This is a genomic window from Treponema socranskii subsp. buccale, from assembly GCF_024181585.1.
GTDB classification, from domain to species: domain Bacteria; phylum Spirochaetota; class Spirochaetia; order Treponematales; family Treponemataceae; genus Treponema_D; species Treponema_D buccale.
The window spans coordinates 1,095,213-1,152,883 of record NZ_CP054258.1 but is presented as its reverse complement, the minus strand read 5'-3'; the positions used below and the strand labels follow the sequence as shown (position 1 = coordinate 1,152,883).

Sequence of the window (57,671 nt, the reverse complement as noted above, 5' to 3'; positions counted from 1 at the left end):
CATTCTGACGCAGCTTGCATCGTTGATTTTAAAGAATAAAATCCAAAGCGGAACGGAGATCACCCAAAACGAACTCGCGCAAAGTCTCGGCGTTTCCAGAATTCCTGTACGGGAAGCTCTTTTGATATTGGAATATACCGGGCTCATAGAAAAACTCCCAAATCAGCATGTACGCATTGCGGCAATCGACGCATCGTATTTTGAAGAAATCTTTGAACTCGCTTTGGAAATCGAACTGAATATCTTATATAAAAACTGCAGGGATTTTATCTTTTCCGATGAATTATCTTTTCATAAAAACGTCATTCGGCTTTCCGCAAATGCGTTTATAAGAAAAACGTTAAACTCCGTCCTGGAAATTTTTATTTCCTTTGCACTTACCGATCCTCTCCGTTCGTGCGCAATCGACGATTTGAAAAAAATAATTGCGGAAATCAAATCGGGGGAAAAAGATAACGCAAAAGCCATGTTCGCGTTCTATTTTAACGGACTTGCAGCGTCTGCATGGCATATCAGGAACAACCGACATGATAGAAGGTCTTAAACCTATAAAACTCCTTCCGGCCAGAGAAAGGGTTGCAGCCGCTTTGCGAAAAGCGATAATTTCACGACAGTTAAAAGCAGGGCAATCACTTGTTTTAGATGAAATCGCAAGCGAACTGGAAGTTTCCGTTACCCCCGTACGAGAAGCTCTTCAAATCCTCGCGAGAGACGGCTTGGTAACACTGAAGGCAAATAAAGGTGCGACGGTTTTGGGAATCACTGAAAAATTCCTTCGGGAGCACTATGAAATTCGCGCGGTCTTGGAAAGCGAAGCATGCATGCTTTGCTGTCGAAATAAAGCGGATTTAACCGATATCGAAAATGTCTTAAAACAATCCGATTTGAGCATAGCGAAGAACGATATCGACGAATACAGCAATCTCAATCAGTCGTTCCATTACGAAATTTGGCTGGCGAGCGGCAATGAAAAACTTAAAAATATCCTCTCCGAACTGTGGAACGGCCTCTCTCTCGGAATAAAATCCACTATTGAGGAATACGCAGCGATTTCTCTCGATGAGCATAAAAAAATTTTTCAAGCGCTCAAAGCGAGGAATGAAGATTTGTCCGCAAAATGTATGAAAGCACATATCGTTCGAAGCATGGAAAGCATACTGACAAGGTATACCGATTGATCCGAATACGGGCGCTCATTTTGCCTCATCTCTACAATTTCAATTCGTCGATATCTGAAAATATCCGGTTTTTAAGGTATATACTCTATACATGCGTATAGATAAAAGCGCCTTATCTGCGTAAAATTCGTGAAAATTTTATTTGACAAATACGAAAAATTGATTTATCCTATACATAATTTGGATACATTATCAAATATTTTATATTAAAAATAATTTATAAGAGCATAAATATAATTGGGAAAAATAGAAATTGGAGGTAACTATGAATATCCCTGCGCTCATTACAATCGGATTTTTGCTTGCGGCGATTGTCTTATTTATCACGGAGTTAGTCCCTTTAGGTGTCACTTCGATGCTTATATGCATAGGACTTATTTTAACCGGCGTCCTCGATGTAAAAACGGCATTCTCGGGATTTATAAACAATAACGTCATTCTCTTTGTCGCCATGTTCATCGTCGGCGGAGCACTGTTTGAAACAGGCATGGCAAACGCTATCGGAGGAATCGTTACGCGGTTTGCAAAATCGGAGCGAATGCTCATCGTCGCAATTATGGTTATTGTCGGCCTTATGAGCGGTGTTCTCTCCAATACGGGAACCGCGGCCGTTCTGATCCCCGTCGTCATCGGCATCGCTTCCAAATCAGGGTATTCCAGATCAAAATTTTTATTGCCGCTGGTATTTGCCGCCGCCATGGGCGGAAATCTTTCTTTAATCGGTGCGCCCGGCAATATGATCGCACAGTCTACCATTCAAAAAGCGATCGAAGACGGATCTCTTGCAGCGGGTTCGGAATTCGGATTTTTCGAATACGGGATCACGGGTCTTCCTATTCTTGTCGCCGGCATCGTCTTCTATGCGACCATCGGCTTTAAACTGCTGCCCGACAACGGCGCGACGGAAGACAGTGACAGCATTTTTGACGAACAACCCGATTACAGCGCAGTTCCGTTATGGAAAAAAGCTATGTCTCTTATAATTTTGGTTCTCACGCTTATTGCGATGATCTTTGAAAAAATGATAGGGATAAAACTTGCCGTTTCCGGTTGTATCGGAGCGCTTCTTTTGATTATTACTCGTACGATCACGGAAAAACAGGCGTTAAAATCGATCGACCTTAGGACGATATTTTTGTTCGGCGGCACTCTTTCTCTTGCATCCGCGTTACAAAAGACCGGCGCGGGCGGGCTTATCGCAGAAAAAGTCGTCGGACTTATGGGCTCTCACCCTTCTCCGCTTTTGCTGACTTTCGTCGTATTCCTCTTATGTTGTATTTTGACCAACTTTATGTCGAATACGGCGACAACCGCGCTTATGGCTCCGATCTGCTATTCGATTGCCGTAAATATGGGAGCCGATCCGAGGGCAGTCCTCATGGCGTGCGTAATCGGCGGTTCGTGCGCGTATGCGACGCCGATCGGTATGCCCGCAAACACAATGGTACTGGGCGCCGGCGGATACAAATTTACGGATTACGTAAAGGCGGGAGCGCCTCTTATCGTCATTGCAACGGTTGTAAGCATGATTGTCCTTCCTCTTGCCTTTCCGTTTTTTCCGAATTGACTGATTATAGAGGTTTAGAATATGAGTAATGAAGAACAAGTACGAAGATTAACGCGTTATATGGCAAATTTCGTATCGCATATTGCCAAAAAACTTCCGGATGATGTGATCGCAAAACTTGACGATCTGAGAAAAAAAGAAGATTCGCCGTTGGCAAAAGTTATCTACGAAACAATGGCACGCAATCAAAAGCTGGCTGCCGAACTTGATAGACCAAGCTGTCAGGATACCGGTGTTCTGCAATTTTGGGTAAAGTGCGGCACCCGTTTCCCGCTTATCGACGACTTGGAAGCGCTTTTGAAAGAAGCCGTGATCATCGCTACCGAAGAAGCGCCGCTGCGCCACAATTCCGTAGAAACCTTTGACGAATACAATACCGGCAAAAATGTCGGTAAAGGAACGCCGACCGTATGGTGGGACATCATTCCGCATTCGGATACCTGCGAAATTTATGCGTATATGGCAGGCGGCGGCTGTACGCTTCCGGGGCACGCGATGGTTTTAATGCCCGGCGAAGGATACGAGGGCGTGACGAAATTTGTTCTCGACCGCATGACGTCTTACGGGCTTAACGCCTGTCCGCCGCTTTTGGTGGGAGTAGGAATTGCGACATCCGTAGAAACCGCCGCCCTGCTGTCGAAAAAAGCCCTTATGCGTCCGATAGGGAGCCATAACGAAAACGAAAGAGCCGCAAAGATGGAACGGCTTTTGGAAGACGGAATAAATGCGATCGGACTCGGTCCGCAGGGGATGGGCGGAAACTATTCCGTTATGGGCGTGCACATTGAAAATACGGCGCGTCACCCTTCTACGATCGGCGTCGCCGTAAATGTGGGCTGCTGGTCGCATCGCCGCGGTCATATCGTTTTTGACAAAGCGCTCAACTACACTATCGATACGCACTCGGGCGTAACACTCTAGGACATTGCTGAAGAGAGAAGTTTTCAGCGGTCACCCTGATAATGCGAATTGTAGTACAACTTGCCAAAGGAGTCGATTTTTATGGTAGAAATAAAAAACGGAAAAAAGATCCTCACAACGCCGATCAGCGACGCCGACCTTACCGATATTCATATCGGCGATATACTTTATTTAAACGGAAGTTTAACGACATGCCGTGATGTCGCGCACAGACGCCTGGTAGAAGAGCACAGACCTCTTCCGGTAGACGTAAAAAACAACGCGATTATCCACGCCGGGCCGATTATCCGTCCCCTTGAAAACGATACCTTTGAAATGGTCTCCATAGGTCCGACGACTTCCATGCGTATGGAAAAATTTGAAAAGGAATTTGTCGAACAAACCGGCGTAAAGCTCATCGTCGGAAAAGGCGGCATGGGATCCAATACGGAATATGCATGCAAAACATTTAAATGCCTGCACTGCGTCATTCCCGCAGGAAACGCCGTCGTCGCAGCCGTAGCGGTTGAAAAAATCGTGTGTGCGCAATGGCGAGATTTGGGTATGCCCGAAACTTTGTGGAACTGTCGTGTAAAAGAATTCGGTCCTCTCATCGTTTCAATCGATACCTACGGAAAAAACTATTTCGAAGAACAGAAAATTATCTATAATCGGCGAAAAGAAAAAGCCATTGAGGAAATAAGCAAAAATGTTAAATTCATCAAATAAACCGGCTTAGCGTTTTGAAAGTGCTGCATCACGTAAAAATCTGACCGAATGCGGCACATTGCTCAAAGCGTATAAAATCGCTACAATCGTACGCATGAAACCGACGCTCATAAAAGATCTGCTTGCATCAAAGCCCGACGGAAAAGCCGTCATCGTGTGCGGCTGGGTGAGAACCGTACGCGATTCGAAAAATCTCGTATTCATTCAAGTAAACGACGGCAGCTCGTTCGCATCGATCCAGCTGACTTTCGACCGTACCTCTCCTTCTTCTGCAGCCGACGTGAAATCAATAGAAGAAAACCTCGCAAAAGCGAATACCGGCGCTTCGGTGCGCGCCGAAGGGCTCCTCGTTCCCTCCCCTGCGTCGGGACAGGCGGTCGAAGTGACGCTCGAAAAGCTCACCGTCTTAGGCGAATGTCCGAGCGAGTCCTATCCGCTCCAAAAAAATAAAATGTCTATGGAATATCTCCGCGAAAACGCTCACCTCAGAGCGCGCACGAATACGTTCGGTGCGGTGTTCCGTATGCGCAATCAAATGGCGTTCGCCGTTCACTCGTTTTTTCAGGAAAACGGCTTTCAATATATCAACGCGCCGATCATCACGTGCAGCGACGCCGAAGGCGCGGGCGAAATGTTTCAAGTGACGACGCTGTCGCTCGAAAAGATCGCGGAGCTGGGCGTCAAAGCGGGAAATGCCGGCAAAAAGGCCGAAAGCGCTTCATCCCTCGTCGACTATTCGAAAGACTTTTTCGGTAAAAAAGCGAGCCTCACGGTGAGCGGTCAGCTCGAAGCGGAAACGCTTGCAACCGCCCTTTCCCGCGTGTACACATTCGGACCGACGTTCCGCGCAGAAAATTCGAACACGCCGCGGCATTTGTCCGAATTCTGGATGATAGAACCCGAAATGGCCTTTTTCGATTTGGACGACGATATGGATTTGGCCGAAAGCTTTATCCAATACCTTTTGCGCTGGGCGCTCTCGAAATGCAGGGACGATTTGGAATTTTTCGACAAACGCATTCAAAACGGTCTCATCGCGATGCTCGAACACGTCGCCGAAACGCCGTTTAAGCGGATTTCATACACCGAAGCGATCGAAGCGCTCGAAAAACACGCCGATAAATTCGAATACAAACCGTTTTGGGGCTGCGACATTCAAACCGAACACGAGCGCTACCTCACCGAGCAGATCTACAAATGCCCCGTCATGGTGTACAATTATCCGAAAGCGATCAAAGCGTTTTATATGAAACAAAACGACGACGGCAAAACGGTCAAAGCCATCGACGTCCTCGTCCCGGGTATCGGCGAAATAATCGGCGGAAGCGAGCGTGAAGAAAATTACGACAAATTGCTTGCCGCATGCAACGAACGCAATATGGACATGTCGAATTATACGTGGTACCTCGACTTGCGCAGGTTCGGCACGGTACCGCATTCGGGTTTCGGCCTCGGATTCGAGCGCCTCCTCCGCTACGTTACCGGTATGTCGAACCTCCGCGACGTTATCCCCTACCCGCGTGCGCCGAAACTGGCGGATTTTTAAAAAGCGCGCTATAATAAACCGTTCATGAAAAGACGGCATAAAAAACGCTCGGCAAAAAATACGGTCGGTCAGCTCATCTATTTGACGGCGTCGTTTTATGCGCGGAACAATCTCTATATGTGCGCGGCCTCTTGCGCGTTCGGTTTTCTCTTTTCGTTTATCCCGATCGTGATGACGGTGCTCACAATCCTCGTGCGTATCATCCACGCATCGCCGGACATCATCGATTCGGTTTTGTCACGCGTTTCGGAATACAAAACGATGTTCGACGCCGAATCGTTTATACGGGCGCTTTTGAAAATGAAAACGTTCGGCCGGCTCGAATTCGTGCTCGCCCTTTTTATCGTACTCATGGCAAGAAAATCATTTGCCGCGGTTATGCAGGGCATGCAGCGCATCTTTCACAAAAAAATAAAATCCCGCGCGCTTTTCAATCATGCGCTCATCGTCACGGGAGAGCTCGCTCTCATCTTCATCGCTGCGGTAATCATACTCGCGGTTTTTACGTTGAGAAATTTTTTTACGCTTTCGCCGCTGTCATCGCTGCCTATAGATCTTCCTGCAAAACTCGGCATTTCACCCGGTACTTTTATCACTTTATCCGAGTTCGCCCTCATATTTATCATCGTGCTGCTCGCTTACCGCTATGCGTCGGAAACGAAACCGAAACTGAAACTCTGTGCAGCCTGTTCCGCATTGTGCACGCTTTCGTTTTTTGCGGCGGCAAAATTGACAAACGAATTTCTCAATATCGCAAATTACAATATCATCTACGGCGTGCTCGGCGGTCTTATGGTTTTTCTGTTGCAAACGTATATCTTCTTTACGCTGTTTTTTATCTTTGCACAAGTGATTTATATCGTTCAGTTTTTCGATCCGCTCGTTTTGAGCGAATTATATCTCTTGCCCGACCGCGACGACACGAAATTCAATTCGATCGTAAAGCGTATACTTTTCATAAGACCCTCATCCGTCATGAATGAAGGCAACGTCGAAGATTATAAAGCGGGCGCAATTATCTACTCGAAAAACGAGCGCTCCGACGATTCGTATTACGTCGTCAGCGGTGCGGTGCGCATCAACAGAAACGGAAACCTTTCCTACTGCGATACGGGGTCTTTTTTCGGTGAAGAGACGTGCATACTCGATCAAGTGCGCACGTCGGAAGCAAAAGCGGAAACCGACTGTAAACTGATGAAGATTTCGGCCGAAGAGTTTCGAAGTCTCCTCGAAATAAATCACAAAACGGCCGAAAAAGCGCTGTCGCATATCTCCGAATATGTTTCGCACGTTTATGGACGAACGGAAACTTTCCTGCTATAATAACAAAAATGGCTAAGTATATATTCATCACCGGCGGAGTCGTTTCGGGACTCGGCAAAGGCATCGCTGCGGCATCTATCGGGCTCATCTTAAAAAGCCGAGGATACAAAGTCGTCAATCAAAAATTCGACCCGTACTTGAACATCGATCCGGGAACGATGAATCCCTACCAGCACGGTGAAGTTTTCGTCACCGACGACGGAGCCGAAACCGACCTCGACTTGGGGCACTACGAGCGCTTTACCGACGCTTCTCTTTCCCAATCGTCGAATACGACTGCAGGCCGCGTCTACCTCGCCGTTTTAAACAAAGAGCGCGAAGGCGGATTTCACGGCGGCACGGTGCAGGTCATTCCGAACATCACCGAAGAGATTCTCCGCCGTATGATGCTTTCGACGGAAGAAACGAAAGCCGACGTCATCATTACGGAAATCGGCGGTACCGTCGGCGACATAGAATCGCTGCCGTTTATGGAAGCGATCCGTCAGATGAAATACAAAGTCGGCGAAGAAAACTGCTGCTACATTCACTTGACGCTCGTGCCTTACATGAAAAAATCGCAGGAACTCAAAACGAAGCCGACGCAGCACTCGGTAAAAGAGCTGCAGGAACTCGGCATCCAGCCGGACATCATCATGCTTCGAACCGAAGAACCGATCGATACGGCAACCCGCGAACGGCTCGCCTCTTTTTGCAACGTCGACACGAGCCATGTTATCCAAAACCTCACCGCGAGGTCCATCTACGAAGTGCCGCTCCAAATGGAAAACGAAGGACTCGGAAACGCGGTATGCGAAACGCTCTCCCTTAAAAACACGACGCCCGATCTCGCCGAATGGCAAAAGATGGTCGACAAATTCAATAACCCGAAACGCAAAGTGACGATAGCGCTCGTCGGAAAATACGTCGAACTGCACGACGCCTACCTCTCGGTCGCGGAATCGCTCGTACACGGCGGCATCCACAACGAAGCGGACGTAACGATCGATTGGATCGGATCCGAAACGCTCCCCGACGATAAAGCCGCCCTCGCTCGTTTAAAAGCCGCAGACGGTATCATCCTTCCGGGCGGCTTCGGCGGACGCGGTATCGAAGGCATGGTTTACGCCGCGAAGTACGCGAGAACTCACAAAGTGCCCTACTTCGGCATCTGTCTCGGCATGCAGATCCAAGTCATCGAATACGCGAGGAACGTGCTCGGTTTAAAAGACGCGAACTCTTCGGAGATGGATAAATCGACGAGCGATCCCGTCATCGATTTGATGCCCGACCAAAGCGGAAAGATTCTCGGGGGCACGCTCCGTCTCGGAAAATACGAATGCAAAATAAAGCCGGGTACGCTTGCAGAAAAAGCGTACGGCGCCGAAACGATTTGGGAACGGCACCGTCACCGCTACGAATTCAATAACGCCTACCGCGACAGATTGATACAAGCGGGTCTCATCGTTTCGGGCGTAAACCCCGAGCGCGATTTGGTTGAAATATGCGAAGCGCCCGATCACCCGTGGATGCTCGGCGTACAGTTTCACCCGGAGTTCAAAAGCCGCCCGAACAGAGCGGGGCCTCTCTTCCGCGAATTTATTAAAGCGGCGTGCGATTACGCCGAAAAAACAAAAAAATAACGGCGGAAACGGACACGGGGAAAACGCTTCGGATAAAACCGTTTTGCCGCCGTACAAAAACGCGGCGAAAGCGGTTTACATATTATTAATTAATAATATTTTATCAAAAAAACTACCATAACAATAAAAAAGAACAAAAAACAATTTTAAAATTAATACGATAAACGGCGTATAACCTTCGCGGTTGAACGTTGTTATAAAAGCGTACGGCGTTTTGTACCGCATGCTGCGAAATACCGTTTTCGCAAATATTGACTTACTTTCAGCCGTATGCTATTCTTTATCGAATTCGTCCGTAAAGCGTATCGCTTTTCAAACGATGAACATCGATAACGGAAAAACGGAATTTGACATATTTATTGTTGAATTTATTTTTATTGCTAAATTTATTATGATTGACGGATAATAAATTTTAGGAGATCAAGTATGAGTACATCAATGAAACGGGATCGCCTCGCGATTCTTTTGGTTTCCGTTTTTTTTGTTTTAACAAACTGGTCGGCTTTTGCAAAAAAAGCGGAACCTGCTTTGGTACAACAAGAAGAAGGTTATTACTACGGCTACGGTAAAGGAGCTACCGCAGCTGAAGCCGAGCGTGCCGGAAAGCGCGATCTCGTCGAAAGCGCGCTGACCGCCGCTGTCCGCTCCGTAAATCCGAAAGCGTCGAGAATACAGGTAAGCGACGCATCGGTTAAAGCCCGCATCAACGATATCAAGCCCTACGTTCAATCGAAAAAGAATGAGCCTCCGGCAGTTACGTATCGGATGAAAATCGTCGATTGGGACAAAAAAGAAAAAGTATACGCCGACGCGCTCCGCGCCGATTTAAGCGCCCGCCTTGCTGCGGGTAAAAACAAAAAGAACCCCGCGGACAAAGTTTCGGCAGCCCTCGCGGTCCTCGCGAGATTGGTCGAAGAAGGAGAAACGGATCTGCTTTCCGCCGTACCCGACGGTACGGAACTGCTTTCGCGCAGAGCCGAAGCGTTGTGCACCGATGTCGAAAAAAGCCTCGTCTTTACGTTTTCGACGCAAGACGGCATCGTCAATGCAAAGACGAAATTTTCGGTAAAGGTTGCGGACGATTCGGGCAATGCGGCAGGCGGATTCCCGATTGAGTTTATATGGGAAGCTGCCGATCTTCCTTCGGTTATGACGGAAGAAGTCGCCGACGTGCGCACGCTTGTTAAAACCGACGTGCTCGGCAACGCATCCGTCGATTTCCCCGCCGATGCAAACTTCCGCAGCAGAGCGGTAACGCTTACGGTGAAGACGGCATTGGCAAAGTCCGTTCCGTCATCCGCGGTTTTGAAAAAACTCGACGTACAAACGTCCGCCGATGCGCACTATGTCCGTTTCGACGACATCAACGCGGCGTTCCCGTCGGTCGTCGTTCCCGCAGGCGAGTTCAATGCCGGAGCGGTTCCTCAGGATACCCGCGCACAGAAAAAAGAAGCGGCTCACACGGCTTCAACTTCTTCCTACGCCATAGGCTTGACGCCCGTGACGAACGCGCAGTATGCGGCTTTCCTGCACACGACGAGAGCCGAAAACGCTCCCGATTATTTCGACAATCCCGATTACAATCAGGGAAAGCAGCCGGTCGTCGCCGTCAGCTATGCTGAAGCCGAAGCATACGCCGCGTGGCTTTCCGAACAAACGGGTTCGACCTATCGCCTTCCGACCGAAGAAGAATGGGAAAAAGCCGCTCGCGCCGGTGCCGACATCATCTATCCGTGGGGAGATGAAAATCCGACCGACGGAAAACGCGCAAATTACAAAGGCAACGGCAGATTTACAAAGACTTCCCCCGTCGGCTCGTTTGAAAACGGCAACAACGCATGGGGTCTTGTCGATATGTCCGGCAACGTCGCCGAATGGACATCGTCGAATCACGGTATCGAAGGAGAGACGAATCTTCGCACCGTCAAAGGCGGATCATGGATGGACGGTCCGACGGAATTACGCATTTCCAATTTCCGCAATATCAACAGTCAAAACGGATATGCCGATGTCGGCTTCCGTTTAGTTAAGGAGGTTTCAGAATGAAAAAATACGCTGTTATCGTTTCGGCAATTTTAGCCGTTATGCTTATTTCCTGCGCCACGACGAGCAAAGAAAGCCCCGATCAAAGGGCGATCGCCGCAGGTGTAAAAGCGTGGAACGACCGCGAGCCCGAAGCGGCCGCCCCGTATTGGAACGAAATTAAAGACGAAAAAGTAAAAAAGCAGTATGAAAATCACATCGCGTCATACAAAGCCGGAGCCGAAGCTCTTGAAAGCACCGACTCGACGAAAAATGAAGCGAAACTGCTTGCAGCCTGCAATACGGCGATCGCCAAATTCAGCTCGATCGATCCCGCTTTAAAGGTTCCGTCGGAAGTTGCGGAAAAAGGCGCTTCTCTTTCGGCCGGCCGCATAGACGGTTTGGTTGCGGCGGGAAAAACGACTCAGGCGAAAAACCTCTATGAGTCCGCAGTAAAGCTCTACGGAAACACCGACGAACTCACGCAGGCGAACAAAGAAACCGATGTCGTAAGCTCTCTTTTAGCAAAAAAGGCTTCCCTCAACAGCCAAATCGAAGCGGCGCGTTCAACTCCGAATTTCGAACAGAAAATCGCGGCTTACGATTCCGTACTCGCCGCGTATACGAGCGCCGAAAAGGAAATCGATGCGGCGGCGAACAATGCCGGTGTTGCGAAAACCGCAGGCGTTTCGTCAAATATCCGCGCGTTCAAAAAGACGCGCCAGGATTTGTCGATCGAACGCGCTTCGGCTATCCGCGCTCGCGCATACGAATATAAAACGCACATCGACGAAGAATTCGCGCGCAGTCCCGAAAACGCAGGCGAAAACGGCAAGATGCCGCTCGAAGCGATTCTCGCACACTATCAGTCGGTTCAATCGAATATCGAAGCGACGTATCAGGATCTGCTCGGCTTTGCGGCAAAATATCCGAACGATATCGGACAGGATATCATCGACGATATAAACGCACAGAAAAAAGATCTCGAATCGAAGATCGCGCAGGTCAACGCCGAAATCCGCACCGCACAGGAAATCGCGAGCCGCGGCAAAGTCGTCTTCCCGCTCATGATCGGTCTGTTCAACCCCGATCCGCGCTCGACGGCGGAAAGCAAAAAGAGCCGCCCTGCGAAATTCAGCGCGAAAAATGCAAAAGGCAACGAATACTGGTGGGGTATGGTTTCCATTCCGCGAGGACAGATGAATGACCTCGTCGTCACGCTGAAGGATAATCGTACCGTCCGCGTTTTCGCCGAAAACACGAAGAGCGGAAGACTTATCGAAAAGAACAATATGAAAGATCTCGTCAACCGCAACTATAAGGTCGGAAATTCGTGGCCCGTTCTCAACGCGGGCAGCACGTTGACGAGCAACAAATATTTCTTTGAAGTACAAAAGGGCAAAACGCCCGACTATGAAGGCGAAGTCGTCGTCTACAGTTCATTCATTGTGAGGATGCGTTAATGAAGTTTAACAAAAAAGGCCTTATTGCCATTATTATCGTCGCACTTATCGTACTCATATCGGCAGGTGCATTTATCATCTGGAAAGCACAGCCTAAGGGAGTCGTTGTCGCAGTTTCCACGCTTCCCGATTCATTGAATCCCGTGCTTGAGCAAAATACGTCGGGCTTAAACGCGGATGAGCTTTTGTTCGACGGTCTTGTCAATTTCGAAGTCGATAAAGAAAGCGGCTCTCTCTATTCCAATCTCGCCCTTGCGGAAAGCATCGTGCAGAATCCCGCAGATAAAAAAACCTACACGGCAACGCTGCGGGATGTGTCATGGCACGACGGGAATCCCGTCACTGCCGACGACGTCGTCTATTCGTTTGCCGCATATACCGACGAAGCAAACGATTCTCCCAAACGCAGCTACCTCATGTCGTTTATCAAAAGCGTTTCCGCCGAAGACGACAGAACGGTAAAGATCGAATTCATCAATCCTATACCCGAATTCCGCGCTTACCCCGTATTGACGTTCAAAATCGTTCCGTCGAAATACAACGGACAGAAAATGCGCGTCAATATGCGTGCGGGCGAAAACGAACGCAAGTTCGCAACCGAACCTGTCGGAACGGGTCCCTTTAAACTCGCAACGTGGGAAATCGGTAAATGGGTTACTTTCGATGCGAACGGCACCTATTTCGGAAATACGCCGCAGATGAGCAACCTCGTCATGACGCGTATCATCGACCCGATCATTCGTATGAATGAAATGCGCAAAGGCCGCGTCAACGTCATCCTCGAAACGAAGCCGACCGATCGCGCGGACGTCGCAAAGATCCCGAACGTCGATATCAACTCGTATATCCCGTACGCGTTCTATGAAGTGGCAATCAACACGAAGCTGTTCCCGAACGCCGACGGACGCCAGGCTATGGCTATGGCGCTCGACCGTGAGATGCTCATTCCTTCGATCACCGATCAAAAATCGGGCGTTATCTTAAACTACGGACCTTTCCCGTCGAATCTCTTCGCGGCGAATATTCCCGAATACGTCGACAAACCCATGCCGACGTTCCTCTCCTATGATTTGGCAAAGGCGAAGAGTCTTGCCTCTTCGGGCGGTGTTTCGGGTCAAAACGCTATCCTCCTCTACCCCGACTCTATGGGTGAATTCGGCGATAAAATGGCGAGCGGCATCGTCAAACAGCTTGCCGAAATCGGTTTGAACGTCGAAGCGAAGCGTACCGGCGATAAAGTTTTCGACCGCATGGTAAACACCGAAAAATCGTTCGAACTCGCGCTCATGTACTGCGAAGGTTTCGACAACCTCTATTCGAGCTTGGGCGACTGGTACCGCTCGAACGGTTCGAAAAACGTCACCGGTATCGCGGACAGTAAACTGAACAGCCTTTTCGACGCATGGGAAAAAGAGATCGTTACTGCAAATTGGATCGACCTCACGCTCCAAATCGACAAGCGCATCTGCGAACTTTCACCCGCGCTGTATCTGTGTTCGCTTGAAAAAGACGTATACTCGCGCGGTTTGGAAAATGTCGCGATCGCTACGGATAATCCTTTCCTTTCAGCTGAACACTGGAAGGTCAAATAGGAAGCGGTATGCGTTTTTTACGCTTTTTAATCCGCGAATTCATTGTCCACGGCATCGTATTTGCCGTGGCAGGGACACTCGTGCTTTCGGCATTTTACCTGCTTTCAATCGGTGCGCCGGCTGAAAGCTATGCCGAAGCGGCACGATCGTTTTTGTTGCTTATTTCGGGGTCGGAAGATTTTTCCATCGCGCATCCGGGTTTCAGCTCGGGTCAAATCATCGCATCGGGAGCAGCCGTCACCTTACCGCTGACGCTGCTCGCGCTCTTTATTTTGACCGTCATCGCACTCGCCGCCTCAGCCTACGCCGTAACGGGACAGTACATGGCCGAACACCACGAATACGCAGGAGCCGAGCGCTTCAGCGGTTTTTTGGGTTTGATCACGTCGGTCCTCGCCGCCGTACCGCTGTTCGTCGGCTTTTGGGTTTTGGCCAACGCCTTCGGAAGCGATGCTCCGTTTATCATCATTGCGTTTATCACCGTAGTACTCGGAGGGCTTTCGTGGGATGCGACGAACTTCCTCAAAGCCGATATGCTCAGACAGGTCAACTCGACGCATGCGATCGTATTTTCGACGCTCGGCCGCAATTTGGGGCGGGTTTTTCCGCTTCCTGAAACATATTCGGGCTATCTTTTTTCTTCGAGTCTCCCGCGCTTTATCCCTTACCTTGCGGGTAAAGTGCCGGCGATCATCGGAGGGGTGACGATTGCGGAAATCGTGTTTTCATTTCCGGGACTCGGCAGTACGCTGCTCGACGCCCTCCTTGCGACGAATACCGATTTGCTTGTAGCGTCGGTGTTTATCCTCTTGTGCGTCAACGCGGTCGTCGCGTTTTTAGTGAAAACCATTCTATTCCTGATTTATCCGAGGTGGTATGAAAAAGCTATTTAAAATCCTCAAAATACTGTGCATCATCGTTTTGATATCGCCTCTCGTGCTTTCATGGCTTCCGTCATCTTATTTTGCAGGCCTCGTGCCCCAAAGAATCGTCGACTCCGGTTATTTCGCTTCGCTCGTTTCGTCGTTTAAAGAACTTTCGATTACGCTCGCGGCGACTTTACTTTTCGCGATGCTCTTAAGTTTTATACTCGGCTACATAAGCGTTTTGTGGATGAAAGTCGGCAGAGGCTTTGCAAATATCCTCAATGCGGTGGAATCGATTCCGGCGATCCTCGTAGCGCTCTTTTGCTATGCACCGGTATCCGGCTACCTCGCACGCCACACGAGCGCGGCGTCCACGGTTATGTCGCTCGTCGTATTCGTGCTCGCGGCGACGGTGACGACGCTGCCGGAAGCGGTTCGGAGTATCGCGATCCCGCTCATCGATCTGTACAACCGAAAATACAGTTTATCGTTCCGTTCATACGGTTTTCCGAAAATGCGCATCCTCGCCATTTTGATGACGACCGATTTGATGCGCAGTACGTTTCGCCGTGTTGCGGCGGGCATTTTACTGAAAACGCTCGTCCTCGACTGTTCGTTCGGTTTTATCATTCAGCTCGGCTTCGGCAGTTACGGTACCCCCGCTCACTTGAGTCCGGGCGCTTTAATCGCCGCTCACCGCGACGCGCTATTTGAAGGCGGAGATCCCATCCTCTTTTGGATTCCGTCCGCCCTGCTTATCGCGATCAGCGTCGCCTTTTTAATCGTGCTGAACGAAAAAGAGGGAGGAAACGCAGCATGACACCCATTTCGCTTAATAATTTTTCGATCCGTCTCGGTGAGCGCGTGCTCCTCAAAAACTGCAGTTTTTCGCTCGAACAGCACGCTTCGGCCGTCATCATGGGACCGACGGGCACCGGTAAATCGGTGTTTTTGAAATCCGTCGCCGGTATTCTCTCTACGAAGATCTTTACGTTTGAAGGGGGCATGAAAGTAAACGGCATCCCCGCATATTTCAATCACAAACTCGGCTTCGGCGAATGGTCGCAGATCGCGCAGTCGGGACTCATGTTCATACCGGCGGAAACCGCACAGGTTATGAACCCCGCGCTGACACTCGATCAAAATCTCGCCCTGCTCGCTCCGGGACAGCGGGCGGTTATCGTAGAGCGGCTCACAAAATATTTTTCACTCGATTTTGAAGCGTTTGCGCGTCTCTATCCCGACGAAATTTCGGGCGGTGAGATGCAGCGCATCACGCTCATGATCCTCTTATCGCGAAAAGGAAATCTCATCCTGTTGGACGAGCCGACCGTAAACCTCGACCGCAATCTCCGTAAGCATTTCGTCACGTTTTTGAACAACGAAATACTCGGTCCGAAAGATAAAACCTTCCTCATGGTCAGTCACGATCTCGACTTTATCAAACGGCTGACGCTCGATAAAGCGTTTATGCTCAAAGACGGCATTATCGAACAGATGAAAGAGCTTCCCGAAATGGAAGGCTACGAAAAGCCCGAAGCGAAAAAAGGTGCGTCGGGAACCGCGATCGAATTGAAAAACGTATCGCAAACGTATTTTAAACGCGGTATCTTCGGAGAACGCACGTTTACCGCATTTAAGGGCTTGAATCTCAAATTCGAACGCTCGACCGTGTACGGACTCACCGGCCCTTCCGGCTGCGGAAAGTCTACGACGATCAAAGCGATCCTCCGTCTGCTCGACAGCACCAAGGGACAGATCCTCATGGAAGGTTCCGATTTGATCGCCTTAAAGCCGAAAGAAACGGGAAGAGATCCGAAAGCGTTTAAACCGTTCCGCCGCCGCATGACGGTCGTACAGCAGGATTCGCGCTTTTCGTTTTTCCCCGATTTGAGCATTCGAAATTCGTTTAAACAGATTTCCGCGGCGAGCGAAGGCGGTACGATCGAAGAGCTCGAAAAGAACCTCGAAAAAGTCGGCCTTACGAGCGCAAACCTCGACGAGCGACCGCAGCAGCTGTCGTCAGGAGAGATGAAGCGCATGGATATCGCGCGCGCGCTTACCGCTAAACCCGATATCCTCCTCCTCGACGAACCCTTCGCGCACATCGATTTCGAAACGCGCTTGAAAGTCATGCAGGCGATTTCCGAATACCTCGCCGTCCACGCGACGATTTTGGTAATCGTTACGCACGAGGATTTCGACCTCCGCTACTTTGTAGAAAAGAGTTTCGATTTTCCCGAACTGGTCGGCAAGTTTACCGGAAATTAAAAGGCTCGTATGCGTCCCGCATAAAATTGCAGGCGCGTCTACTTGTTTCGAAACGTCCCGCTTCCCGCGGGGCGTTTTTTTATTGTCGGACGGAAGATATGATGAAAACCGCGTGTGCGCGAGCGCGCACAAAAAAGCGATACTGTGATATAATAAGCGAACGGTCGACGCATTTTTGAAAAATCGATATTTTTGCAATGCCGTATTTTAACGAATATTTTTTATAGACAGGAAAAACACTATGCCGCTCTCAAAAATCATCGTTCTCGATTTCGGAAGTCAATACGCACACTTGATCGCAAAGCGGTTCCGCGCGCTCGGTTATTATTCCGAAATCGCCCTCCCCTCCGCTTCTCTTTCGGAAATCGAAGGCGCAAAGGGGATCGTTTTAAGCGGAGGCCCCGCTTCGGTGTACGACGAAAATATCCCCGCTTTCAACAAATCGATTTTGGATTCGGACGTCCCGATTTTGGGACTCTGCTACGGACACCAGCTTATAGCGCAGCATTACGGCGGTACGGTAGAAAAAGGAGAGGCGGGAGAATTCGGTATAGCGCATCTTACGATCGATCCACACACCGCGTCCCCGCTTTTTTCCGGTATCGCTTCTCCTATGCAAGTGTGGATGAGCCATCAGGATGAAGTGACGAAGATCGCCGACGGATTTGAGAGAACGGGCAGCACGGAAAACTGTAAATACGCAGCGCTGCAAAACCTTGCAAAAAAGCGCTTCAGTCTGCAGTTTCACTGCGAAGTTTCCGACACGCCGTGCGGAAACGAGGTGTTCGAAAACTTTGCGCAGGTTTGCGGCATGGAAAAAAATTGGGATGAAAAAGCGGTTTTGGAAATGATCATCGGCGACATACGGCGCGAAGCGAAAGATAAAAACGTGCTGCTTTTTTTAAGCGGAGGCGTCGACAGCAGCGTCACCTTTGCGCTTTTAAATAAAGCGCTCGGACAGGATCGCGTGCTTGGACTGCATATCGATAACGGCTTTATGCGTAAAGGCGAAAGCAAAGCCGTCGCAGAACACTACCGTGCGGCGGGCTTTACCAATTTTATCGTCGAAGACGCGAGTGAACGTTTTTTGAAAGCCGTGAGCGGCCTTACGGATCCGCAAAAAAAACGCGTTGCGGTCGGAGAAACCTTTATCGCCGTTCGAAACGCCATTGTCGCCGAAAGGCACTTGGACGGGGAATCGTGGATGCTCGCTCAAGGGACGCTTTACCCCGACATCATCGAATCGGGCGGGACGAAAAATTCAAACGTCATCAAAACGCACCATAACCGCGTCGAAGGAATTCAATCGCTCATCGAAAAGGGTTTGATAATCGAACCGCTGAAAAATCTTTACAAAGACGAAGTGCGGAACATCGGAAAAAAGCTCGGTCTCGCCTCTTCCCTCATCCGCCGCCATCCCTTCCCCGGCCCCGGCCTTTCGATCAACGTGTTGTGCTCGGACGGTACGATGAGCGAAAAAGACAAAAGTGATTTTAAAAACGCGGAAAAAGAAATAGAGGCGATGAGCATTCCGCTTTCACAAACCGTAATGAATCGATATGCGCTTCCGGTGCGTTCGGTCGGCGTACAGGGAGATTTCCGCACCTACCGCTTTCCGGCAGTGCTTTCATTCGAAACGCTTGCGGGAGGCTTTTACCGCACACCCGAAGATTGGGATGCGCTCGAAGCGGCATCGTCCTACATCACGAATAAGGCTTCTTTTATAAACCGCACGCTCATACTCCTTTACCGAAAGCCGGGCGTAAAGCTTGCACTGCAAAAAGGTTATTGCGATAAAGGGCGGCTCGACCGGCTTCGCGAAGCGGACGCCATCGCGATCGAAATGCTTTACGAATCGGGATGGTACGATAAAGTGTTCCAGCATTTGACGATCGCCTTACCCTATGCGTCCTCGCCCGACCGCGCAAGCTTCGTGCTCCGTCCCGTATGCAGCGAAGACGTGATGACCGCGCGCTTTGCACACTTGCCGCAGAATGTACTCGAGAGCATCGTACAAAAAATCGCCGCCCTCCCCTTTGTCGACGCGGTCTACTACGACGCGACGAATAAGCCGCCTGCAACCTTCGGCTGGGAATGACCGGCAAATATTACGGACATCAATGGCTGCCGAATGCACTTGTCGACTGTTATTTTTCTTCACCTTCTTTGAGAACGGCGAGAAAGGCCGACTGCGGAATCGCGACGTTTCCGACCATCTTCATGCGCTTTTTTCCTTCTTTTTGTTTTTCAAGAAGCTTACGCTTCCGCGTGATGTCGCCGCCGTAACACTTTGCAAGCACGTCTTTGCGGACGGGACTCACCGTTTCCCGCGCGATGATCTGTCCGCCGATGGCGCCTTGGATCGCGATCTTAAATTGTTCGCGGCTTATCTCGCCTTTGAGCCGTTCGCATACGCTCCGCGCGCGCTCGGTTGCGTTTCCTTCAAAGGTCAGCTGGGAAAGCGCATCGACGGGTTTGCCGTTTACCAAAAAATCGACTTTGACGAGCTTTGTCGGCCGGTAGCCGATGAGTTCGTAATCGAAAGAAGCGTAGCCGCGGCTGTAGCTTTTGAGTTTGTCGTAAAAATCGAAGAGCACTTCGGCAAGCGGCATTTCGTAAACGAGCTCGACTCTCTTTTCATCGAGATACATCATATTCGTCTGCTCGCCCCGTTTTTGTTTGCACAGCTCCATGAGAGAGCCGAGGTACTGAGAAGGCGTGATGATCGACGCTTTGATGTACGGCTCTTCGGCTTCTCTGATGCGGCCTGAAGGATACTCCGAGGGATTATCGATGTACGTTTCTTTGCCGTCGGTCAAAACGAGTTTGTAGCGAACCGAAGGAGCGGTAAAGATAACCGACTGATCGTAATCGCGTTCGAGCCGCTCCTGTACGACTTCGAGATGCAGCAGCCCCAAAAAACCGCAGCGGAAACCGTTTCCGAGCGCGAGCGAATTATCCTTTTCGTAAATCAAACTCGCATCGTTGAGCTTTAATTTTTCGAGCGCGTTTTTCAACTCTTCGTATTCGTTCGAATCCATCGGATAGATGGAAGAGTAGACGACGGGCTTTACGTCTTTAAAACCGGGCAGCGCTTTTTCGACCGGATCGGCCGCATTCGTAATCGTATCTCCGACGCGCACGTCGCTTACGGTCTTTATCCCCGCGATGATATAGCCGACGTCGCCCGCTTCGAGGCAATCGGTTTCTTCAAAATCGATTTTAAATATGCCGACCTGTTCGACTTTGTAATCGGCGGAACCCGCCATCATGCGGATCACGTCGTCTTTTTTTACCCTTCCGTCGATGATGCGCACGTGTACGACGACGCCGCGGTATTCGTTGTAATTGCAGTCGAAAATGAGTGCGCAGAGTTTTCCGTCGGGCGATCCCTTGGGCGGCGGAAGGCGGGCGACAATCGCTTCCATAAGTTCATCGATTCCGACGCCGGTCTTTGCCGACACGAGGACGGCTTCATCTCCGTCGAGACCGAGCTCTTTGGTGATCTGCGCTTTCGTTCCTTCGACGTCGGCCGACGCCAAATCGATTTTATTGATAACCGGAATGATCACGAGATCGTGTTCGACCGCCATATACATATTGCTCACCGTCTGCGATTCGACACCCTGCGTCGCATCGATCAACAGCAGGGCGCCTTCGCACGAAGCGATGGCGCGGGACACTTCATAGGAAAAATCGACGTGGCCGGGCGTATCGACGAAATTGAGTTCGTAATCGACGCCGTCTTTTGCCGTATACGGAATCGTCACCGCTTGGCTTTTTATCGTAATGCCTCTCTCCCGTTCGATATCCATCGTATCGAGGAGCTGGTCTTTCATCTTCCGCTCGTCGATGATTTTTCCCTTTTGAATGAGGCGGTCGGAAAGCGTCGACTTTCCGTGGTCGATATGAGCCGTAATGCAAAAATTGCGTTTGTACTTTAAATCCATAGCAGTATCCGAAATTGTTAATTATTAAAAATAATAAGGACTGTCGAGAGGAGCCGTCAATCCCATCGCGATGTCGAGAAAACCTTTTTTCCTTCTGCGCGTATACAACGAAACGTGCATGGCGTCGTTATCGTCCGCAAATACGACGCGCGAAACGCTCACCGGATCGTTTTCCGAAAAACCCGATTCGTCGGCGATGCCGCCTTTGAGCACGTCGACGACGGTATACGAGCGGTGATTTACGGTCGAAGAAGAAGCGAGCTTCATGCCGAAAATCGGAACGAACGAACCCGAAATCAAATCGCTTTTGTATATTTCGTAGCCCGGGTTGTCGGGACGGGGCGCAAGATAGACGTATTTTTCACCCGAAGCATCTCCGCGCACGTAACTGCATTTTACGATCGTATCGGGGATATGAGAGCGGAGGATGTCCTGCATCGCTTCGATCGAATCGACCGTTTTTCCGCCGGCAGACGTAAGGACGTCCCCTGCAGCGAATTCCGCACGGTACATGCTGCCGCCGGGCATAAGATATTGCACTTCAAGCCCGATATTTTGTTTTCCGTCGTTCGTCTTTTTCGTGTGCCCGTACGCGCACATCCACGGATGTTCGCGTTTTCCGCCGCGGAAAAGCATCGGCAAATCCTGCCGCAGATATTCGACGGGAATCGCAAAGTTCAAGCCCTGGTACTGCACGATGCCCGCGAACACGACCGCCTGCACACGCATTTGAGCGTCGATGAGGGGACCGCCGGAATTCCCCGAGTTTACCGCGGCATCTATTTGAAAAACGCTTCCCGTCGTAAAGAGCTTTCGCTCGACGTTCGACACGATGCCCTGCGTAAGCGTGCCGCCGAGTCCGAGCGGAGTGCCGATCGCGGACACTCTGTCGCCGATTCCCAATTCCGCGCTTGAACCGAGGGCAAGAACGAAGGGCGCGTCCACTTCCGCTTTCAAAAGCGCCAGGTCGAGCACCGCATCGTAACCGACGACTTTTGCGGGAATGCGCGTATCGGGATCGGAAGCGAGCTTGATGTAGAGGCGCGAATACTTTTCGTTTTTCGGATTTACCGTATCTTCGATGACGTGGTGATTCGTCACGATATAGCCGTTTTTGGAGATAAAAAAACCCGAACCGATAACGCGGTCAGCGTATCCAGCCCCGTCTTTGATCGATATGCCGCGGTCGATCCACACCGTCACCGTCGCATCGATGCAGTCGGCGATCGTCTTCGGAAGACAGCTCTCATCGACCGAAAGCCCGGGAACGCCGGACGCGCACAATGCACTCAATTCGCTTTCGCTCAAACTTCCGGACAAAACGAATGCCGCGCCGACTGCGGAAAGCGAGCGGTAATATTTCAAAGCGGACAGATAGTCTTTTGCTTGTATCGCTTCGTCGTATTTTTGAACGACCGCCGTCCGGCACAGAGAAATCGCATCGGCATCTCCGAGCAGTTCGGCATGCCAGAGCGCGTTTACCGGCTCCGTTTTAACAAGGTCGGCGATACGTTTTTTTTCGTTTTCGTACACGTCTTTTTCCGTGTAGTTCACGCGCTCATAAATCGATTTCGGCTCGCCGAGCGATTTGCACGACGAAAGCGCAAACGACAGAGCGACGGCGATAAAAATATATTTTATTATATACATGAACACCTCAATTACTTTCCTCTCCGTTTTGCGCTTCGCTTACGGCTTCCGCTTTTCCCGTTTCGTCCGCCGTTTGAGAAGTCTGAACCGCTTTCGGAACGTCACCATCCCCTTCGGACGACGCACTTTCTTCCGAAACATCAGGCACAATGGCCGCGTACGTCACGTCTCCGATACGGACTGCAAGCATAAGGCGCGAAGCACCTTGAACGGGCGTCACTTTTCCCTCTTCGGAAACGGATGCAAGGACGGAGGCGGCGCGCGCTTCGTCTTCGGCCGTTCCGGCTTCTCCTATCCAATATAGCGAAGCGTGCTTTCCTTTTCGGACCTTATAATCGATACCTCCCGAAACGACTTTTACCGGCACTCCGTTTTCGCTTTTAACGACGACGAGGCGTCTTTCGGGAAAGAGATAAAACGAAGCCGTTTCGACTAAGGCTTCTCCCGCCTTTTGCCCCAAACGCTCATAACGCACGTCCCATAAACCGTCGCCGTCGGTATCCCACGAAACGGTTTTCGCACCGTCGGCGGCATATTCTTCGATAAAATCCGCAGACGCATCTCCGTCTCTGTCGATTTGAATCGCTTTGATATAGATGCCTTCGTCTTTCGAAGAGCCGAGTATGTTTTTCGAAACGCGAAGACGCTCTTCAGAAGAAAGATGCATCGCGTTTTCGGGATCGCTTCCGAAAACTTCGACGGTTTCGAAGACGCCGTCACCGTCGTGGTCGACGGAACGCGTTTTCGGAAAACCGTTTTCAAAAACGGCTCTCGCATACGCTTTGCCGCCCGCGTAATAATCGGCCGTCTGCACTTTTCCGTCGAGCACGTTGAATACGATATTCGCCCCCTCCCGCTCGGTCGACGGCACTTCATACTTCGATGCGGCAAGCAAAAGAGATGCGGTATCGGGCAGTGCGGCATCGTTTTTTACGACGGGAACGAAAAAATCCGTACCGAAATCGTCTTTGAACTCGCGAAGGACATCCATCGAAAAGGGCGACCACAAAAATGCGCCGTCGGCAAAATCGAATGACGATGTATGATCTTGCAAAGCCTGATCGGCAAACTCGACTTTTAAAACCGACGGATAATTTCCGTATTCGATTTTACAGTTCCGCATCGAAAGCGACACGGGAGCGCCGAAATCGCACAGAGCGCTCCATTCGTCGACGCCGTCGCTGTTTTTGTCGTATGAAATCGATGCGGGTCTCCCCCGTTCATAGCGGACGGTGAGGTTCGTTTCCAAATCGCCGTCCGTGTCGACCGTGAGTACGCCGCCGTAAGATGCGATGTGTTCGGCGAAAATGCGCTTTGCGTTTTCTTCGGTGAGGACACTTGCAAAGTCCGAAAGATCGCGGAGAGAAATCGTTTTATCGGCGAAATTAAAAAAATACGAAAGGGCTTCCTCCTGCGATATAAGTCCCGCAGATAAAGCGGCTCGTGCGTAGAGCGGATGCCGCTTGCCTGCCGCCGCAAAGGCTTGGAGCATACGCTTTTGCGCGTCGCCCGATGCAAAGAGGCATGCATAGATTTCAAGCTCGGCATCGGTGTGATCCAAGCGCGCCATGCGGGCAATGAGCGAATCGGCTATCGACTGAACGATGAGCGGAACGTCGCCGCCCCGCATCGCGTATTCGCAGCGGAAAAACAAAAGCGGAAAACGCATATCGTTCGAATAGATTTTACGCGCGCCGTTCACTTTGTTCCGCGCTTTATCGATCGTATCCGCACTCTTCATGCGGTAATACGCTTTTACTCTCACATATTCGGCATCCGCGGAAAAGATAAACGAAGGCTCGTCGAGTACGCTGACGGCTTTTTCATATGATCCCGTATCGCACAATAAATCCGCGTACAAAAGCCGAGCTCCGTCGCGGTTATAGCCCGTCCACACTCCTTCGGTAAGCGCCCTTTCTGCAAGCGGGAGAATTTCCGCACGTGGATGTTTAAGCTTTTCGAGCGCGGCCGCTTCGATATAATACAGGTCGGCGACAGTATCATCGTATGCGAGTCCCATCTTCGCCTGAGCAAGAGAGGCATCCCATGCGGACTCGGCAAAATAATCTTCGGCGAGTTTTAAAAATCTTACGGCGGTTTTTCTGTTCGCCGCGGCAAGCGCCTTATCCTCGGCAAAAAGGAATACGGAAAAATTAATAAAAACAATCGATACAAATACTGCGGCAAGCGCCGTCTTTTTCATAGTTCAAACCTCGATATCGTTTACGATCCAATCGCGCATGCCCAATACGCTTCCCCATATACACACGATCTTTTGTTCGGCCCTTGCAAGTTCCTGCACGATCGGGATGCGCTCTCTGTCGCGAGGAAAAACTTTCCAATCCGCGAAGATATCGGACACGGATTTTTCACCGCCTGAAGCCGTTGCAACGGAGTCGCCTGCCTGCCTGCTCCGTATGCAAAACGGAAGCGAAACGCACAGCACGGAAGATTCCCCCGCTTGCCCCTTGCAAAAAACAACTGCTTTTTTACGGCTAAATCCGCCGCAAGCATCGTCTTTTTGCTCGACACGGAGCAAACCGAAAGGCATTTCATAAGCGCCCGTTTTCCGTATTATAGCAGAAAATCCCGTGTCGGTCGCGTCCTTTTGTACTTTTTTTACGGAAATCGATTCGCATGTTATTTTAACGGAGATACCCGACGCCTCTTCAAAAAAAACTCCGAAAGAGGCCGCAGCGTTACAGATGCGCTCGATAAAACGATAAGGTACGCGCGCTTCGATTCCGATTTTATTAAAAGCGCGGTATAAAAGCCGCCTTTGAAGCGCACGGGGCGTGGAAGAAAAATCCGCTCTCGGCATACGCACGCCCTTCCCGCTTTCGATCCATAAAAAAGAATCGGCGAGGACCGTGAGCGCTTCGTCGTCGTCGTGCGCTTTTTTCGCTCCCGCTAAGACGGCGCTTTTCCATCCGGGAATAAGGGCGTCGAGGACGGGAACGAGGCGGCACCTGATTTTATTTCTGAAATACGACGTATCGCCGTTCGTGCCGTCGACACGCCACGGAATACGCTCAAGCGTCAAAAACCGCTCGATCTCGCGCCGAGAAATGCCGAGCAGCGGACGAATAAACATGCCGCGCGTTCTTTTTATGCCGCCCCCTCCGTCCGAGCCGCCCCCTTCAAAAAAACGCATGAGAAGGGTTTCAAGCTGGTCGTCTTCGGTGTGCGCGAGCGCGATAAAGGCGGTTTTTTTTTCTCGGGCGAATTCTTCGAACGCTTTATAACGAAGATGGCGCGCGGCTTCTTCCAAACCCTTTTTGCGCCTTTCCGCTTCGCCGAAAACTTCGCCCGGCAAAAACGTTTTGCACGTACAGTCGACGGGAAAGCCTTCCTTCAAAAAATCGGCGCACAGGGACTGTACGTAGAGCGCGTCCCCTTCGCTTTCTTTTTCGGCCCTGATATTGTGATTTATCGTGATGACGTGAAGCGCAATATTTTTTTCACGCGCGATGCGGGCAAGAGCAACGAACATCGCAACAGAATCCGCTCCCCCCGACACCGCAGCTCCGAGCGAAATCGAAGCGTTTTGAGGCGATGCGGCATCGAACGCGCCCACTGCCCTCGACGTACCTGCTTCATGCAAAACCGCCTGAGCTTCAGACGATGCGCCGCCGAACGCACAGTCCGTACACGAGTGCAAAGAGACGCGCACCCGCTCTATAAAATCGTCGATAAAATCATCGGCTGAGACACTATCGCTTTTCATGCACTCGGTATTTTAAAACAAAAACGGCCGCCCCGCAAGAGACAGCCGCATGCTTTTTTACCGCTCGTTCAGCGGGCGGGAGTAATACTCACGAGAGATGCGTTTTCGTCGGTCAGGACGGTCACGCCTTCGTTCAATTTCAAATCTTTTACACGGAACGTATCGCCGATGTTGAGAGAAGATACGTCCGCCGTAACGGACTGCGGCATCTTACGCGGCACCGCCTGTACGGTGATTTCCGGCAAATGCTTGAGCATATAGCCGCCCTTCAAAACGCCGGCGGGAGTTCCCGTATAGGAAAGCTTGAATTTTGCGATAAGCTTTTCATCCGCATCGGGCTCGAAAAAATCGGCATGGAGCACTTTATCCTTGAGGATGGCGTATTCCGTATCTTTAATAAAAGCATCGCGAGCTTCCTGTCCGTCTATTTTCAACGAAATGAGCGTCGTCGGCGTGATCGAACGCCACACTTTATTAAACTCAACTTCATCGATTTCGAGCATCGTCGACTTGCCCTTCGCATCGTACATGACCGCAGGAAGGCGGCCTGCAGCACGTAATCTTTTCGCCGCTGTTTTTCCCGTCGTCGTGCGGGTCTTTGCATTGATAACCAATTGATCCATTTTTAGGACTCCTTACATTAAAAAAACAGCAGAAGCTTTTCGGAATCCGCTGTTTTTCCGATTATTCGCTGGGACGACAGGATTCGAACCTGTGGAATACCGGCACCAAAAGCCGGGGGCTTACCGCTTGCCGACGTCCCAATAAAAAACTTTTGTTATATACTGCTGTCTACGGGAGACAGCGGAGCATCGTCGCCGGAGCCCGCTTCTTCAACGTGACCGGCGTTGTATTCATCCAACACTCTCTTTTGGAGCTCGGCCCTGAAATCAGGACAGATCGGATGCGCTATATCTTTATATTCACCGTTTGCGGTCTTTCTGCTCGGCATGGCGATAAATAAACCGTTTTTTCCTTCGATAATCTTTACGTTGTGCACAACAAAACAATTATCAAAAGTGACCGTTACATAGGCGCGTAATTTACCCTCGCCTTCCACCTTCCGAATGCGCAACTCCGTAATCTGCATACGTTCCTCCGTTTGTTGAAACGAGCTTAGGGGTCTGAAAAGGACGCACAACGAATGTTCCTTTCCAGCGCGAAGCCAGCACAGAGCGGACATTTTCCGCTTCCTCTTCGGAAGGGAAGATCCCGTAGACCGTGGAACCGGATCCGGACATTTCGGCAAACAAAGCGCCTTCCCGACGAAGGTCGTCCAATGCGAAGCCGATTTCCGGAAACCGACTTACCAAGTACGGAGTAAAACTGTTTGCAAAATTCCAGCTTGAAGCCGGAGTTTTGTATACGGTTTCCAAATCCGCATAAGCCGGGCATGGCACTATCTTTCCCGCCGCACGGCCCTCGTCGAAAAGCGCATAGGCTTCCTGCGTCGAGCTGTGAACGCCGGGAAAAACAAGCAACATAAACAGGTCATCACGCGCATGAATCGGTTTTACGATTTCACCGCGGCCCGTAACAACTGCACATCCCTCCGCACCGCACAATAAAAAGAAGAACACATCGCTGCCGATTTTTGACGCAATGCTTTCCAGCTGCCGAACGGAAAGCGTTATTTTATTCAACGCTTCGAACGCCCGTATGCATGCAGCCGCATCGGAAGATCCGCCGCCCAATCCGCCGCCGGAAGGGATTCGTTTTTCGAGCGCGACATGCACGCCGAAATCATCCATACCGGTAACCGAACGGAACGCGTTATATGATGACAAAATCGTATTGTCGCTCGGAAGATTCATATCTTCACACTCGACGATACAGCCTTTTTTTTCGGACGCGCGCACGACAAGCGTGTCGAAGAGCGTTACCGTTTGAAAAATGCTTTCGATCGTATGAAATCCGTTTACACGTCCCGGCAAAACATGCAAACCGATGTTTATCTTTGCCGGAGCGGTTACACAGACTTCAGTCATCATAAGTCGAATTATTATACAAATTTTAATCGGCTGTGTCAAATACGCGCAGGAGGTTTTTCCGTATCGATTTTTTTCGTCAGCGGATGAGCATCGCGTCTCCGTAGCTGAAAAAACGGTAACGCTTTTCTACGGCGATTTTATACGCATTTAAAATATGTTCTCGCCCGGCAAAAGCGCTCACAAGCATGATGAGCGTCGATTCGGGCGTGTGAAAATTCGTAAAGAGTTCGTCCGCGACTTTAAATCGAAAACCGGGATACATAAAAATATGCGTACTCCCCGACCCCGCTTTTACAAAGCCGTTTTCGTCGCATGAAGATTCGAGCGTTCTCACGGACGTCGTTCCGACGGCAAGCACGCGTCTCCCGCTCCGTTTTGCATCGTTGATCTTTTGCGCGGTAAGGTCGGGCACCGTGTACGCTTCTTCGTGCATTTTGTGTTTTTCGATTTCGCTTTCGCGTACGGGCAAAAAAGTTCCGAGCCCGACGTGGAGCGTCACCCACGCGATATCGATTCCCTTCTCTTTCAGACGAAAAAGCATATCTTCGGTAAAGTGAAGGCCGGCAGTCGGACAAGCTGCGCTCCCGGTCGTCTTTGCATACACGTTTTGATAGCGCTCCGCATCGGAAGCCGTATCGCCTCGCTTGATGTAAGGAGGAAGCGGTATGTGACCGTTTTTTTCAAACCAGCTTTCGGAAATCGGATCGTCAAAACGAAGATTTCGAAATTCCGTTCCGGTATCTTCTCCCTCGATAACGCCGAATAAGCCGTCCGGAAACGCGTAACGCATGCCGCGCTTTTGCTTTTTTGCGCCCTTTACCATCGTGCGCCACAGAAAGCCTTTTTCATCGATTTGATGTAAAAACATAAACTCGCATTCGCGGCCGGTCGTCTCTTTTACGCCGAACACGCGCGCACGGCGGACTCGGGAATCGTTAAAGACGGCAAGAGTGCCCGGCTCAAGCAAGTCGGGAAGATTGCGCATATCGAAGTGCGAAACGCTGCCGCTCTTCTTATCGAGGAGCATGAGTTTATCTTCGCCCCGTATACCCGACGGATGCTGCGCGACAAGCTCTTCCGGCAGATCAAAATAAAAGTCCGTCGTTTTCATGACGAATCGCTCCTTCGATGCCGAGATGTTTGTACGCTTTTTCCGTCGCAAGGCGGCCCCTGTTCGTCCGCTGTAAAAGCCCGCACTGAATGAGATAGGGTTCGTAGTAATCGACGAGGGTATCGAGCGATTCTCCGACGGATATCGCAAGCGTTTCCGCTCCGACCGGCCCGCCGCCGAAATTTTCGATAACCGAACGCAAAATCGTCCTGTCGTAGCGCTCAAGGCCGAGACTGTCGATTTCGAGGCGCGAAAGGCCGGCTTCGACGATATCCTTTGAGATCCTGCCGCGGCCGTCCACTTGCGCAAAATCGCGCATACGCTTGAGTACGCGGTTTGCAACACGGGGCGTTCCGCGCGAACACGATGCGATGAGAAAGGCCGCATCGTCGTCGACCGAAACGGAAAGCAGCTTCGCTGAACGGTGAATGATCGAAGCGAGCTCTTCGCCCGTATAATAATTCAAGTGCTCGATGATACCGAAGCGGCTGACAAGAGGCGTCGATACGCTGCCCGCCCGCGTCGTCGCTCCGACAAGCGTAAACGGAGGAATCGGAATGCGCACCGTGCGGGCTGCCGCTCCCTGACCGATCACCCAGTCGAGTTCGAAGTCTTCCATCGCGATGTAGAGCATTTCTTCGATCGCGGGCTTGAGCCGATGGATTTCATCGATAAAAAATACCGTCCGCGGCGTAATCGTCGAAAGGATGCCGACGAGATCCTTGGGTTTGTCGAGCGCGGGTGCAGAGGTTATCTTAAAATCCGCGCCGAGTTCGTGCGCGGTGATCTGGGCGAGCGTCGTTTTGCCGAGTCCCGGCGGCCCGATTAAAAAGAGGTGATCGAGCGCTTCTTCCCGGTTCCGCGCCGCGGCGATAAAGACCGAAAGATTTTTTTTCGTCGTCTCCTGTCCGAGAAATTCGTTTAAAAGCTGAGGGCGGAGTTTGTTTTCCTGTGCGTCCTCTTCACCTGAAAAATCGGCGCGGACGATGCGGGAAAAATCCTCCGGAGCGGAAAGGGACGGGGCAAGTGCTGCATTTTCATCGTGCATTTCAGCGTCGGTGCGTATTTTGCGTTTTCCGCTCATTGTGCAAGCTCCGTGAGGGCACGGCGGAACACCGCATCCTCTTTTTCGGTTTGTTTTTTCGCGTCCCAGCCGTCCGTCTTTGAAAGATTCGAAGCCGAAGATGCGACCGCACCTTCGCATATCTTTCGTTCATAGCCCATAGATACGAGAGATGCGACGACCGCTTCAAAGGGATTTGCGCTTACGCGGCGGGTATCGGGGGCGCCCGGAATGGTCAGTTTGCCTTTGAGTGCAAGCAGCATTTTCGCCGCGGTCTTTTTTCCGATACCCGGAATCCGCTCGAGCACGGAAACGTCTCCCTTGTCGAGAGCCGAAACGAGATCGCTTCCCGCGATATTCGTCAGAATCTTTACCGCAGCCTTCGGGCCGATGCCGTCGACTTTTAAAAGGTCGAAAAAAAGAGAGCGTTCTTCGTCCGACGCAAAACCGTAAAGCGACATGATATCTTGGGTATGCACGAGATACGTAAATATCCTGCCCTCTTCTCCGACGCGGGGAAGCGCATCGAGCGAAGAGCCGGGTACGGTGAGCATCCACTCGATGCCGTGCGTATCGATCGAAACCGTGTTTTGAGATTTTCCGGTAATCGTGCCGGTAAGGCTGTTGAACATGAGATCACTATATCACAAAACATTTGCATAGTGCAAATGCGTGAGCGCGCCCGCAAGCGCGTCGGCCGCGTGATCGGGCTTCGGTTCGGTTTCGAGCGCCAGGAGGAGTTTTACGTATTTTTCGACGAGAGCCTTGTCCGCAGCGGACGTCCCCGTCACCGCCTGTTTGATTTGATTGGGCGTATATTCTCCGAGTGAAATGCCGTGCTGAGCGATGCACAACGTTGCCACTCCCCGCGCTTCGGCAACTCCCATCGCGGAAGACGTATTGCGCGCAAAATACAGTTTTTCCATCGCCGCTTCTCCGGGAGAGAATTCTTCGATGATCGAACAGAGCCGTGCGTACAGCGCCAAAAGGCGTTCGCCGTGCGGAGTGCGGGCGGCGGTTTCTATGACGCCGTAGCTTACCATGCGGTAGCGGCCGTCTTTATAATCGACCACGCCGAATCCCGTCGATGCAAGTCCCGGATCGATGCCGAGCACTCGCCGGATCTTTTTGCCGGATCTTTTTGCGCAGACATTTTCCGTTCCCGGAAGCGGTTCGAAGCCGTACATGATTATTTTAAAACGTCCTCGCCTCGCCCCATCGCGTTCAATCCTGTTTTGGCAAATTCGAGGATGCCGTAAGGTTCGAGGAGGGCGATGAGGCTCGCGATTTTTTCTTCGCCGCCCGTCGCTTCGATGATCACCGAACCCGTGCTTACGTCGACGATGTGCGCACGGAAGATATCGCAGGTTCCGATGATCGCCGCCCTGCTTTCCGCACCCGCCTTTACTTTGATAAGCGCCATTTCGCGTTCGCAGGTTTTCGCAGGATCGCAGTGCTGAATCGAAATCACTTCGACGAGCTTTGCAAGCTGCTTTTCGATTTGATCGAGGATGTATTCGTCGCCCTTTACGACGATCGTCATGCGCGACTGTTCGGGATTTTCGGTCGCGCACACGGTAAGAGAATCGATGTTGTAACCGCGCCTCGAAAAAAGTCCCGATACGCGGCTCAAAACGCCCGCATGATTTTCCACGAGAATCGATATCACGTAATTTTTCATACAAACCTCATTGCCGCGCCTATATCTTTTTTCTGCTTTCGGCGTAAATGCCGAGAAGCCGCACGTCTTCGGCTTCCGCTTTGAGCGCGGTCATCACACCGTCGACGTACGAAGCGGCGTCGCGCTCGTCTTCCGGAAGCTCCGCGTCAGCATAAAAGCGGTAACGCCACGGCTCTCCGTGAATCGGACGCGATTCGAGCCGCGTCAAATTGAGACGGGACGACTGAAACACGCCGAGACAGCTGCACAGCGCGCCCGGTTCGTTTTTTACGCAGAACATAAACGACGCAGTATTCGGCTTTGCGCTCCACGCTTTATAATTTTTATCGGCCGTCCGCTTCCCGCCGTCCGAATCGACAAAGTGATTCGGGGCAATAACGACAAAGCGCGTATAATTTGCCGCATCGTCTTCGATAGAATCTTTGAGCACTTCAAGATTATAATAATCGGCGTTGACGGCGCTTGCGATTGCGGCGTTTTCTTTCGACGCGAGCTCGGCGACTTCGCTCGCAGCCGTCGCCGTAGAAACGCATTCGATTTTGTTCCAATTATAACGACGGAGAAATTTCGAACACTGACTGAGCGCCTGCGGATGCGAATATACCGTTTTTATCGAATCGAGCGACGCGCCCTTTACGCCGAGCAGCGAATGCTGAATGCGAAGCAGCACCGAACCGACAATGCTTACGTCTTCAAACTGCGTCAAGTTATCGTAGTTTTCGTACACCGACCCCGCAAGCGTATTTTCGATAGGCACCATGCCGTAATCCGCTTCTCCACTTGCGACCTTTTGAAAAATTTCGCGGAACGAATCGACCGAAAGAGAAGCCGCTTCTCCGTCGAAATAACGCGATATCGCCTGCTCCGCATAAGCGCCCCGCTTTCCGCTGAACGCGCAGACAACGCCTTCGTGCGATTTTTTTGGCCCGGACTCTTCGCTCTTTTTTTCCGCGTTCCTTATACGCACGAGCGATTTTCCGACGACGGGCGAAAGCGCTTCTATGTCGCGCATGAGTTTATCGAACTGTTCGGGATACAGCGACTGCGCTCCGTCGGAAAGCGCTTTATCGGGATTGCAGTGCACTTCCACGATGATCCCGTCGGCTCCTGCGGCGACGGCTGCGAGAGCCATAGGAGACACTTTATCGCGGATGCCGAGGGCATGACTCGGATCGACGATAATCGGAAGGTGCGTCATACTCCGCAAAATGGGGATCGCCGAAAGATCGAGCGTATTGCGCGTCGCCCGCTCGTACGTGCGGATACCGCGTTCGCACAAAATCACGTTTTTGCAGCCCGACGAAAGGAGGTATTCCGCGGACATAAGCCACTCTTCGATCGTCGCTGAAAGCCCGCGCTTTAAAATCACCGGCTTGTCGATTTTTCCGAGCCGCTTTAACAATTCGAAGTTTTGCATATTGCGCGCGCCGACTTGGTACACGTCGACGCCGTGAGCTTCCATAACGGGAATGTACTCCGACGCGACGACTTCGGTAACGACAGGCATACCGTACGCATCGCCGGCTGCTTTTAATAATTTTAAGCCTTCTTCGCCCAAGCCTTGAAACGAATACGGAGAAGTGCGCGGTTTATAGGCGCCGCCCCGCAGCATGGCCGCTCCGCTTTTTGCAACGCTTTCGGCCGCACACATCATCTGCTCTCTCGATTCGACGGCACAGGGACCTGCGATCGCCGTGATGCGCATGCCGCCGACTTTGACAACTTGACCGCGGTTCGAAAGGATTTCGACGACGGTGTTTTCGGGCTTAAACTCGCGGCTCGCCATCTTGTACGGTTTTGAAATCGGGATGACGCGCTCGACGCCGGAAAGTATTTCGACTTCACGCGGATCGACTTTGAGTTTGCCGACGGCGGCGATGATCGTCGCTTCTTCTCCGACGATTTCATTCGTTTTAAAATCGTTTTGAGCGAGAAAGAGCGCGAGCTTTTTTCTGTCGTCTTCGGAAATATTCTTTTTTAAAACGATAACCATAGCGCACCTCCGCCGATATTACAACAATCTTTATTTTTCGGGATTAAAACTTACCGTACGCAAAATATCTCCGAAAACGCCCGCCGCCGTCACGCCCGCACCCGCTCCGTAACCGCGCACGGTAAGCGGAATGGGCTGATAGCGTTCGGTGTGAAATACAAAGGCGTTTTCCCCGCCCTTTACGCCGTAGAGCGGATCGTCTTTGCCGACTTCGAGCATACCGACGGTATAGGTGCCGTCTTTAATCGACGCACCCATGCGGAGCACTTTGCCTTTTTTTCGAAGATCGGCGATCTTTTTATGAAAATAACCGTCGACTTCTTCGAGCTTTTTCATAAACTCTTCGACCGTACCCGACGAATCGAAAGAATCGGGAAACACTTTGTTGATTTTGACATCGTCGAGTTCGATCGCAGCCCCCGCCTCTCGTGCGATGATAAGCGCTTTTCGGGCGACGTCCATACCGTTTAAATCGTCGCGCGGATCGGGCTCGGTAAAGCGGAGCTCTTTCGCTTCGCGTACCGCTTTGCTGAACGGCACGTCTTCGTCGAGACGGCCGAAAATATACGAAAGGGACCCCGACATGATGCCCGTAAAGCCCGTAAGCTTATCTCCGCTTTTAAATAAATTCTGCAGCGTGTCGATGATGGGAAGCCCCGCCCCGACGTTCGCTTCGTAGAGAAAGCGGCGTCTCATGCCGTTTGCGATTTTCCGCAGCTCGCGATAATAATCGATCTTCATCGAATTTGCCCGCTTGTTCGGCGTTACGACCGAAAGACCGGCTTTGAACAGATCGATATAGCGTTCCGGCAAATCGTAGGAAGCGGTACAGTCGACGAACACGGGATTGAGCGGTTTCGTCTCTTTGACGAATTTAATAATTTCATCGACGCTCGACTTCTGCGGCATCTCTTTTATTTTTTCCCGCCACGACGCAAGGTCTATACCGTCGGCTTCGACGAACATTCCGTCGACCGTCGAAATCGCCATAACGCGGATATCGACGTTTTCCGAAAGCAGCTTTTCCCTCTGGTCGCGGATTTGGTCGAGAAGCGCGCCGCCGATCGTTCCGGCACCGAACACAAACACTTCGATAGTCTGCGCCGTGTTGAAAAAGAAACGGTGAGCGGCGCGAACGGCGGTGTCCCCGTATTCGCCGAGCACGACGCAGGACGTACAGCGCTCCGACGAACCTTGCGCGATCGCAATGATATTGACGTCTTGAGAAGCGAGCGCGGAAAAAAAACGTGATGCCACTCCGCGCTTTTGAATCATGTTGTCGCCGACAATCGAAACGATTGCGCAATTTTTTTCCGCCTCTATCGGGTTGATGACACCGTCGCTTATTTCGAGTTCGAATTCCGCTTTCAACGCATCGATGGCGCGGTCGGCTTCCGTATCGCGGATGCAAAACGAAATCGTATATTCCGACGACGACTGCGTGATGAGCAAAATCGAAATCGATGCGCGAGAAACGGCGGCAAAGATTCTGCTTGCCATACCGGTTCTTCCGCGCATATTCGTTCCGCTCACGCTTATCATCGCCGTGTTTTTCAAACACGAAATGCCGCGAACATCTCCGACTTTTTTTTCGCTTTCAAAAGGGCCGCGTCCGATCCTCGTGCCGCGGGCATCGGGACGGTGACTGTTTTTGCTCCACGCTTCGATATCCTTTGCCGCAAGCGGCGCGATCGTTTTCGGGTGAAGCACTTTGCTTCCGAAAAATGCGAGTTCGAGCGCTTCTTCATAGCTCATATCGTCGACGAGGATCGCGTCCTTTACGACGCGCGGATCGGCAGTATAGATACCGTCGACATCCGTCCAAAATTCCACTTTCGAAGAACCGAGCGAAGCGGCGACGATCGAAGCGGAAAAATCGGAACCGTTTCTGCCGAGCAGTCCCGGAACGGGAGCGCAGCCCGTGCCGCGTATCCACGAGCAGATAAAGCCGGGAAACAATAAAATGCGCGTTTGCGATTGATTTTCTCCGTCGCGGTACGGCAGCATCGCTTCGGCGCACTTCGCGTAGTCGGGATCCCCTTCTCTGTGATTGCCCGTCGTAAAGATGAATTTTCGCGAATCGAGCAAAATGACGCTCTGCCCTTTTGCGAGCAAAACCGCTTTCATGATCGGCGCGCTTAAAAGCTCTCCCATACCCATGATGCGGCAGTGAACGGTGCCCGGGCATTCGCCGAAAGACACGCAGCCGGTTAATAATTTTTCGTATTCTTCGAAAATCGGCGCAAGCTCTTTTAAAACCGACGCGGCACTCAAACCCGGAAGTTTCGACTGAAGCTCTTCGCAGATATCCGAGTGAATTTTTCTCAGTTCGTGAACGAAATTTTCCGCATGCATGCCTTTTACGCACGCGTCGATGCTTTCCTGCAATTTATTCGAAACGCCCGCGACAGCGGAAACGACAACGCTTACGCGCCCTGCTTCCGCGCGAGAGATAATAATGTCCGCGGATGAAAGGATGCGGCGTGCGCTTTCCATCGACGTGCCGCCGAATTTTAAAGTAATCATAATCTTCCTCTTAAAGAATAGTTACTATGATAACAAAAAGGACGTGCGTACTCAATATGGGGAGTTAACATGGGGAGATTTGTTATTGTACGAGGGCTTTTCTGCTTTCCGCAAAAGGTATTTTATACGAAGATTCCCTTTTACGATCGCGGACAGATCCCTTGATGTGATATAATCAAACTATAGTGGAAGCCTGTCAATAGTTTGTTATATTTAATAGAGGTAATGACATCTGAAAGATGGGAGGTTTTTATGTTTATTGAAATTCGACCTTATGAAAAAGAGCGTTTATCGGTGCATTTTAAAGCTGAGGGAGAAAATTTTTCCAAAATTCTGCAATCAATAAAAAAAGTACCTAATAGGGCTTGGATTCCGGCCGGATGTTTTTGGATTATACCTGCCGACCGTAATTCTTGCGATATTTTATTAAACAACCTTTATAATGAAGGTCTTTTCAGGGCTGATTCCTGCTTTGATTTTAAAAATTCTGAACTTAATAATACTGAGTCTTTGAATACCGAAATTATTGGAGAAAGGAATAATAATACTGCAAGCGATGTTCAGTGTATTTTAAATAAGTTGGAAGAAGTTATTACTGCCAAACACTACAGTAAGCGTACAATGGAGGCCTACAGCTATTGGATAAGCCGCTTTATCCGAGAACATGAGGATAAAAATCTTAAAACTCTTTCCGATACGGAAATAAATTCTTTTGTGAGCCGTCTTGCAGTGAAGGAAAAGGCTGCCGCTTCAAGCCAAAATCAGGCTCTTGCGGCTCTTTTGTTTCTATATAAAAACATATTAGGCTTAAATATAAAGACTCCTGAAAATATAGTCCGTGCTAAAAAACCTAAAAGGCTGCCTGCCGTAATGACCCGTGAGGAAACTGCAAAGATATTCTCTCTTTTGCCTGAAAACGATTACGGGCTTCTTATCCGTTTGCTTTACGGAACCGGAATGCGGCTTATGGAAGCCTTGCGGTTAAGAATTCAGGATATTGATTTTAGGAAAAACGAAATTACTGTACACTGCGGAAAAGGTGCGAAAGACCGTAAAACCGTACTGCCTGTTTCGCTTAAATTTCCGCTTCAAAAACATTTGGAAAATGTCCGGCGTATTCATGAGGCAGACTGCAAGGACGGTTTCGGTTCGGTGCCGCTTCCGTTTGCTCTTGCAAAAAAATATCCCGCTGCAGGTAAAACGTGGGCGTGGCAGTGGGTGTTTCCTCAAGCACGCCGATGGCGTAACAAAGAAACCGGCGAGCAGGGGCGGCATCATATCGATCCTTCGGTTATTCAGCGTACTCTGCATGAAGCTGTTTTACGGTCGGGTATTCCGAAGCCAATCGGCTGCCACACGTTCCGCCACTCATTTGCAACACATCTACTGAAATCCGGTTACGATATCCGCACCATTCAAGAACTTCTCGGTCACAGCGATGTTTCAACCACTATGGTTTACACCCACGTCCTCAACCGCGGCGGTCTCGGCGTTCAAAGCCCTATCGACCGAATGTGATTCGCCTTTATCCCATTTAGTGAAGATAGGCCTAATCCGGCTGTTGATGATGTGTTACGACAGACATTATGGTAGAAAGATGAAGCTGCTTGGTGAGGTGCCAGTTTAGATTGAAAATGCGTAGTTTGCGTGATATAATGAGGAAAGGTTGAAACAATGTGAGACGTACGCCTAATGGCGGTAGGATAAGGTTTAGTGAGATTGACGTTTCTTGAGGTAGGCGGAGACAGAACTAATCTATAACATTTATTTTAACGATAACGAAAAAAAATAAGTTTAGAGGAAATAAAATGAATAAAAAAGTAGTATTTTTTAATTTGATGAACTTACTAATAACCTTTATTCTTGCTATGATATTCGGAGGTGCTACACAAAATATCAGAGGTAATGAATTACTATTAGGCTCTGTTACAATGGTTACAGTACAATTATCTCCATTGATAACAACTTTAATTTTTAGAAAAAAATATAATGAAAGAAAATTTTATGCTTATAAATTAAATAGATACTCAGTAATAGCTATTATATTTCCAATAACACTGATTTTACTATCTTCATTTATACTTGATTTAATGGGAATACCGTATGTTAAATCAGAATACACGGGGTATTTGTTACTAATTGGTATTATAGCTACTATTGTCGGATCTATTAGTGAGGAAATTGGTTGGAGAGGAACTTTATTACAAATTTTTGAAAATAAATATACTTCGTTTACCGGTTCACTATTTGTTGGAATACTTTGGGGGGCATGGCATTTCTTCAAAATAATGAACGTCGGATTCGTAGGATACCTATTATTTATCCCTACGGTTATTATGCTTAGTATTTTTATCACATATTTTTATAAGAAATCAAAAAACAATATTTTAAATGCAATTTTTTATCATACTTTTTTTAATTTATCAAATATGATTCTTTTATTTAAAAGAGAATCAATACAATTATATTTAACTATATTAGGTGTATCTGCATTGTTACTCATATTATTGTTTATGTATGATAGAGAGTATTTTAAATTAAAAGCATAGAAATTTCGGGAATCGGGAACAGGAAAAATGGATAAAATTTTTCTAGTCACTATAGACAGGATGTGATTTTGCTTTGTTCCGTTTAGTGAGGATAGGCCTAATCTGCCGATTGTTGATTTATTCTTATGAACAGTTATGGTAGAAAGATCTGATTTTTTGATCCGCAGCAATTTAGATGGAAAAGCATAGCTTTTTGTGATATTATACGGAAAGGTTGAAAGGATGTTAGACCGATGCTACGCACGGGGAATAAAATAAAAGGAGATTTGAAAATGCCTAGAGGTGAAGCCGTATTCTATGTTGGACGTGTTGTAAAAACCGGATTCGATACCAAAGAATTTATTGGAGCATTAATAGATTCAAAGCCTTTTTATAATAATGAAATCGTTTGGAGTATTATTGAAGTAGAACAAGTAACATTGGAAAATCAAGTATATATAAAAGGGGAACTAAGCAAAGCAAGACCTGATGCTAGAGTTACTGTATTGAATACAGAACTAAGTAAAAAAGAAGAAAAGGAAGAGCCACGTCTTGTACAAGGAATTAGTGAGTTTGTTTATTTACCAGAGTTCTCAGGGATAGCATTTCGAAGTATTCCAAATCAAATTGAACCAAAAGCATTTATTAGGATATTTTCCAAAATAATTGAAAATACTCTTGGAAACTTTTTTATTCAATGTGAAATTAAAATGCTTGACGACTTAAGAAGTTTTTATGATCGTCTATCTTTAATGGATAGCATTGAAGTTATAAAAGCGAGGGTAAAGCCTCCAAATCCTCTTTTTGGAAAATTATGGGAATCACTAAAAAAGTATTTAAACGATAGAAAATTAGATGAGCTTCAATTGAAAGAAATAGCTAAGAAGAAAGGAATTAATACAAAGATTAAAGAATTGATTCAGCTTATTTTAGAAGGAAGTGAGCAAAAAATACAAGAATATATTGCAGAAAATCAAATTAGTTTAACAGATCTTGCGTTGTTGATGTCTCTAGATGGATATGGAGATGGTCGTCTGGATGGTAAGCAAGGACAGAAACACTTCTTCATAAAAACACACGAAAAAATTGTCCACTTTTCTCTTCCGACCGAACATGATTTTACAGCAATATATAATGAGACAAATATTATACTAAAGGGAATTAGTGATGAACGTTATATGGAACATTAAGAAAATTGCTAAGGCAATCTTCATTAGTGTAGAATTTATTTATTTAATAATAATGATAATAATGAAAATGTTTAATATTACATTTTTTTCGAAATTTGGTATTTTCATTTACAGTTCTTACTCCATTGTAAGTTTTTTCACATTAGGATTTCCGATTGCTATTTTTATTTATGCAATGACACTTCAAAATGTATTATTACAACCTCAAGAGAAATTATCAATTCTTGTTGAATGGCCAGATTATCAAGAATATAAGATTACTACATTTATTGGTTTACTGTTTTGTATTTTACCAATTCCACCAACATTTATTTCATGGATGATGAAAGACTATTATTTAGAATATGATTTAGGATTTTTCTACTTATTATTAATCGGAATTAGCTTGATTTCAGTAGTATCTATGTATTTTGCGAAATTTAAAATCAAAGAAATATTAAGTAAAATCGAATAAAGAAATTTGTCTAACACCCGCTTCAACCTGACATTGCGGACGAGCCGCATAACCTGCGCTATTTTGTCAACACAAAATTATTACAAGATTAAGGTGTAAAAATCTATGCAACCTGTTCGCATCCCGGTTCATCGTACCGGAAACATATATACATTTCATCAGGAACGTTGTAGTCCAGCGCCTGATGAAAGCGCGCCGTGTTGTAAAACTTGAAGTAGGCTTCTACTCCCGCCTTCAGCTCCTTCATCGTCTCGTAGCGTTTCAGGTAGATATCCTCGTACTTGAGACTCCGCCACAGACGCTCGATACGGATATTGTCCAATGCTCTGTCTTTTCCGTCCATGCTGATTTCGATGTTGTTCGCTTCCAGCACGTTGATAAAACAATCCGCCGTAAACTGACTTCCCTGATCCGTGTTGAAGATCGCAGGGCAGCCATATGCTTCGATCGTTTCTTTCAGAAGGTTTGCGTACTGCAGCGCGTCCATCGTATTGAACACCCTCCAACTCAACACCTTCCTTGAAAACCAATCGATTATCGCCATCAGGTAAACGTTCCCTGTCGGCAGCTTTATGTACGTGATATCCGTCGACCATACTTGGTTCGGATATCTGATTACCTTGTTTTTCAAAAGACACGGATATTTCTTGTGATATTTACAAGCCTTTGATAGATTTTTACCCGGATATACCGCAGAAACTCCAAACCTCCTCATCACGCGGCGCACCGTCGATTGTGTAGTCTGCCCGCCACGATTGTTTATCTCTCGCCATAGCTTACGGTAGCCGTAATATGGCTTTTCATACAGAATCTCCTTTATTTTCAGAAGCAGTTCGAAATCCTTTTTGTCTCGTTCCGATTTCACCTCGTAATAATACTGACTTCTGGAAATCCCGAGCAGCCTGCATTGCCGTGTAATGCTTACTGACTGCTCTAGTGGATCCACGCAGGAGGCTCGATTCCGTAAATCTGTTTGTACTTTTTTTTTAGAAAATCAAGCTCCACTTTCTGTTCTCCGATGGTTTTCAGAAGTTCGTTTTCCTGTTCCTCCTGTCGACGCACCGCTTCCGATTTTTTGTTCGGACGCTCAAAAATATCTGCCATGCCGCTGATCGCCTGTGCTTTCCACTGTGAAATCTGATTCGGATGTACTCCGTATTTTACAGCAATTTCCTGAATCGTTGATTCCTCCCGAAGCGCCTCTAGCGCAACTTTTGCCTTGAAATCTTTACTGAATGACTGTCTTTTCTTTCCCATTGTGTAAACCGCCTTCTCTTTTTTATCGGTTGCTTACACCTTAATCTACTTCCTTTTTTGTGTCGTTTTTCTCGTTCAGTTTAGCAAATGCAGGTTAAGCGGATGTTAGGTTGACGCCTTCGGCGGGCAAGAAAGAAGATTATTTACACATTAAAGATAAATGTGGTAAATATATATATGTAATAATCGAGAGGAGAAAAGGCCAGAAATGAACATATAAGATTTATATAAATTATATTCACCATAATAATTATAGGAGTTTTATATGTACGGTCCTCAACCCAATGAAATACACCCCATGAAAGGGTTTGATCAAGTATGTTTTATTAAGAATATAATTACTAATCCAAATATAATCGTTGGTGATTATTCGTATTACGATGATCCGGTAAATTCAGAAAACTTTGAAAATAATGTTCTGTATCATTATCCATTCATTGGAGACAAATTAATTATTGGAAAGTTTTGTGCCATTGCCCGAGATGTTAAGTTCATAATGAATGGTGCAAATCATAAAATGAATTGTTTCACAACATATCCATTTTCAATATTTAGAAATGGATGGGAAAAAGTAACACCGGAAATGGAAGAGTTACCAATTAAAGGGGATACGGTAATTCAGAATGATGTGTGGATTGGTTATAATTCTTTAATAATGCCCGGAATAAAGATAGGTAACGGTTCAATAATTGCATCAAATTCTGTTGTAGTAAAAGATGTAGAACCATATTCAATCGTTGGAGGAAATCCTGCAAAATTAATACGAAAAAGATTTGATAATGAAATTATTGATCTTTTAGAAAGTATAAAATGGTGGGATTGGCCAATAGAAAAAATAACGACAAATCTTGAGATACTTACCTCAAATGATGTAAGTAAATTACGAGAAATTAGTGATATGAAAATCACCTAACACCCGCTTCAACCTGACATTACGGACGAGCCGCAAATGCAGGTTAAGCGAATGTTAGACGGATTGCCCAGTGGGCAACTTTTCCCTTTTACCATTTGATTGTAGTAGAAAACAATGCTATAATAATACTGAAGTATGCATGTATACGGAGGTTTGTATGGCAAATGCAACATTAGTACAGCTAAAAGTCGATTCAGAAATTAAAGAAGATGTTTCAAGAATATATGAAAATTTAGGGTTGGATTTACCGACTGCAATAAGAATTTTTTTCAAGAAAAGTATTGCTGTGGGAGGATTACCGTTTGAATTACGAGAAGAAAATACCAGATGGAAAATATATGATCAAGTTCGAAAAAGTATTCAAGACAATAATGTTCCGGAAATGTCGCTTGAAGAAATAAATGCAGAAATTGCTGAAACCAGAAAACAGGTATTCGGCAAATGAAAAAATATGTTGTTATTGATACAAATGTTTTGGTTTCTGCATTGATAACACGGAATGAAAATGCTCCAACTGTAAAAATATTGAAATATCTTTCTCAAATAGAATACTGCCGGTATATTCTTCGGATATAGTAAAAGAATACTATGAAGTTTTAAGAAGAGAAAAATTTAAATTATCTGATGAAATTGTATCGGCTTTAATAAAAGATATAGTCAATAATGGATTAGAAGTAAGAAATGTTGTTGAAGTCAAGGAAGAAATGCCGGATCCGAAAGATGTAATATTTTATGCAGTTACATTGACAACAAGAGATAAAGATACATTTTTGGTTACAGGGAATGGAAAACATTTTCCTGCAAAATCTTTTATAGTAACACCGGCTAAATTAATGGATATACTTGAAAAAAATTAAAGTAACGTCTAACACCCGCTTCAACCTGACATTGCGGACAAGTCGCAAATGTAGGTTAAGCGGATGTTAGGTTCACGCTTTCGGCGGGCGAGGAAAAATGGGAAATAAGTATTTTGAATCTCATGAATGGAATGTTTTTTTAGATCGAACATTTGGTCCATTATCATGGATATATAATTCTGAAAATGTTTTTGAAGGAAGTTGTTTTATTCTAAAACATCTTGATAGATTCTTTGTTGTAACTGCTTTTCATGTAACAGAGAATAATAAGTTTATTCTTATCCCCTTTTTTTATAATTACGAAGATGGACCTTGTGATGGATTGGTTAAATCATGGAAAATATTTCTTAGAGAAAATATTAATTATTGGTTTGATTCAATTTTGGATATTGCAATAATTGAGATAGCAGATATTCCATACAAAGGAATAGAACCAGTTCAAATTAGTAATTTGTCTAAAAAGATTGATAAATCAAATTGGGTACACTATTGTGGATTCACTAAATCGCATGTTAATCAAGTAAGAAAAAATGAAAAGTCAAAGAAACTAAAGAATGAAACAACTGGAAAATTACTTTTTTATCCTTTTCATGTACTACAACCCATAATAAGCTTTGATGAAAAGTATATTTATGGTGAGTATAGCAATAGACTTCCACTTTATTCGGAAAGTGATAAAGTGATAATTGAAAAACTACCAAAACCTATTGGCCTTAGTGGAAGTGCTGTATGGAAATTTGATCTTTCAAATAGTAATGAAAATCCAGAGATAATTGGTATAGGGATAGAATATTATGATAGTAATCAAACAATTAAGATATTGAGATCTGAGATTATTATTGATTTCATTTATAAAAAAATTACCTAACACCCGCTTCAACCTGACATTGCGGACGAGCCGCAAGTGCAGGTTAAGCGAATGTTAGATGGACTCGTGCTACTGCACGAGCTGAATTTTTAGGTATAAAGCTAGATTTAATATTAAAAAAAAGTATAATAGAGCTATGAAACCTAAAGAAAAAAAAGAGATTTTTAATTTCTTAGAATATAATAAAAACATTCTCCAGTCCTATGGCGTAAAAAAAATAGGTCTTTTTGGTTCTTATGTACATAATCAACAAAATAAAAATAGCGATATTGATATATTAGTAGAATTCCATGCTGATAAAAAAAATTATAATAACTTTATAAATTTAGTTTATTACTTGGAAGATAATTTGAATACAAAAATAGATTTATTAACCATAGAAAGTTTAAGTCCTTATATTGGTCAGAGAATACTCAATGAGGTTGAATATGTATCGATCAAATGAAGAGTTATTCAAGCATATTTTTGATGAAATCACTTTTTTGGAATCTGAAACAAGGACCATATCAGAAGAAGTATTTTTAAAAGATGAAAAAACGCAACGAGCTTTTGCACGAAGTATTGAAATTATCGGAGAAGCCGTTAAAAATATTTCAAGTGATGTAATAATTAAATATAAAGAAGTTCCATGGAGAAATATTGCCGGTATGAGAGATAAACTCATTCATGGTTATTTTTCCGTTGATTATGAAATTGTGTGGGATGTTGCAAAAAACATTATTCCTGAATTTAAGAACCAGCTGATAAAAATTATGGATACAGAAAAAAGAAAAATGACAATTAAAGAAATAATAACAGAAATCAATAAAATAGAAATAGATATTGCTGATTTTATAAGTAGTTACAAAAGTGAACAACTTGTCAGTAATTATGATGATTGGAATTATAAAGATGTCATTGCGCATCTTTTGGAATGGATTATGTTTTCAAAAAATAAACTAAACGCTATTGTACATAACCAAGATTTTCAAGAAATAAGTAATATCGATATATTCAATAAACAAAATTATATAAAAAATAAGAATAAGCATATTACAGAATTACAGAAGAAACTAATCTTTGAACTGAATGAATATAAAAATATTGTGCTGCTGTATCCAGAAGCGGATTTACAAAGAAAAGATTTGCCAATAGGTTTTTCATTTGAATTATGGCGGTATATGGTAATGGATACTATTATACATCCTGTAATGCATTTATTATATTATTTAATTAAAACAAAAAACTATAAGTTATTTTTCAAATTGTGTAAAAAATATAATGAAATATTTTATTGTTATGCAAAAGGAAATATTGAGGTGTATTCTTTTTATGAATATATTGAAGATAGTAAAAAATTTATTGAGAATATAAAAGAATTAGGCGAGCAGTATAAAAATGATGATATGATACATGCAGTTTTAAAAGCCAATAAAATAGATGAAAACATCTAACACCCGCTTCAACCTGACATTTGTTTTGTCACGAAAGTTGCTGGAGACGGTCGCTGCTACGCAGCTTCCTTTTAATGCATTTTCGCGCCAACTTTGTCGCCGCTAATCGCGTCGGCAAAGGCATAAATGCAGGTTAAGCGGATGTTAGGCGGATGGTGTAGTGCAGTGCTAAGGAAAGATATATGGATAATAAAATAAAAAAGCAGCATTATGTTCCACAGTTCCTTTTAAGGAATTGGTCTGAAGATGATTCATCAATTAAAGTATTTTTATTAAAGGGAAATAAAAGAATAGAAAAAGCTCCAATTAATGAGCAATCTCAAAAAAAATATTATTATGGGAAAGATCAAAAAATAGAAAAACTATATGGTTCTTTAGAAATCGATGCAAGTGCAGTAGTTAAGAAAATACAGAAGAGAGAAGAATTAACGAAAAATGATATAAGAATTTTAAAACATTTCATTGCAATTCAGCATACACGGACTCCAGGAAAAATAGATGAATTTAATGATATTTTAACAGAAATGTCAAAAGATATTTTACTTAAATCTCATAAATTTGATGATGAAAAAAATGCAATAGATAGTGTAAAAGTAAGTATTAATAATCATCAGATTTGGCAATTGTTAATGTATCTACAGAGTTTTCTTTTATATACAGATTTACGATTTATAATTTTAGTATCAAATACTACAAATAAATTTGTAATAGGACAGGATCCGGTAATAATTACAAATAAATTCCTAGAAGAAAGACATTGGGCTAATTCAAAAAAAGGTCTTGGTTTGAAAGGTGTAACAATTTTATTGCCTATTTCACCAGACTATGTAATTTGTTTTTATGATAACGAGTCATATTCAATTATTGGAGAAAAAAAGTATCATATATTAACAGACGAAGAAATCAATAATTTAAATATGTATCAATTTTTAAATACAAAAGATTCAATATATTACAAAAATTTTAAAGAATCATATCGAGAATATAATTTTAAAACAACGGAATATCGAAATAATTCTCAAGCATCACTTAAGTCTTCTCCAATTATTGAAAATAAACAAATAGTTCAAACAGGTAGTAAAAATTATCCAATAAAACCAGTACAAAATTTTTTTGCAATAAAAGAAAAAGTTTGGAAATTACCATTAATGTATTCAGAATTAGAAAGACAAGGAGCAAAATTAGCTCAAGAATATATTAAAAAAGATCCAAGATTATCCAAAATTATTAATATTTAATATATAACACCTAACACCGTTTTCAAAGCCGACAACGCAGGCAAGCTGCGTTGCGGTTTAAAACCATGTTAGACGGATTGCCCAGTGGGCAACTTTTTCCTTTTACCATTTGATTGTAGTAGAAAACAATGCTATAATAATACTGAAGTATGCATGTATACGGAGGTTTGTATGGCAAATGCAACATTAGTACAGCTAAAAGTCGATTCAGAAATTAAAGAAGATGTTTCAAGAATATATGAAAATTTAGGGTTGGATTTACCGACTGCAATAAGAATTTTTTTCAAGAAAAGTATTGCTGTGGGAGGATTACCGTTTGAATTACGAGAAGAAAATACCAGATGGAAAATATATGATCAAGTTCGAAAAAGTATTCAAGACAATAATGTTCCGGAAATGTCGCTTGAAGAAATAAATGCAGAAATTGCTGAAACCAGAAAACAGGTATTCGGCAAATGAAAAAATATGTTGTTATTGATACAAATGTTTTGGTTTCTGCATTGATAACACGGAATGAAAATGCTCCAACTGTAAAAATATTGAAATATCTTTCTCAAATAGAATACTGCCGGTATATTCTTCGGATATAGTAAAAGAATACTATGAAGTTTTAAGAAGAGAAAAATTTAAATTATCTGATGAAATTGTATCGGCTTTAATAAAAGATATAGTCAATAATGGATTAGAAGTAAGAAATGTTGTTGAAGTCAAGGAAGAAATGCCGGATCCGAAAGATGTAATATTTTATGCAGTTACATTGACAACAAGAGATAAAGATACATTTTTGGTTACAGGGAATGGAAAACATTTTCCTGCAAAATCTTTTATAGTAACACCGGCTAAATTAATGGATATACTTGAAAAAAATTAAAGTAACGTCTAACACCCGCTTCAACCTGCCATTGCGGACAAGTCGCAAATGCAGGTTAAGCGGATGTTATGTGGACTAAGCAATGGTCAACGGGAGAGGAAAAATGAAAAAAAAGTGGGGATTTCTTAGAGAAACAACAGAGTCAGCTGAAAAAGCAGGAACAGATAAAGATACAGGTTTAATTAGAACAAGATTAGATGAATATTTAAAAGTTATATTTCCGGAAACAAAAGATTGGTTACATGATAAAGCTTTTGGAGAGCATAACGGACAGAAGTATAAAATAAGACCGGATTATCGAAGTGAAAGTTTGAAATTAATCATCGAGTTTGACGGACTTCCTCATTATAAAAATCCTAACACCATCGAAAAAGATTATATAAACCAAAAGGTATATGAGAACAATGGATATAAAGTTGTCAGAATCCCATACTTTATTCAACTTTCAAATGATGTTGTAGAAAAATTATTTGGCATAACAGTAAAAGAATCATTGTTTAATGCAACAATTCCTTCATTAGGTATTAACGGTAGACAGTCACTGGCATATTTGTGCCCTGCAGGAATCAGAAGAATGGCTAAAGAATTTCTTGAATATCCTGAACAATATCAAGTAAATCTTAAAGCTTTGAAAAATTCAGATAATCCGGCGTTATCCGGAATAGACTTCTTAGAAGAAGAAATAGAAAAATTGAAAAAAGAGGAAATGAATGCTTGAAATAATAAAAATAGTAACACCAATAGTAATCCCAATATTAACAGTAATTATAAGGTTTTTTACAGAAAATGTTTTTACATCTCGTTTTATGAGAAAAGCCCAAATTTTTAAACAAATTAGAAACGAATACCTTAAAGACAAAATAGTAGGTTATTATTATCTTCAAACATATTTAAAAATAAGAGTATCCACCGAAGAAATGGATTTTATTTTTGAGTCGGGAGATGCATATTCGATACTAAAGATAATCAAAAATTGTTATGGAAAGTATAAGTTCGAAAAAGGAAAATTTAAGACGGAAATTAATCGAAAGAAATATATTATTCCGACGATTTTTTATTTTATTTCAGCGTTTATACTAATGTCTTATATTATATTTCGCCAAGAAATAGTTAACTATATTAATCCAGCAAATTATTTAATTTTGTTAATTTTTATAGCACCTATTTGCTTGCCAATTGCAATTACCAGTATGCAAAGAATAATGGAAATTACAGATGTTTTATTTCTTCAGAAGATAACCCTTCCCCAAAACGAGGAAAGTCCAACACCGTCTTCAAAGCGGCCGCACGACCAAGCTGCAAAACGATTTAAAACGAATGTTAGACAGATGCCCGTGCAGGGACTCAAGGAAAGAAAATGATTTATAAAATCGATCCGGAAAAGAAAAAAGAATTCGAAAGCTTTAATTTTAAACAAGCGGTAAAACATATTTTCCCCATATTTATTCCTGCAATAATTTTTATGGACGTGATCATGGGGTTTGTATTAGCGGATGAGTATGCAAGCATGCGGCCTTTTATTGTTTACATACTTCTTTTTTCCAATTTATTCTCTGTGATTGTATTTTTCATTTCTGTATTCATCGGGGTAAAAACGGTTTCATCAAAATTGGAAACATGGGAATTATCCGTAGAAGAAAATTATGCTCTTTTAAAAAATTCAATAGCTGCAACTATGGTAAATTTCGCGGATTTTAAGAAATATAAAAAAACGAATGATTCCATAACTTTTTATTTTAGGGGAATAAGACGGTTTTATATAAATTGGAATTGTTTTTACGATTCTGAAAATTTGAAATCGAAATTGGAAAACATTGCAAATAAAATCGGAACTTTTAAGCGAGAAACGGTTTCCGCCGCAACGCCGAAAACCAAAGTAAAAATTAAATCGAAATTCAATTTAATTTTTTATATTATTTTGGGAATAGTTTTAATTGTTGAAATTATTGTTAAATTTTTATAATCTGTCTTGAAAAAAAATACGTTTAAGGGTAGTTTCTAAAAACTGAAATTTTTAGAAGCTCCCGACAGCCCGACGCAGTTTGCGAAACCGGCAAACGGTCGAGCCGGCTTGTGGTGTAAAATAATGTCAGGCGGAGGCGTGCTGCGACATCAATTAGGAAAGAATAAAAAAGTTAAACGATACACTTTTTACAAGCATCAAAACGGAGAAAATTATGGAACTTTGGGATAAAGAAAAAAAAGAAAGTAAAAAACAAAAGCTTGATACTGTAACAGTCTGGGAATTAATGAATAATAGTTTCTATATACCAGATTATCAGCGCGGCTATAGATGGACAGCATTTGAGGTAAGAAAATTACTTGAAGATTTGCATGAGTATATTCAAGAAGACAAGGACGGTGATAGCTTTTATTGTATGCAGCCTCTGGTAGTTTTTTATAATGCTGAAAAAGAAGCTTGGGAAGTAATTGATGGTCAACAACGTCTTACAACGTTATACTTAATTCTTTCTCAAAAACGAAGCAGATTAATTGAAGATAATCCGGAAATGAAATTTTTTGATTTGACATATCAAAGCCGTTCGGATAGCCAAGCATTCTTAAAGCAAATAGATTTTTCGCGGAAAAACAACAACATTGACTACTATCATATTTGTAATGCAGTTACAGAAATACAATCCTATTTTGAAGGTGTTAATTCCGGAAGATTTGTAGATGACATACTTAATGCAAAAGATGAAAGCGGAAACCCATCAGTAAAATTCATTTGGTATGATGTAACAGAGGAAATTCAAAAAGAAAAAATTTCCAGTGAAGAAATTTTTTCACGCTTGAATGTAGGGAAAATCGGTCTTACTAATGCAGAGCTTATAAAAGCTTTATTCTTAAATAGGGCGAATAAAGAAGTTAGAAATATAGAAGAACAATATAGAGAAAAAATTTCTTTTCCCCTGCAAACAAAGATAGCGAAAGACTGGGATATAGTTGAACACAGTTTGCAAGACAATAAATTCTGGTCATTTCTTTATGGTAAAGAAGATAATAAGTATGATACTCGAATTGAGTTTTTATTTGATCTCATCAAAGGCAAAACAGATGCTCAAAAAGATATTGATTATTTTACATTCGATAAATATACGGAAGATTTTAAAACTTATGACATAAAAGAGAAGGAACTTGAGGGTATAACAGATAAGAAGACAAAAGATAAAATAAGAAAACTCATGAACTCATGTTCTGTTGAAGCAGAATGGGAAGAATTAATGGAAAAGTTTTATCTTTTTAAGAACTGGTATGAAGATAAAGCCTTGTACCATCTTGTCGGATATTTAAGGTATAAAAAAACGCCGATTTCTGAAATTTCTAATCTCCAAGATTCTGTAGAAACTCATACAGAGTTTATCCGCCAGCTAAGAAAATGGTGTGTTGCGCTTGCATTGGAAGTGGAGAAGTCAAATATTGAAGATTTTAAAAATAAAACGCGGGAAGAAACAAAAGAGTATGTTGCTACAACCTTGCCGACATTTTACTATAAAACGACTCCAAACAGCATAATTTATGACACTTTATTTTTAATAAATGTTCTAACAATGTTGGATTGTAAGGAACCTAACATTAAATTTCCATTTAATGAATTTTATGAGACAAAGTCATGGGATCTGGAACATGTACGTTCTCAAACACCAAAAACAGCAGATGGTGATGACCGCCAAGACTGGATATTAACCAATCTTGAATATTTTTCCGGCATTGCCTTCCCCTTTGAATTAAAACATGAAGATAAATCCCGTGCAGAACAAGTAAAAGTTTTTATTGAACAAATAAAAGCGGAGCTTCCAAAGCTTGAAACAGAAATTGCTATTCAACCGAAAGGTACCAAGGAAGGCAAAACAGCAAAATATGTTTGTGAGCAGCTTTTAGCACTCCTTAATACATCGGAAATTATCCCGGCGACATCTATTTATAAGGATTTATCTAAACAATTTGTTAATGAAGAAAATGCTCCTCTACAAGCCGTAGATAATATTCATAACCTAGTTCTTTTGGATAGTGCAACAAATCGGAGCTATAAAAATGCTTTTTTCCCTGTTAAAAGACGGTGGATTAATGCCCGTGAAAAAGATGGCGTGTATATCTTACCATGTACTAAAAATGTCTTCTCAAAATCATATAGTACTAAGCTATTTGATTTAATGAATTGGACTGATTCGGATGCAACGGCATATAGAAAGGAGATGATAGAATGTCTTTCAAACATTTAAGTTTTGTAGATTTATTTACAGCGGAAGCTCTCATTGTAGAAATTCCAATGCTCCAGCGTGACTATGCCTATGGTCGTATTTCAGAAAGTGAAAAACGTGCAGAATTTCTGAGGAGTATAAAGGGATACCTATTATCTGAAGATACTAATCATGAGTTAGACTTTGTTTATGGTTCAGTAAGTGCACCAAAAGGTGCAAAGACACTTATATTACTTGATGGTCAGCAACGGATCACAACATTATTTTTGCTGCACTGGTATTTTGCTATTGCAAACCAAAAGTTTCCTGAGTTTCGGACGTTACTATTAAATGGAGATAAGTCAAAGTTTACATATAATACACGTGAGTCTTCTACCGAGTTTTGTAATGCTCTTGTTTCTCTCTGTAAAAAAATGAAAGATGAAAAAGGAAATGAAAAAATAACAAATCAAGAAAAGCAATATTATGAGTATGTAAAAATCTTATCTTCTAATAATGAGCTGTCAGATAGCGATAAGATTTCAGAAAAAATCAGGAACGAAAAATGGTTTTTTACTCATTGGAATAATGATCCAACGGTGATAAACATGTTGAATATGCTTGATGATATAGCTCGTAATTTTCCTCTTGCAGAATGCGATGGAGTCTATGATAAATTAAATAAATCGGGAGCGGCTTCGAGCATTACATTTAACTTACTGCCTCTTGATGAATTTAAACTTACCGATGAACTGTATATAAAAATGAATTCTCGCGGTAAGCCTCTCACACGTTTTGAAAATCTTAAGTCGAAACTGCTTAAAAAATATGATGAACAGAAACAAAGCGCAAACTATCAGAAGAAACTCAAAGAAATAAATACAGCCGAAAATAAAGAATATGCCTCTCTAAGAGATTATGTTGGATTGATGATAGATACTAGATGGACAGATATGTTCTGGAATTTCTGGCTGCAAGCTAATCCGTCAGCTGACGGCAAACCTCTTGTAGATGATATGTTTTTGAGTTTTATAAGCAATATATGTATTTTCTATGAAGATTTACATTTATTAAAAGGTACACTTTCAATGGGGCGTAATAGTTGGGAAGAGAAAGAAATTGAAAGACTCATGGATGCTTATAATACTATTGCTTATGAAAAGATTATTGCTATTTTACAGGAAAATGATAATTATCTTCTCTATAATATTATTGATATTCTTAATCTTCTTTCTGAACAGAATGAAAAAGATGAATGGGTATTAAAAAAATATTTTGATAATACGGTTTATTTCTTTGATGAAGCTGCCACTTTTAAGAAAATAGTAGAAGACTATACAGGAAAAGATAGAAACTATGAAGATAAAGTTATTTACTTTGGATATATCAACTATCTCTTGCAATTTAAGCCTGCAAAGAATGACATAAATTTTATAGACTGGATGCGGTTTGTTTATGACATGTGCAAGAATAGCTATACCCTTTCCAACGCTGTTTATACATTCAGTAACTGTTTGGCCGGTATTAACTGTCTATGCGCACAGAATATTTATGAATCCTTGCCCGGCAAAAAGACAGCAGAAATCGTAACATTGGATCCATGCCAGTTAGAGGAAGAAGTTTTAAAAGCAAAACTTTTTGAAAACCCAAAATGGCGGGATGTTATAACCGATGCCCTTGAAAAACTAAGATATTTTGAAGGACAAATCCATTATGAATTGATTGATGTAAATGGTATAACAGCAAAGGATAAAGATGATGAATCAAAAATCTCTGCGTTTGCAACGTATGTAAATAAGGTTGCTTCTATTTTTAATGCGCCTAATGGTTCAGCATTTGATACTGATTTAGTGTGTGCGTTGCTTTCAAAAGAGGATTACACTACTGAATCTAAGAGCAGCTATTCATTGTTTCAAAATGGAAAAGACAGAGACATTAGCTGGTTGCGTTATCATAAGGCAGAAAAGAATGCTATAGATAAACGTGAGTATCTTACGCAGGTTTTGAATGACGTTGATTTTGACTTAGCAAAACCGCAGGACTCATTAAAGACGATAGCAGCTAAATATCCGGCTGATATTCCCGAATGGAGAAAAACAGTAATAAAATATTTAGCTAAATTCGAGGAGTCTCACCCCGAATTGAATGACTATAAATTTGGAAGCAAGCGCCTTCTGAGATGGAATGACGTAAATAAAAAACACAGTAGAAGTTCAGAAGATAATTATGAAATTGATTTAATTTCTAAGCAACAAATTACAAGCAAACACGCCGAAATATTTACTTATGCAGTTTTCTTGGATAATAAAGAAGAGATACTATTACCATTCGGCAAGCCTTCTTATGTGCTCCAGCAGTCTGAAGATTCAGAGCCGTTTATGAAATACGGTGAACTGGAATTTGCAAATGAGCATTATTATCTTCAACTTCATTATAAAGACTCAAAGCAATTTGAATTGAAGTTTATCAATTGGAACGAAGAAGAAGAAACAACTGAGGATATAAATAATGCTGATATTCTCAACAATTTAAAAATACATAATTTTGTCAAAGCAGATAAACAAAATTATTATGCAAAAATCATAACCTTTGATGAGGTTATGCCCAAAATAAAAGAATTTTGCAATTCACTAAATGCTGTAATAAATTAAACACTCTCTTCAAATCGGATTTTGCAGTCGAGCCGCAAAACGGTTTAAAACAAATGTTAGATGCCCGCACCGAGGCACAGAAGATAAAATGAAAACTATAAAAACTTCGGTAATAATATTTTTTTTATTATCATTATTCGGCTGTGCATCGACAGATCCGAAAAACTCAGGAACAAAGGCAACTCAAACTGAAAAAGCAGTATCGAAAATTTCTGATACCAGAGAAATAATTGAAAAACAATTATCAAATGACGAAAAAGAAATTTATAATTATGTTTTTGCAGTTTTATTGCAAAATAATTCTTCAAGAATATTTGTGGAAAACGGACAAATATCTAAAATTCCTACCTCTAAGATAGTCGTTTCCGATACGACTTTATCAAGGATCGATACAGAAGAGGGATATGAAAAATCTTCCGAAAAGTATAAATCGTATTTTGCAAGTAAAATGGATTCAAATTACCTGAGTGCATTTGATTCTTTTATCGAGAACAATAGAACGCTTAACAATATTACCGATTTAATTAAATCCGATAATAGAATAATCTCTCTTAAAGAAGTAACTTCACGAATGGGAGAAATCTCCGGTATTTCCGATTATTGGGATAATTTTTATAAAACTGTCCCGGAAGCTTGCGGAAGATTATATGTTTCAAACATCGGCTTTAATCCGACAAATGACACAGCGATTATTGAAATTTCATTCCGGAAAAGCGGATGGAGCGGTTATACAAATTATTTAGTATTCGAAAAGAAAAATACAAAATGGGGAGTAATTGACGTTTTACAAACCGTGGTTTCATAAATAAATTCACATAAGAAAAGTTCAAAGCCGACACGGCAATCGATTTGCCGTGCGGTTCAAGGCTAATGTTTGCCCGATGCTTTCTGCTCCGGCACGCATCCGCTTCTTTTTCAGCACGTATCTGCCTTTTTTACAGCAGTCCCCCAAAATCTCCCCCCGCTCTGCAAATCCCCGTGATTACACAAAAAGCGTTTTGTGCTATACTTGTGCCATGTCGTTACGAAAAACAAAGATCGTCTGTTCGATAGGCCCCGCAAGCAATAACGATGACATTGCGGCAAAGATGATACGCGCGGGTATGGATATCGCGCGCTTTAACTTTTCACACGGTACGCACGAAAGCCAAAAAGATATGATGGAGCGCATCCGGCGCCTGTCGCGCGAAATCGGAAAACCGGTCGCGCTCATGATGGATTCCAAAGGCCCTGAAATCAGAACGGGTATCGTGCCGGACAATAAGACGATTACGGTAAACAAGGGAGAGCGCGTCATCGTCACTGCCGACGACAGTCCCGTTACGGCGGCAAACGGCAAGGATGCGGCGCGCATTTCGCTTTCGTGGCGCGACTTGCCGAAGCGTATTCAAAGCGGGCACAAAATCCTCATCGCCGACGGACTGCTTGAACTGGACGTCGAATCGTCGGATGGGAAAAACGTCATGTGTACGGCGGCGAATACGGCAACCATCGGGAGCAAAAAAAACGTCAATCTCATCGGCTTGCATGCGGGGCTTCCGATTATGAGCGAACAGGATAAGGCCGATATCGCGTTTTCGGTACGGATGAACTGCGATTTTATCGCCGCAAGTTTTACGAGCTTTGCGAGCGAAGTGCACGAAATACGGCGCTACCTCGAATCGCTCGGTTCGAATATGAAGATTATCGCCAAAATCGAAAACGAAGAAGGCCTCGACAATATCGCAGAAATAGCTCAAGCGGCCGACGGCGTTATGGTTGCGAGGGGCGACATGGGCGTGCAGCTTCCGATAGAGCGCATTCCGCTTGCGCAAAAACGCATCATCGAAGAGTGCCGCAGGGCGGGAAAGCCCGTCATCACAGCGACGCAAATGCTCGACTCGATGATCGTCAATCCGCGCCCGACGAGAGCGGAACTGACCGACGTCGCAAACGCGATCTTCGACGGCACGGATGCCGTCATGCTTTCGGGTGAAACGGCAAACGGCGCCTACCCCGCCGAAGCGGTCGAAACGATGGCGCGCATCGCGCAAACGGTCGAAGACAGCGAAGAATACTGCAAGCGCATCAAAGCCGCTCCCCCGATTCCCGACGGAGACGTAACGATCGGCAGGATTATGGCGCAGATGGCGTATGAAACGGCGGACAAAACGAAAGCGCTCGTCATCATCGTCCCGACGATGAGCGGCAACACCGCGCGCATGATAAGCACGTTCCGCCCAGAACAGGCAATCCTCGCCGTCACGCCGAACGAACAAGTGCAGCGACAAATGCTCATCGACTGGGGCGTTTTTCCGCTTCTTTCGAAAACGGCCGACGACAGCGAAGACATGGTGCAAAATGCGGTAAAGATCGCCCTCGACAACGGCTTTGTCCGCCAAAGCGACAGGATCATCCTGTGCGCGGGCATCCCGCTCGTAAGTCCGATCCCCGTAAATACGATCCGAGTTCTCCTCGTC

50 protein-coding genes, 1 tRNA gene and 1 pseudogene (2 of these 52 cut by a window edge) are annotated in these 57,671 nt (G+C 45.1%); 35 read left to right on the top strand and 17 right to left on the bottom strand.

Annotation, left to right across the window (positions count from 1 at the left end; genetic code table 11):
* From HRI97_RS05035 to guaA, 15 genes are all read left to right on the top strand, one after another.
* A protein-coding gene (locus HRI97_RS05035; RefSeq protein ID WP_253727069.1) for a GntR family transcriptional regulator crosses the window boundary here: on the top strand, positions 1–544 show its 3' portion. The gene continues 35 nt to the left of window position 1, outside the view; the window shows 544 of its 579 coding nt (coding positions 36–579); its start codon lies beyond the left edge, outside the window; the stop codon is at positions 542–544.
* A complete protein-coding gene (locus HRI97_RS05030) occupies positions 528–1,178 on the top strand; it encodes a GntR family transcriptional regulator (RefSeq protein WP_253727068.1) in 651 nt (216 codons plus the stop codon). Before HRI97_RS05035 ends, HRI97_RS05030 begins: the two co-directional genes overlap by 17 nt.
* A gap of 265 nt (positions 1,179–1,443) precedes the next feature.
* Complete coding sequence (locus HRI97_RS05025) at positions 1,444–2,745, top strand: SLC13 family permease (protein WP_253727066.1); 1,302 nt, start codon at positions 1,444–1,446, stop codon at positions 2,743–2,745.
* 21 nt (positions 2,746–2,766) lie between these two features.
* Positions 2,767–3,666 carry a L(+)-tartrate dehydratase subunit alpha gene (gene ttdA, locus HRI97_RS05020; RefSeq protein ID WP_301338906.1) on the top strand — a complete coding sequence of 300 codons (900 nt, stop codon included), beginning with the start codon at positions 2,767–2,769 and terminating at the stop codon, positions 3,664–3,666.
* An 81-nt stretch (positions 3,667–3,747) separates the two neighbouring features.
* Positions 3,748–4,374 carry a L(+)-tartrate dehydratase subunit beta gene (gene ttdB / locus HRI97_RS05015; RefSeq protein ID WP_253727062.1) on the top strand — a complete coding sequence of 209 codons (627 nt, stop codon included), beginning with the start codon at positions 3,748–3,750 and terminating at the stop codon, positions 4,372–4,374.
* Between the two features lie 94 nt (positions 4,375–4,468).
* A complete protein-coding gene (gene asnS, locus HRI97_RS05010; protein WP_253727060.1) occupies positions 4,469–5,920 on the top strand; it encodes an asparagine--tRNA ligase in 1,452 nt (483 codons plus the stop codon).
* Positions 5,921–5,944: 24 nt separating this feature from the next.
* Complete coding sequence (locus HRI97_RS05005) at positions 5,945–7,243, top strand: YhjD/YihY/BrkB family envelope integrity protein (RefSeq protein ID WP_253727058.1); 1,299 nt, start codon at positions 5,945–5,947, stop codon at positions 7,241–7,243.
* Between the two features lie 8 nt (positions 7,244–7,251).
* Positions 7,252–8,865, top strand: a complete 1,614-nt coding sequence (pyrG, locus tag HRI97_RS05000; RefSeq protein ID WP_180486431.1) for a CTP synthase — start codon at positions 7,252–7,254, stop codon at positions 8,863–8,865.
* Positions 8,866–9,291: 426 nt separating this feature from the next.
* A complete protein-coding gene (locus HRI97_RS04995) occupies positions 9,292–10,911 on the top strand; it encodes a formylglycine-generating enzyme family protein (RefSeq protein ID WP_253727056.1) in 1,620 nt (539 codons plus the stop codon).
* The gene (locus HRI97_RS04990; RefSeq protein ID WP_253727054.1) at positions 10,908–12,350 is read left to right on the top strand and encodes a hypothetical protein; all 1,443 of its coding nucleotides are present in this window, start codon (positions 10,908–10,910) and stop codon (positions 12,348–12,350) included. Before HRI97_RS04995 ends, HRI97_RS04990 begins: the two co-directional genes overlap by 4 nt.
* A complete protein-coding gene (locus HRI97_RS04985) occupies positions 12,350–13,942 on the top strand; it encodes an ABC transporter substrate-binding protein (RefSeq protein ID WP_180486437.1) in 1,593 nt (530 codons plus the stop codon). Before HRI97_RS04990 ends, HRI97_RS04985 begins: the two co-directional genes overlap by 1 nt.
* Positions 13,943–13,950: 8 nt before the next feature.
* Positions 13,951–14,835 carry an ABC transporter permease subunit gene (locus HRI97_RS04980; RefSeq protein ID WP_180486438.1) on the top strand — a complete coding sequence of 295 codons (885 nt, stop codon included), beginning with the start codon at positions 13,951–13,953 and terminating at the stop codon, positions 14,833–14,835.
* On the top strand, positions 14,819–15,628 hold the full coding sequence (locus HRI97_RS04975; RefSeq protein WP_253727052.1) for a hypothetical protein: 810 nt from the start codon (positions 14,819–14,821) through the stop codon (positions 15,626–15,628). Before HRI97_RS04980 ends, HRI97_RS04975 begins: the two co-directional genes overlap by 17 nt.
* Entirely contained in the window at positions 15,625–17,079 is a 1,455-nt protein-coding gene (locus tag HRI97_RS04970; protein ID WP_253727050.1) for an ATP-binding cassette domain-containing protein, read from the top strand. The genes HRI97_RS04975 and HRI97_RS04970 overlap by 4 nt, the downstream gene beginning before the upstream one ends.
* Before the next feature lie 241 nt (positions 17,080–17,320).
* Positions 17,321–19,177, top strand: coding sequence for a glutamine-hydrolyzing GMP synthase (guaA, locus tag HRI97_RS04965; protein WP_253727048.1), 1,857 nt, complete (start codon positions 17,321–17,323; stop codon positions 19,175–19,177).
* Between the two features lie 49 nt (positions 19,178–19,226).
* Here the strand turns inward: guaA and lepA are convergent, their stop codons facing one another.
* The 15 genes from lepA to thrA all read right to left on the bottom strand — a co-directional run bounded on the left by lepA (position 19,227) and on the right by thrA (position 36,771).
* Positions 19,227–21,029 (bottom strand): translation elongation factor 4, encoded by a 1,803-nt coding sequence (gene lepA, locus HRI97_RS04960; protein ID WP_253727046.1) that lies wholly within the window; start codon positions 21,027–21,029, stop codon positions 19,227–19,229.
* A gap of 24 nt (positions 21,030–21,053) precedes the next feature.
* Entirely contained in the window at positions 21,054–22,679 is a 1,626-nt protein-coding gene (locus tag HRI97_RS04955; protein WP_253727044.1) for a S1C family serine protease, read from the bottom strand.
* Positions 22,680–22,686: 7 nt separating this feature from the next.
* The gene (locus HRI97_RS04950) at positions 22,687–24,882 is read right to left on the bottom strand and encodes a tetratricopeptide repeat protein (RefSeq protein WP_253727042.1); all 2,196 of its coding nucleotides are present in this window, start codon (positions 24,880–24,882) and stop codon (positions 22,687–22,689) included.
* Positions 24,883–24,885: 3 nt separating this feature from the next.
* Positions 24,886–26,406 carry a tRNA lysidine(34) synthetase TilS gene (tilS, locus tag HRI97_RS04945; RefSeq protein ID WP_253727040.1) on the bottom strand — a complete coding sequence of 507 codons (1,521 nt, stop codon included), beginning with the start codon at positions 26,404–26,406 and terminating at the stop codon, positions 24,886–24,888.
* 68 nt (positions 26,407–26,474) lie between these two features.
* Positions 26,475–27,029, bottom strand: a complete 555-nt coding sequence (locus HRI97_RS04940) for a 50S ribosomal protein L25 (RefSeq protein ID WP_180485998.1) — start codon at positions 27,027–27,029, stop codon at positions 26,475–26,477.
* Between the two features lie 68 nt (positions 27,030–27,097).
* Positions 27,098–27,170: transfer RNA gene (locus HRI97_RS04935), tRNA-Gln, on the bottom strand.
* Positions 27,171–27,184: 14 nt separating this feature from the next.
* A complete protein-coding gene (gene spoVG, locus HRI97_RS04930; protein WP_253727038.1) occupies positions 27,185–27,496 on the bottom strand; it encodes a septation regulator SpoVG in 312 nt (103 codons plus the stop codon).
* On the bottom strand, positions 27,450–28,397 hold the full coding sequence (gene ispE / locus HRI97_RS04925) for a 4-(cytidine 5'-diphospho)-2-C-methyl-D-erythritol kinase (RefSeq protein WP_253727036.1): 948 nt from the start codon (positions 28,395–28,397) through the stop codon (positions 27,450–27,452). The genes spoVG and ispE overlap by 47 nt, the downstream gene beginning before the upstream one ends.
* A 76-nt stretch (positions 28,398–28,473) precedes the next feature.
* Positions 28,474–29,508 (bottom strand): tRNA preQ1(34) S-adenosylmethionine ribosyltransferase-isomerase QueA, encoded by a 1,035-nt coding sequence (gene queA / locus HRI97_RS04920; protein ID WP_253727034.1) that lies wholly within the window; start codon positions 29,506–29,508, stop codon positions 28,474–28,476.
* A complete protein-coding gene (ruvB, locus tag HRI97_RS04915) occupies positions 29,483–30,556 on the bottom strand; it encodes a Holliday junction branch migration DNA helicase RuvB (protein ID WP_253727295.1) in 1,074 nt (357 codons plus the stop codon). Before ruvB ends, queA begins: the two co-directional genes overlap by 26 nt.
* A gap of 32 nt (positions 30,557–30,588) precedes the next feature.
* Entirely contained in the window at positions 30,589–31,203 is a 615-nt protein-coding gene (gene ruvA, locus HRI97_RS04910) for a Holliday junction branch migration protein RuvA (RefSeq protein WP_253727032.1), read from the bottom strand.
* A gap of 12 nt (positions 31,204–31,215) precedes the next feature.
* Positions 31,216–31,758, bottom strand: a complete 543-nt coding sequence (ruvC, locus tag HRI97_RS04905) for a crossover junction endodeoxyribonuclease RuvC (RefSeq protein WP_253727030.1) — start codon at positions 31,756–31,758, stop codon at positions 31,216–31,218.
* Between the two features lie 2 nt (positions 31,759–31,760).
* Complete coding sequence (ilvN, locus tag HRI97_RS04900) at positions 31,761–32,252, bottom strand: acetolactate synthase small subunit (protein WP_253727028.1); 492 nt, start codon at positions 32,250–32,252, stop codon at positions 31,761–31,763.
* A 19-nt stretch (positions 32,253–32,271) separates the two neighbouring features.
* Complete coding sequence (gene aroF / locus HRI97_RS04895) at positions 32,272–34,245, bottom strand: 3-deoxy-7-phosphoheptulonate synthase (RefSeq protein ID WP_253727026.1); 1,974 nt, start codon at positions 34,243–34,245, stop codon at positions 32,272–32,274.
* Positions 34,246–34,275: 30 nt separating this feature from the next.
* Positions 34,276–36,771: a bifunctional aspartate kinase/homoserine dehydrogenase I gene (gene thrA, locus HRI97_RS04890; protein ID WP_253727024.1), complete on the bottom strand. Its 2,496-nt coding sequence runs from the start codon at positions 36,769–36,771 to the stop codon at positions 34,276–34,278.
* A gap of 252 nt (positions 36,772–37,023) precedes the next feature.
* Here thrA and HRI97_RS04885 point away from each other — a divergent pair, with 252 nt between their 5' ends.
* From HRI97_RS04885 to HRI97_RS04870, 4 genes are all read left to right on the top strand, one after another.
* Positions 37,024–38,289, top strand: a complete 1,266-nt coding sequence (locus HRI97_RS04885; RefSeq protein WP_253727022.1) for an integron integrase — start codon at positions 37,024–37,026, stop codon at positions 38,287–38,289.
* A 290-nt stretch (positions 38,290–38,579) separates the two neighbouring features.
* On the top strand, positions 38,580–39,320 hold the full coding sequence (locus HRI97_RS04880) for a CPBP family intramembrane glutamic endopeptidase (RefSeq protein WP_253727020.1): 741 nt from the start codon (positions 38,580–38,582) through the stop codon (positions 39,318–39,320).
* 272 nt (positions 39,321–39,592) lie between these two features.
* On the top strand, positions 39,593–40,489 hold the full coding sequence (locus HRI97_RS04875) for a hypothetical protein (protein ID WP_253727018.1): 897 nt from the start codon (positions 39,593–39,595) through the stop codon (positions 40,487–40,489).
* Between the two features lie 67 nt (positions 40,490–40,556).
* Entirely contained in the window at positions 40,557–40,943 is a 387-nt protein-coding gene (locus HRI97_RS04870) for a hypothetical protein (RefSeq protein ID WP_253727017.1), read from the top strand.
* Positions 40,944–41,046: 103 nt separating this feature from the next.
* On the opposite strand, the gene HRI97_RS04865 is transcribed toward HRI97_RS04870, so the two are convergent.
* On the bottom strand, positions 41,047–41,889 hold the full coding sequence (locus tag HRI97_RS04865) for an IS3 family transposase (protein WP_253727016.1): 843 nt from the start codon (positions 41,887–41,889) through the stop codon (positions 41,047–41,049).
* Positions 41,877–42,200 (bottom strand): transposase, encoded by a 324-nt coding sequence (locus tag HRI97_RS04860; RefSeq protein WP_253727015.1) that lies wholly within the window; start codon positions 42,198–42,200, stop codon positions 41,877–41,879. The genes HRI97_RS04865 and HRI97_RS04860 overlap by 13 nt, the downstream gene beginning before the upstream one ends.
* Positions 42,201–42,465: 265 nt before the next feature.
* Between HRI97_RS04860 and HRI97_RS04855 the strand changes: the two genes are divergently transcribed.
* The 16 genes and pseudogenes from HRI97_RS04855 to pyk all read left to right on the top strand — a co-directional run.
* A complete protein-coding gene (locus HRI97_RS04855; protein ID WP_002678614.1) occupies positions 42,466–43,113 on the top strand; it encodes a Vat family streptogramin A O-acetyltransferase in 648 nt (215 codons plus the stop codon).
* A 157-nt stretch (positions 43,114–43,270) separates the two neighbouring features.
* Positions 43,271–43,558, top strand: coding sequence for a type II toxin-antitoxin system RelB/DinJ family antitoxin (locus tag HRI97_RS04850; protein WP_187419710.1), 288 nt, complete (start codon positions 43,271–43,273; stop codon positions 43,556–43,558).
* A gap of 259 nt (positions 43,559–43,817) precedes the next feature.
* Complete coding sequence (locus HRI97_RS04845) at positions 43,818–43,970, top strand: hypothetical protein (protein WP_253727011.1); 153 nt, start codon at positions 43,818–43,820, stop codon at positions 43,968–43,970.
* Between the two features lie 97 nt (positions 43,971–44,067).
* Complete coding sequence (locus HRI97_RS04840) at positions 44,068–44,838, top strand: hypothetical protein (RefSeq protein ID WP_253727014.1); 771 nt, start codon at positions 44,068–44,070, stop codon at positions 44,836–44,838.
* Between the two features lie 136 nt (positions 44,839–44,974).
* Positions 44,975–45,283 (top strand): nucleotidyltransferase family protein, encoded by a 309-nt coding sequence (locus HRI97_RS04835; protein ID WP_002673432.1) that lies wholly within the window; start codon positions 44,975–44,977, stop codon positions 45,281–45,283.
* Positions 45,267–45,611: pseudogene (locus HRI97_RS12615) on the top strand (HepT-like ribonuclease domain-containing protein); the annotation flags it as partial. The gene HRI97_RS04835 and the pseudogene HRI97_RS12615, both read left to right, overlap by 17 nt.
* Positions 45,612–46,453: 842 nt before the next feature.
* A complete protein-coding gene (locus tag HRI97_RS04825; RefSeq protein ID WP_253727012.1) occupies positions 46,454–47,509 on the top strand; it encodes a DUF4238 domain-containing protein in 1,056 nt (351 codons plus the stop codon).
* Positions 47,510–47,680: 171 nt separating this feature from the next.
* Positions 47,681–47,968: a type II toxin-antitoxin system RelB/DinJ family antitoxin gene (locus HRI97_RS04820; RefSeq protein WP_187419710.1), complete on the top strand. Its 288-nt coding sequence runs from the start codon at positions 47,681–47,683 to the stop codon at positions 47,966–47,968.
* 259 nt (positions 47,969–48,227) lie between these two features.
* The gene (locus HRI97_RS04815; RefSeq protein ID WP_253727011.1) at positions 48,228–48,380 is read left to right on the top strand and encodes a hypothetical protein; all 153 of its coding nucleotides are present in this window, start codon (positions 48,228–48,230) and stop codon (positions 48,378–48,380) included.
* A gap of 103 nt (positions 48,381–48,483) precedes the next feature.
* Entirely contained in the window at positions 48,484–49,098 is a 615-nt protein-coding gene (locus HRI97_RS04810) for a DUF559 domain-containing protein (protein WP_253727010.1), read from the top strand.
* Positions 49,091–49,741, top strand: coding sequence for a hypothetical protein (locus HRI97_RS04805; RefSeq protein ID WP_253727009.1), 651 nt, complete (start codon positions 49,091–49,093; stop codon positions 49,739–49,741). The genes HRI97_RS04810 and HRI97_RS04805 overlap by 8 nt, the downstream gene beginning before the upstream one ends.
* The gene (locus HRI97_RS04800) at positions 49,738–50,343 is read left to right on the top strand and encodes a hypothetical protein (protein ID WP_253727008.1); all 606 of its coding nucleotides are present in this window, start codon (positions 49,738–49,740) and stop codon (positions 50,341–50,343) included. Before HRI97_RS04805 ends, HRI97_RS04800 begins: the two co-directional genes overlap by 4 nt.
* 214 nt (positions 50,344–50,557) lie before the next feature.
* Positions 50,558–52,603 carry a DUF262 domain-containing protein gene (locus HRI97_RS04795; protein WP_253727007.1) on the top strand — a complete coding sequence of 682 codons (2,046 nt, stop codon included), beginning with the start codon at positions 50,558–50,560 and terminating at the stop codon, positions 52,601–52,603.
* Complete coding sequence (locus HRI97_RS04790; protein WP_253727006.1) at positions 52,585–55,212, top strand: DUF262 domain-containing protein; 2,628 nt, start codon at positions 52,585–52,587, stop codon at positions 55,210–55,212. Before HRI97_RS04795 ends, HRI97_RS04790 begins: the two co-directional genes overlap by 19 nt.
* 88 nt (positions 55,213–55,300) lie before the next feature.
* Positions 55,301–56,017: a hypothetical protein gene (locus tag HRI97_RS04785; protein WP_253727005.1), complete on the top strand. Its 717-nt coding sequence runs from the start codon at positions 55,301–55,303 to the stop codon at positions 56,015–56,017.
* A gap of 211 nt (positions 56,018–56,228) precedes the next feature.
* On the top strand, positions 56,229–57,671 hold the 5' portion of the coding sequence (pyk, locus tag HRI97_RS04780; protein WP_253727004.1) for a pyruvate kinase. It continues 351 nt past the right edge of the window; 1,443 of the gene's 1,794 nt are visible here — the first part of the coding sequence; its start codon is at positions 56,229–56,231; the stop codon falls past the right edge of the window.

Bases quoted from the DNA above. Each gene is read 5' to 3' on its own strand.
- HRI97_RS05030 (WP_253727068.1), top strand. From the start codon at position 528: ATGATAGAAGGTCTTAAACCTATAAAACTCCTTCCGGCCAGAGAAAGG.
- HRI97_RS05025 (WP_253727066.1), top strand. From the start codon at position 1,444: ATGAATATCCCTGCGCTCATTACAATCGGATTTTTGCTTGCGGCGATT.
- ttdA (WP_301338906.1), top strand. From the start codon at position 2,767: ATGAGTAATGAAGAACAAGTACGAAGATTAACGCGTTATATGGCAAAT.
- ttdB (WP_253727062.1), top strand. From the start codon at position 3,748: ATGGTAGAAATAAAAAACGGAAAAAAGATCCTCACAACGCCGATCAGC.
- asnS (WP_253727060.1), top strand. From the start codon at position 4,469: ATGAAACCGACGCTCATAAAAGATCTGCTTGCATCAAAGCCCGACGGA.
- HRI97_RS05005 (WP_253727058.1), top strand. From the start codon at position 5,945: ATGAAAAGACGGCATAAAAAACGCTCGGCAAAAAATACGGTCGGTCAG.
- pyrG (WP_180486431.1), top strand. From the start codon at position 7,252: ATGGCTAAGTATATATTCATCACCGGCGGAGTCGTTTCGGGACTCGGC.
- HRI97_RS04995 (WP_253727056.1), top strand. From the start codon at position 9,292: ATGAGTACATCAATGAAACGGGATCGCCTCGCGATTCTTTTGGTTTCC.
- HRI97_RS04990 (WP_253727054.1), top strand. From the start codon at position 10,908: ATGAAAAAATACGCTGTTATCGTTTCGGCAATTTTAGCCGTTATGCTT.
- HRI97_RS04985 (WP_180486437.1), top strand. From the start codon at position 12,350: ATGAAGTTTAACAAAAAAGGCCTTATTGCCATTATTATCGTCGCACTT.
- HRI97_RS04980 (WP_180486438.1), top strand. From the start codon at position 13,951: ATGCGTTTTTTACGCTTTTTAATCCGCGAATTCATTGTCCACGGCATC.
- HRI97_RS04975 (WP_253727052.1), top strand. From the start codon at position 14,819: ATGAAAAAGCTATTTAAAATCCTCAAAATACTGTGCATCATCGTTTTG.
- HRI97_RS04970 (WP_253727050.1), top strand. From the start codon at position 15,625: ATGACACCCATTTCGCTTAATAATTTTTCGATCCGTCTCGGTGAGCGC.
- guaA (WP_253727048.1), top strand. From the start codon at position 17,321: ATGCCGCTCTCAAAAATCATCGTTCTCGATTTCGGAAGTCAATACGCA.
- lepA (WP_253727046.1), bottom strand. From the start codon at position 21,029: ATGGATTTAAAGTACAAACGCAATTTTTGCATTACGGCTCATATCGAC.
- HRI97_RS04955 (WP_253727044.1), bottom strand. From the start codon at position 22,679: ATGTATATAATAAAATATATTTTTATCGCCGTCGCTCTGTCGTTTGCG.
- HRI97_RS04950 (WP_253727042.1), bottom strand. From the start codon at position 24,882: ATGAAAAAGACGGCGCTTGCCGCAGTATTTGTATCGATTGTTTTTATT.
- tilS (WP_253727040.1), bottom strand. From the start codon at position 26,406: ATGAAAAGCGATAGTGTCTCAGCCGATGATTTTATCGACGATTTTATA.
- HRI97_RS04940 (WP_180485998.1), bottom strand. From the start codon at position 27,029: ATGGATCAATTGGTTATCAATGCAAAGACCCGCACGACGACGGGAAAA.
- spoVG (WP_253727038.1), bottom strand. From the start codon at position 27,496: ATGCAGATTACGGAGTTGCGCATTCGGAAGGTGGAAGGCGAGGGTAAA.
- ispE (WP_253727036.1), bottom strand. From the start codon at position 28,397: ATGATGACTGAAGTCTGTGTAACCGCTCCGGCAAAGATAAACATCGGT.
- queA (WP_253727034.1), bottom strand. From the start codon at position 29,508: ATGAAAACGACGGACTTTTATTTTGATCTGCCGGAAGAGCTTGTCGCG.
- ruvB (WP_253727295.1), bottom strand. From the start codon at position 30,556: ATGCACGATGAAAATGCAGCACTTGCCCCGTCCCTTTCCGCTCCGGAG.
- ruvA (WP_253727032.1), bottom strand. From the start codon at position 31,203: ATGTTCAACAGCCTTACCGGCACGATTACCGGAAAATCTCAAAACACG.
- ruvC (WP_253727030.1), bottom strand. From the start codon at position 31,758: ATGTACGGCTTCGAACCGCTTCCGGGAACGGAAAATGTCTGCGCAAAA.
- ilvN (WP_253727028.1), bottom strand. From the start codon at position 32,252: ATGAAAAATTACGTGATATCGATTCTCGTGGAAAATCATGCGGGCGTT.
- aroF (WP_253727026.1), bottom strand. From the start codon at position 34,245: ATGGTTATCGTTTTAAAAAAGAATATTTCCGAAGACGACAGAAAAAAG.
- thrA (WP_253727024.1), bottom strand. From the start codon at position 36,771: ATGATTACTTTAAAATTCGGCGGCACGTCGATGGAAAGCGCACGCCGC.
- HRI97_RS04885 (WP_253727022.1), top strand. From the start codon at position 37,024: ATGTTTATTGAAATTCGACCTTATGAAAAAGAGCGTTTATCGGTGCAT.
- HRI97_RS04880 (WP_253727020.1), top strand. From the start codon at position 38,580: ATGAATAAAAAAGTAGTATTTTTTAATTTGATGAACTTACTAATAACC.
- HRI97_RS04875 (WP_253727018.1), top strand. From the start codon at position 39,593: ATGCCTAGAGGTGAAGCCGTATTCTATGTTGGACGTGTTGTAAAAACC.
- HRI97_RS04870 (WP_253727017.1), top strand. From the start codon at position 40,557: ATGTTTAATATTACATTTTTTTCGAAATTTGGTATTTTCATTTACAGT.
- HRI97_RS04860 (WP_253727015.1), bottom strand. From the start codon at position 42,200: ATGGGAAAGAAAAGACAGTCATTCAGTAAAGATTTCAAGGCAAAAGTT.
- HRI97_RS04855 (WP_002678614.1), top strand. From the start codon at position 42,466: ATGTACGGTCCTCAACCCAATGAAATACACCCCATGAAAGGGTTTGAT.
- HRI97_RS04850 (WP_187419710.1), top strand. From the start codon at position 43,271: ATGGCAAATGCAACATTAGTACAGCTAAAAGTCGATTCAGAAATTAAA.
- HRI97_RS04845 (WP_253727011.1), top strand. From the start codon at position 43,818: ATGCCGGATCCGAAAGATGTAATATTTTATGCAGTTACATTGACAACA.
- HRI97_RS04840 (WP_253727014.1), top strand. From the start codon at position 44,068: ATGGGAAATAAGTATTTTGAATCTCATGAATGGAATGTTTTTTTAGAT.
- HRI97_RS04835 (WP_002673432.1), top strand. From the start codon at position 44,975: ATGAAACCTAAAGAAAAAAAAGAGATTTTTAATTTCTTAGAATATAAT.
- HRI97_RS04825 (WP_253727012.1), top strand. From the start codon at position 46,454: ATGGATAATAAAATAAAAAAGCAGCATTATGTTCCACAGTTCCTTTTA.
- HRI97_RS04820 (WP_187419710.1), top strand. From the start codon at position 47,681: ATGGCAAATGCAACATTAGTACAGCTAAAAGTCGATTCAGAAATTAAA.
- HRI97_RS04815 (WP_253727011.1), top strand. From the start codon at position 48,228: ATGCCGGATCCGAAAGATGTAATATTTTATGCAGTTACATTGACAACA.
- HRI97_RS04810 (WP_253727010.1), top strand. From the start codon at position 48,484: ATGAAAAAAAAGTGGGGATTTCTTAGAGAAACAACAGAGTCAGCTGAA.
- HRI97_RS04805 (WP_253727009.1), top strand. From the start codon at position 49,091: ATGCTTGAAATAATAAAAATAGTAACACCAATAGTAATCCCAATATTA.
- HRI97_RS04800 (WP_253727008.1), top strand. From the start codon at position 49,738: ATGATTTATAAAATCGATCCGGAAAAGAAAAAAGAATTCGAAAGCTTT.
- HRI97_RS04795 (WP_253727007.1), top strand. From the start codon at position 50,558: ATGGAACTTTGGGATAAAGAAAAAAAAGAAAGTAAAAAACAAAAGCTT.
- HRI97_RS04790 (WP_253727006.1), top strand. From the start codon at position 52,585: ATGTCTTTCAAACATTTAAGTTTTGTAGATTTATTTACAGCGGAAGCT.
- HRI97_RS04785 (WP_253727005.1), top strand. From the start codon at position 55,301: ATGAAAACTATAAAAACTTCGGTAATAATATTTTTTTTATTATCATTA.